General features: G+C 69.7%; 56 protein-coding genes and 2 riboswitches (2 of these 58 cut by a window edge). Of the genes, 27 read left to right on the forward strand and 29 right to left on the reverse strand.

The window, feature by feature from the left end:
- The 3 genes in view from ACIBO2_RS08075 to ACIBO2_RS08085 are tightly spaced (at most 14 nt apart) and all read right to left on the reverse strand, a layout consistent with a single transcriptional unit that may run on beyond the window.
- Positions 1 to 719: the 5' portion of a Rieske 2Fe-2S domain-containing protein gene (locus ACIBO2_RS08075; RefSeq protein WP_397295959.1), read on the reverse strand. 394 nt of this gene lie to the left of the window's left edge; the window shows 719 of its 1,113 coding nt (coding positions 1–719); its start codon is at positions 717 to 719; its stop codon lies off the left edge, out of view.
- Positions 716 to 1,528 carry a c-type cytochrome gene (locus tag ACIBO2_RS08080; RefSeq protein ID WP_358538612.1) on the reverse strand — a complete coding sequence of 271 codons (813 nt, stop codon included), beginning with the start codon at positions 1,526 to 1,528 and terminating at the stop codon, positions 716 to 718. The genes ACIBO2_RS08075 and ACIBO2_RS08080 overlap by 4 nt, the downstream gene beginning before the upstream one ends.
- Positions 1,529 to 1,542: 14 nt before the next feature.
- On the reverse strand, positions 1,543 to 2,193 hold the full coding sequence (locus tag ACIBO2_RS08085; RefSeq protein ID WP_225298440.1) for a heme-copper oxidase subunit III: 651 nt from the start codon (positions 2,191 to 2,193) through the stop codon (positions 1,543 to 1,545).
- 197 nt (positions 2,194 to 2,390) lie between these two features.
- Here ACIBO2_RS08085 and ACIBO2_RS08090 point away from each other — a divergent pair, with 197 nt between their 5' ends.
- Together ACIBO2_RS08090 and trpD are read left to right on the forward strand one after the other, a co-directional pair.
- Positions 2,391 to 2,789: a hypothetical protein gene (locus tag ACIBO2_RS08090; RefSeq protein WP_357641975.1), complete on the forward strand. Its 399-nt coding sequence runs from the start codon at positions 2,391 to 2,393 to the stop codon at positions 2,787 to 2,789.
- A gap of 9 nt (positions 2,790 to 2,798) precedes the next feature.
- Positions 2,799 to 3,845 carry an anthranilate phosphoribosyltransferase gene (gene trpD, locus ACIBO2_RS08095; protein WP_358538615.1) on the forward strand — a complete coding sequence of 349 codons (1,047 nt, stop codon included), beginning with the start codon at positions 2,799 to 2,801 and terminating at the stop codon, positions 3,843 to 3,845.
- A 210-nt stretch (positions 3,846 to 4,055) separates the two neighbouring features.
- Here the strand turns inward: trpD and ACIBO2_RS08100 are convergent, their stop codons facing one another.
- The 4 genes from ACIBO2_RS08100 to ACIBO2_RS08115 form a co-directional block, all read right to left on the reverse strand.
- Entirely contained in the window at positions 4,056 to 5,339 is a 1,284-nt protein-coding gene (locus tag ACIBO2_RS08100; protein ID WP_358538619.1) for an Ig-like domain-containing protein, read from the reverse strand.
- 141 nt (positions 5,340 to 5,480) lie between these two features.
- The gene (locus tag ACIBO2_RS08105) at positions 5,481 to 5,894 is read right to left on the reverse strand and encodes a cytochrome c oxidase subunit 4 (RefSeq protein WP_225298434.1); all 414 of its coding nucleotides are present in this window, start codon (positions 5,892 to 5,894) and stop codon (positions 5,481 to 5,483) included.
- Positions 5,894 to 7,555: a cytochrome c oxidase subunit I gene (gene ctaD / locus ACIBO2_RS08110; RefSeq protein ID WP_357944954.1), complete on the reverse strand. Its 1,662-nt coding sequence runs from the start codon at positions 7,553 to 7,555 to the stop codon at positions 5,894 to 5,896. Before ctaD ends, ACIBO2_RS08105 begins: the two co-directional genes overlap by 1 nt.
- Positions 7,552 to 8,346: a cytochrome c oxidase subunit II gene (locus ACIBO2_RS08115; protein WP_358538623.1), complete on the reverse strand. Its 795-nt coding sequence runs from the start codon at positions 8,344 to 8,346 to the stop codon at positions 7,552 to 7,554. The genes ctaD and ACIBO2_RS08115 overlap by 4 nt, the downstream gene beginning before the upstream one ends.
- Before the next feature lie 175 nt (positions 8,347 to 8,521).
- Here ACIBO2_RS08115 and ACIBO2_RS08120 point away from each other — a divergent pair, with 175 nt between their 5' ends.
- The 3 genes from ACIBO2_RS08120 to ACIBO2_RS08130 all read left to right on the forward strand — a co-directional run bounded on the left by ACIBO2_RS08120 (position 8,522) and on the right by ACIBO2_RS08130 (position 10,419).
- Positions 8,522 to 9,664 carry a cysteine desulfurase family protein gene (locus ACIBO2_RS08120; RefSeq protein WP_397295962.1) on the forward strand — a complete coding sequence of 381 codons (1,143 nt, stop codon included), beginning with the start codon at positions 8,522 to 8,524 and terminating at the stop codon, positions 9,662 to 9,664.
- The gene (locus ACIBO2_RS08125) at positions 9,661 to 9,906 is read left to right on the forward strand and encodes a sulfurtransferase TusA family protein (RefSeq protein ID WP_225298426.1); all 246 of its coding nucleotides are present in this window, start codon (positions 9,661 to 9,663) and stop codon (positions 9,904 to 9,906) included. The genes ACIBO2_RS08120 and ACIBO2_RS08125 overlap by 4 nt, the downstream gene beginning before the upstream one ends.
- Positions 9,907 to 9,987: 81 nt before the next feature.
- On the forward strand, positions 9,988 to 10,419 hold the full coding sequence (locus ACIBO2_RS08130) for a CBS domain-containing protein (RefSeq protein ID WP_358538628.1): 432 nt from the start codon (positions 9,988 to 9,990) through the stop codon (positions 10,417 to 10,419).
- A 125-nt stretch (positions 10,420 to 10,544) separates the two neighbouring features.
- On the opposite strand, the gene ACIBO2_RS08135 is transcribed toward ACIBO2_RS08130, so the two are convergent.
- Together ACIBO2_RS08135 and erpA are read right to left on the reverse strand one after the other, a co-directional pair.
- Positions 10,545 to 11,531, reverse strand: a complete 987-nt coding sequence (locus tag ACIBO2_RS08135; RefSeq protein ID WP_358538631.1) for a carbohydrate kinase family protein — start codon at positions 11,529 to 11,531, stop codon at positions 10,545 to 10,547.
- A gap of 113 nt (positions 11,532 to 11,644) precedes the next feature.
- Positions 11,645 to 11,998 carry an iron-sulfur cluster insertion protein ErpA gene (erpA, locus tag ACIBO2_RS08140; RefSeq protein ID WP_214637841.1) on the reverse strand — a complete coding sequence of 118 codons (354 nt, stop codon included), beginning with the start codon at positions 11,996 to 11,998 and terminating at the stop codon, positions 11,645 to 11,647.
- 157 nt (positions 11,999 to 12,155) lie between these two features.
- On the opposite strand from erpA, the gene nadA reads away from it, so the two are divergent.
- Positions 12,156 to 13,313, forward strand: a complete 1,158-nt coding sequence (gene nadA / locus ACIBO2_RS08145) for a quinolinate synthase NadA (RefSeq protein WP_397295965.1) — start codon at positions 12,156 to 12,158, stop codon at positions 13,311 to 13,313.
- 240 nt (positions 13,314 to 13,553) lie between these two features.
- Here the strand turns inward: nadA and ACIBO2_RS08150 are convergent, their stop codons facing one another.
- The 7 genes from ACIBO2_RS08150 to ACIBO2_RS08180 all read right to left on the reverse strand — a co-directional run bounded on the left by ACIBO2_RS08150 (position 13,554) and on the right by ACIBO2_RS08180 (position 20,626).
- The gene (locus ACIBO2_RS08150; protein ID WP_358538637.1) at positions 13,554 to 14,171 is read right to left on the reverse strand and encodes an SIMPL domain-containing protein; all 618 of its coding nucleotides are present in this window, start codon (positions 14,169 to 14,171) and stop codon (positions 13,554 to 13,556) included.
- A gap of 36 nt (positions 14,172 to 14,207) precedes the next feature.
- Positions 14,208 to 16,397, reverse strand: a complete 2,190-nt coding sequence (locus tag ACIBO2_RS08155; protein WP_397295967.1) for a protein kinase — start codon at positions 16,395 to 16,397, stop codon at positions 14,208 to 14,210.
- Positions 16,398 to 16,669: 272 nt separating this feature from the next.
- Positions 16,670 to 18,052: an alpha/beta fold hydrolase gene (locus ACIBO2_RS08160; protein ID WP_397295969.1), complete on the reverse strand. Its 1,383-nt coding sequence runs from the start codon at positions 18,050 to 18,052 to the stop codon at positions 16,670 to 16,672.
- Positions 18,053 to 18,077: 25 nt separating this feature from the next.
- Positions 18,078 to 18,635 (reverse strand): hypothetical protein, encoded by a 558-nt coding sequence (locus ACIBO2_RS08165; protein WP_357640042.1) that lies wholly within the window; start codon positions 18,633 to 18,635, stop codon positions 18,078 to 18,080.
- Positions 18,636 to 18,639: 4 nt separating this feature from the next.
- Positions 18,640 to 19,536 carry a zinc metalloprotease HtpX gene (htpX, locus tag ACIBO2_RS08170; protein WP_358188227.1) on the reverse strand — a complete coding sequence of 299 codons (897 nt, stop codon included), beginning with the start codon at positions 19,534 to 19,536 and terminating at the stop codon, positions 18,640 to 18,642.
- Positions 19,537 to 19,538: 2 nt separating this feature from the next.
- The gene (locus ACIBO2_RS08175; protein ID WP_225298409.1) at positions 19,539 to 19,817 is read right to left on the reverse strand and encodes a hypothetical protein; all 279 of its coding nucleotides are present in this window, start codon (positions 19,815 to 19,817) and stop codon (positions 19,539 to 19,541) included.
- Positions 19,814 to 20,626 (reverse strand): PspA/IM30 family protein, encoded by an 813-nt coding sequence (locus ACIBO2_RS08180; protein ID WP_357640049.1) that lies wholly within the window; start codon positions 20,624 to 20,626, stop codon positions 19,814 to 19,816. Before ACIBO2_RS08180 ends, ACIBO2_RS08175 begins: the two co-directional genes overlap by 4 nt.
- 153 nt (positions 20,627 to 20,779) lie before the next feature.
- On the opposite strand from ACIBO2_RS08180, the gene ACIBO2_RS08185 reads away from it, so the two are divergent.
- Together ACIBO2_RS08185 and ACIBO2_RS08190 are read left to right on the forward strand one after the other, a co-directional pair.
- A complete protein-coding gene (locus ACIBO2_RS08185) occupies positions 20,780 to 21,364 on the forward strand; it encodes a DUF3043 domain-containing protein (RefSeq protein WP_225298405.1) in 585 nt (194 codons plus the stop codon).
- Positions 21,365 to 21,557: 193 nt separating this feature from the next.
- The gene (locus tag ACIBO2_RS08190) at positions 21,558 to 22,172 is read left to right on the forward strand and encodes a hypothetical protein (protein WP_358538647.1); all 615 of its coding nucleotides are present in this window, start codon (positions 21,558 to 21,560) and stop codon (positions 22,170 to 22,172) included.
- Positions 22,173 to 22,288: 116 nt separating this feature from the next.
- Here ACIBO2_RS08190 and ACIBO2_RS08195 read toward each other — a convergent pair whose 3' ends face one another.
- Positions 22,289 to 22,966: a TenA family protein gene (locus ACIBO2_RS08195; RefSeq protein WP_358538650.1), complete on the reverse strand. Its 678-nt coding sequence runs from the start codon at positions 22,964 to 22,966 to the stop codon at positions 22,289 to 22,291.
- A gap of 144 nt (positions 22,967 to 23,110) precedes the next feature.
- Positions 23,111 to 23,206: riboswitch (TPP riboswitch) on the reverse strand.
- A gap of 641 nt (positions 23,207 to 23,847) precedes the next feature.
- Between ACIBO2_RS08195 and ACIBO2_RS08200 the strand changes: the two genes are divergently transcribed.
- The 3 genes from ACIBO2_RS08200 to ACIBO2_RS08210 all read left to right on the forward strand — a co-directional run bounded on the left by ACIBO2_RS08200 (position 23,848) and on the right by ACIBO2_RS08210 (position 27,107).
- Entirely contained in the window at positions 23,848 to 24,294 is a 447-nt protein-coding gene (locus tag ACIBO2_RS08200) for a hypothetical protein (protein ID WP_397295974.1), read from the forward strand.
- A gap of 425 nt (positions 24,295 to 24,719) precedes the next feature.
- On the forward strand, positions 24,720 to 25,721 hold the full coding sequence (locus tag ACIBO2_RS08205; protein WP_358538654.1) for an aldo/keto reductase family protein: 1,002 nt from the start codon (positions 24,720 to 24,722) through the stop codon (positions 25,719 to 25,721).
- A gap of 156 nt (positions 25,722 to 25,877) precedes the next feature.
- Positions 25,878 to 27,107 (forward strand): RNA-guided endonuclease InsQ/TnpB family protein, encoded by a 1,230-nt coding sequence (locus ACIBO2_RS08210; RefSeq protein ID WP_397295976.1) that lies wholly within the window; start codon positions 25,878 to 25,880, stop codon positions 27,105 to 27,107.
- Between the two features lie 12 nt (positions 27,108 to 27,119).
- Here the strand turns inward: ACIBO2_RS08210 and ACIBO2_RS08215 are convergent, their stop codons facing one another.
- Positions 27,120 to 27,326, reverse strand: a complete 207-nt coding sequence (locus tag ACIBO2_RS08215; RefSeq protein WP_214637851.1) for a hypothetical protein — start codon at positions 27,324 to 27,326, stop codon at positions 27,120 to 27,122.
- Positions 27,327 to 27,394: 68 nt separating this feature from the next.
- Here ACIBO2_RS08215 and ACIBO2_RS08220 point away from each other — a divergent pair, with 68 nt between their 5' ends.
- Positions 27,395 to 28,144 carry a hypothetical protein gene (locus tag ACIBO2_RS08220; RefSeq protein WP_397295978.1) on the forward strand — a complete coding sequence of 250 codons (750 nt, stop codon included), beginning with the start codon at positions 27,395 to 27,397 and terminating at the stop codon, positions 28,142 to 28,144.
- Positions 28,145 to 28,477: 333 nt separating this feature from the next.
- Positions 28,478 to 29,500: a bifunctional adenosylcobinamide kinase/adenosylcobinamide-phosphate guanylyltransferase gene (locus ACIBO2_RS08225; protein ID WP_397295979.1), complete on the forward strand. Its 1,023-nt coding sequence runs from the start codon at positions 28,478 to 28,480 to the stop codon at positions 29,498 to 29,500.
- A 122-nt stretch (positions 29,501 to 29,622) separates the two neighbouring features.
- Here the strand turns inward: ACIBO2_RS08225 and ACIBO2_RS08230 are convergent, their stop codons facing one another.
- Positions 29,623 to 30,423, reverse strand: a complete 801-nt coding sequence (locus ACIBO2_RS08230) for an ATP-binding cassette domain-containing protein (protein ID WP_358538665.1) — start codon at positions 30,421 to 30,423, stop codon at positions 29,623 to 29,625.
- A gap of 261 nt (positions 30,424 to 30,684) precedes the next feature.
- On the opposite strand from ACIBO2_RS08230, the gene ACIBO2_RS08235 reads away from it, so the two are divergent.
- Positions 30,685 to 31,479, forward strand: a complete 795-nt coding sequence (locus ACIBO2_RS08235; RefSeq protein ID WP_358538667.1) for an adenosylcobinamide-GDP ribazoletransferase — start codon at positions 30,685 to 30,687, stop codon at positions 31,477 to 31,479.
- A gap of 68 nt (positions 31,480 to 31,547) precedes the next feature.
- On the opposite strand, the gene ACIBO2_RS08240 is transcribed toward ACIBO2_RS08235, so the two are convergent.
- Both ACIBO2_RS08240 and ACIBO2_RS08245 read right to left on the reverse strand, forming a co-directional pair.
- Positions 31,548 to 32,525 (reverse strand): hypothetical protein, encoded by a 978-nt coding sequence (locus ACIBO2_RS08240; protein ID WP_358538670.1) that lies wholly within the window; start codon positions 32,523 to 32,525, stop codon positions 31,548 to 31,550.
- A complete protein-coding gene (locus ACIBO2_RS08245; RefSeq protein WP_357944901.1) occupies positions 32,522 to 32,869 on the reverse strand; it encodes a GntR family transcriptional regulator in 348 nt (115 codons plus the stop codon). The genes ACIBO2_RS08240 and ACIBO2_RS08245 overlap by 4 nt, the downstream gene beginning before the upstream one ends.
- 105 nt (positions 32,870 to 32,974) lie before the next feature.
- On the opposite strand from ACIBO2_RS08245, the gene ACIBO2_RS08250 reads away from it, so the two are divergent.
- From ACIBO2_RS08250 to sucB, 3 genes are read left to right on the forward strand one after another with little or no spacing between them, the layout of a single operon-like run.
- Positions 32,975 to 34,456, forward strand: a complete 1,482-nt coding sequence (locus ACIBO2_RS08250; protein ID WP_358538673.1) for a leucyl aminopeptidase — start codon at positions 32,975 to 32,977, stop codon at positions 34,454 to 34,456.
- A gap of 51 nt (positions 34,457 to 34,507) precedes the next feature.
- The gene (lpdA, locus tag ACIBO2_RS08255; protein WP_397295980.1) at positions 34,508 to 35,872 is read left to right on the forward strand and encodes a dihydrolipoyl dehydrogenase; all 1,365 of its coding nucleotides are present in this window, start codon (positions 34,508 to 34,510) and stop codon (positions 35,870 to 35,872) included.
- 38 nt (positions 35,873 to 35,910) lie between these two features.
- On the forward strand, positions 35,911 to 37,383 hold the full coding sequence (gene sucB / locus ACIBO2_RS08260) for a 2-oxoglutarate dehydrogenase, E2 component, dihydrolipoamide succinyltransferase (protein WP_358538679.1): 1,473 nt from the start codon (positions 35,911 to 35,913) through the stop codon (positions 37,381 to 37,383).
- 110 nt (positions 37,384 to 37,493) lie between these two features.
- Here the strand turns inward: sucB and ACIBO2_RS08265 are convergent, their stop codons facing one another.
- From ACIBO2_RS08265 to ACIBO2_RS08290, 6 genes are all read right to left on the reverse strand, one after another.
- A complete protein-coding gene (locus ACIBO2_RS08265; RefSeq protein WP_397295982.1) occupies positions 37,494 to 39,110 on the reverse strand; it encodes a hypothetical protein in 1,617 nt (538 codons plus the stop codon).
- A gap of 1 nt (position 39,111) precedes the next feature.
- Entirely contained in the window at positions 39,112 to 39,609 is a 498-nt protein-coding gene (locus tag ACIBO2_RS08270) for a hypothetical protein (RefSeq protein WP_358538685.1), read from the reverse strand.
- A gap of 21 nt (positions 39,610 to 39,630) precedes the next feature.
- A complete protein-coding gene (locus tag ACIBO2_RS08275; RefSeq protein WP_397295984.1) occupies positions 39,631 to 42,447 on the reverse strand; it encodes a CHAT domain-containing protein in 2,817 nt (938 codons plus the stop codon).
- Between the two features lie 149 nt (positions 42,448 to 42,596).
- Positions 42,597 to 42,800 (reverse strand): hypothetical protein, encoded by a 204-nt coding sequence (locus ACIBO2_RS08280; protein WP_358538690.1) that lies wholly within the window; start codon positions 42,798 to 42,800, stop codon positions 42,597 to 42,599.
- Positions 42,801 to 42,884: 84 nt separating this feature from the next.
- Entirely contained in the window at positions 42,885 to 44,150 is a 1,266-nt protein-coding gene (locus tag ACIBO2_RS08285) for an RNA polymerase sigma factor (RefSeq protein WP_397295986.1), read from the reverse strand.
- 73 nt (positions 44,151 to 44,223) lie between these two features.
- Positions 44,224 to 44,571, reverse strand: a complete 348-nt coding sequence (locus ACIBO2_RS08290) for a YciI family protein (protein ID WP_358538695.1) — start codon at positions 44,569 to 44,571, stop codon at positions 44,224 to 44,226.
- Between the two features lie 305 nt (positions 44,572 to 44,876).
- Positions 44,877 to 45,018, forward strand: a riboswitch (cyclic di-AMP (ydaO/yuaA leader).
- A 186-nt stretch (positions 45,019 to 45,204) separates the two neighbouring features.
- Here ACIBO2_RS08290 and ACIBO2_RS08295 point away from each other — a divergent pair.
- The 9 genes from ACIBO2_RS08295 to ACIBO2_RS08335 all read left to right on the forward strand — a co-directional run bounded on the left by ACIBO2_RS08295 (position 45,205) and on the right by ACIBO2_RS08335 (position 54,073).
- Positions 45,205 to 45,702, forward strand: a complete 498-nt coding sequence (locus ACIBO2_RS08295) for a CHAP domain-containing protein (RefSeq protein WP_358538697.1) — start codon at positions 45,205 to 45,207, stop codon at positions 45,700 to 45,702.
- An 81-nt stretch (positions 45,703 to 45,783) separates the two neighbouring features.
- Positions 45,784 to 46,413, forward strand: coding sequence for a LysE family translocator (locus ACIBO2_RS08300; RefSeq protein ID WP_358538699.1), 630 nt, complete (start codon positions 45,784 to 45,786; stop codon positions 46,411 to 46,413).
- A 290-nt stretch (positions 46,414 to 46,703) separates the two neighbouring features.
- Positions 46,704 to 47,861, forward strand: coding sequence for an ROK family protein (locus ACIBO2_RS08305; RefSeq protein WP_358538702.1), 1,158 nt, complete (start codon positions 46,704 to 46,706; stop codon positions 47,859 to 47,861).
- A 67-nt stretch (positions 47,862 to 47,928) separates the two neighbouring features.
- Positions 47,929 to 49,248, forward strand: coding sequence for an ABC transporter substrate-binding protein (locus ACIBO2_RS08310; RefSeq protein ID WP_358538704.1), 1,320 nt, complete (start codon positions 47,929 to 47,931; stop codon positions 49,246 to 49,248).
- Between the two features lie 6 nt (positions 49,249 to 49,254).
- Positions 49,255 to 50,238: a sugar ABC transporter permease gene (locus ACIBO2_RS08315; RefSeq protein ID WP_358538707.1), complete on the forward strand. Its 984-nt coding sequence runs from the start codon at positions 49,255 to 49,257 to the stop codon at positions 50,236 to 50,238.
- Positions 50,238 to 51,137 carry a carbohydrate ABC transporter permease gene (locus ACIBO2_RS08320; protein ID WP_358538709.1) on the forward strand — a complete coding sequence of 300 codons (900 nt, stop codon included), beginning with the start codon at positions 50,238 to 50,240 and terminating at the stop codon, positions 51,135 to 51,137. Before ACIBO2_RS08315 ends, ACIBO2_RS08320 begins: the two co-directional genes overlap by 1 nt.
- Positions 51,134 to 52,393 (forward strand): 6-phospho-beta-glucosidase, encoded by a 1,260-nt coding sequence (locus tag ACIBO2_RS08325; protein ID WP_397295990.1) that lies wholly within the window; start codon positions 51,134 to 51,136, stop codon positions 52,391 to 52,393. The genes ACIBO2_RS08320 and ACIBO2_RS08325 overlap by 4 nt, the downstream gene beginning before the upstream one ends.
- Entirely contained in the window at positions 52,390 to 53,379 is a 990-nt protein-coding gene (locus tag ACIBO2_RS08330) for a BadF/BadG/BcrA/BcrD ATPase family protein (RefSeq protein WP_358538713.1), read from the forward strand. Before ACIBO2_RS08325 ends, ACIBO2_RS08330 begins: the two co-directional genes overlap by 4 nt.
- 67 nt (positions 53,380 to 53,446) lie before the next feature.
- Positions 53,447 to 54,073 (forward strand): zeta toxin family protein, encoded by a 627-nt coding sequence (locus ACIBO2_RS08335; RefSeq protein ID WP_397295993.1) that lies wholly within the window; start codon positions 53,447 to 53,449, stop codon positions 54,071 to 54,073.
- Between the two features lie 198 nt (positions 54,074 to 54,271).
- On the opposite strand, the gene ACIBO2_RS08340 is transcribed toward ACIBO2_RS08335, so the two are convergent.
- Together ACIBO2_RS08340 and ACIBO2_RS08345 are read right to left on the reverse strand one after the other, a co-directional pair.
- A complete protein-coding gene (locus ACIBO2_RS08340) occupies positions 54,272 to 54,544 on the reverse strand; it encodes a type II toxin-antitoxin system RelE/ParE family toxin (RefSeq protein ID WP_358538719.1) in 273 nt (90 codons plus the stop codon).
- The gene (locus tag ACIBO2_RS08345; RefSeq protein WP_358538721.1) at positions 54,541 to 54,828 is read right to left on the reverse strand and encodes a type II toxin-antitoxin system Phd/YefM family antitoxin; all 288 of its coding nucleotides are present in this window, start codon (positions 54,826 to 54,828) and stop codon (positions 54,541 to 54,543) included. The genes ACIBO2_RS08340 and ACIBO2_RS08345 overlap by 4 nt, the downstream gene beginning before the upstream one ends.
- A gap of 510 nt (positions 54,829 to 55,338) precedes the next feature.
- Between ACIBO2_RS08345 and ACIBO2_RS08350 the strand changes: the two genes are divergently transcribed.
- Positions 55,339 to 55,544, forward strand: partial view of a TIGR01777 family oxidoreductase gene (locus tag ACIBO2_RS08350; RefSeq protein ID WP_358538723.1) — the 5' end (the start) only. The gene runs 688 nt beyond the window's last position; only the first 206 of its 894 coding nucleotides appear in the window; its start codon is at positions 55,339 to 55,341; its stop codon lies off the right edge, out of view.

Consider the following 55,544-nt stretch of genomic DNA (forward strand, 5'->3'; position numbering starts at 1 on the left):
CCATCGGGCACCACCGACAGGATGCCGCCCGGCGAGTTGAAGTCGGCCGCGCGGATCGGCTGGCCGGTGCCCTCGACGACGAGCCTGCGCGGCTTGCCGTCCTTGGTCTTCTCACCCCAGACCGTGTGCCGCAGCAGCTTGTTGAAGGAGGCGCCGGGCATCTTGGAGTTGTCGAGGTCGCGCAGCAGCACCACCGGGAGCAGGCCCAGCGGCGCGGCCGCGAGCAGCAGCGTGCGGCGCAGCAGCTTCCGCTTGACGAACCCGCTCTCGTTGGCGCCCTGTACGAAGGTCTCGGCGACGACATCCCGGGTCTCCTCGGCGGAGACCATGGGGTGGCGCTCCTGGACCAGGGAGTATTTCGGCATGATCATGCGGACCCAGATCACGATGCCGACGGCCAACCCCAGCAGCGCGATCGTCAGCGTGCTGCCGAGCGCCAGGTTGGACACGCCGGTGCTCTCCGGGCTACCGACCTGGAAGTAGACGTACGAGATGATGAACGCGATGGCCGCGACGAACGTGATCGTGAAGCAGAGCGCCACGATCTTCTCGGCCTTGCGCGCCTTCTGCTCGTCCTGCAGCGTGACGCCCGGGATCTCTACCTCGACGTCCTCGCGTTCGGGGGCGCCGAGCATCGAGGTGCCCGGTGCGGGGGTGCCGATGACGCGCCGTGGGACGCGTTCGTCCGGCTGCTCGATCTCGTGCTCGTTGTCTGTCATGACTTCTGTCGCTTCTTCGCGGTGATCCAGATGGCGGCGAGGGCGAGGGCGCTGAGGCCCGCTATCCAAGCTACGAGACCTTCGGTGACCGGGCCAATACGCCCGAGGCCAAAACCTCCCGGGTCCTGCTGCTCGCGAACACTGGTGATGTAGGCGATCATGCTGCGCTTCTCTTCAGGCGTGATCGTCGAGTCGTTGAAGACCGGCATCGCCTGCGGCCCGGTGATCATGGCCTCGTAGATCTGCGTGGGAGACGCCTGGTTCAGGTTGGGGGCGTATTTACCCTGCGTCAGCGCGCCGCCCGCGCCGGCCCAGTTGTGGCACTGGATGCAGTTTGCGCGGAACAGCTCACCGCCCTTGCCCGCGTCGCCGAGCTTGGCGTCGACCTGCTCCTTGCCGGGCACCTGCGGACCGCCGCCGAGCGACTGCACGTAGGCGCCGAGCTTGCGGATCGAGTCCGGGTTGACCCAGCTGTGCTCCGGCTTGCGCGGCGCCTGGGCGCCGGAGTCGGCCGCGGGCATGCGGCCGGTGCTCACCTGGAAGTCGACGGCCGCGGCCCCGACGCCGATGAGCGTGGGAGCCTTCCCGCTGATGCCCTGCGCGTTGAGCCCGTGGCAGCTGGAGCAGTGCAGCTCGAACAGGGCCTTGCCCTCGGCCACGTCGTCGACCCTGCCTGACGCGAGGGCCGCGTCAGCAGGCTTACCCACCTGTACAAAGGCGGTGTATGCCATCCCGACCAGCGCCAACGCGAAAATCAGGACGGCGTATCTCGCGAGGGGATGCCGCCGCCAAGCGGTGATCCTAGTCACAGAGATCCCGTTCCTTAACGAATAATGTAGATGGTCGCGAAAAGACCGATCCAGACGACGTCGACGAAGTGCCAGTAGTAGGACACGACGATGGCGCTGGTGGCCTGCTCATGCGTGAAGCGCTTCGCGGCGTACGTCCGTCCCAGCATGAAGAGGAACGCGATCAGGCCACCCGTGACGTGCAAGCCGTGGAAGCCAGTCGTCAGGTAGAACACCGAGGTGAAGGCGTTCGCGGAAAGGGTCGCGCCCTCCTTCGCCAGCTCGCCGTACTCGTACAGCTGACCGGCGACGAAGACCGCGCCCATCAGGAAGCTCACGAGATACCAGAAGCGGAGCTTGCCGACCTGCCCCTTCTCCGCGGCCCATACGCCCAGCTGGCACGTCACACTCGACAGGACCAGGATGATCGTGTTGACCGTCGCGAACGGGATGTTCAGGTGAGCGCCTTCGGCTTCCACGCCCTTCTGCAGGAGCGCGGGGCCCCACTCGAGGCCGTTGCCCTCGCTCACCGACCGGATGGTGAAGTACATCGCGAACAGCGCCGCGAAGAACATGAGCTCAGAGGACAGCCAGACGATCGTACCGACGCTGACCAGATTGGGTCTGCGGTACGGCTGTGCTGTCGTCGTCGAAGTTATTGCGGATGCTGTCGCCACGGGCAGCATTATTGCGGCTTCTGTGGGCGGTCCCGCGCACGACCCCCCCGTAAGCAGGAACAAACATGCCCGTAACCTCAAAAAATGAGGACAAAACGCCCGCCAGAGACGGCGGCCTGGGATTGCGGGCCGGGGCACCGGTACGATCCCAGGTGACCATACAGCTACGACCGATAGTGAGCGCGACCGTGAGCACCGACGACACGATGAGGGTCCTCGTCTACAGCGACGACGCCGCCACCCGTGAAGAGGTTCGGCTGGCGATCGGCCGGCGACCCGCCGCCGATGTCCCCCTCGTGGAGATCGTGGAGTGCGCCACCGAGCCCAAGGTTCACCAGTGGCTGGGCTCCGGCGAGATCGACGTGGCCATCCTCGACGGCGAGACCCAGCCCGCCGGCGGCATGGGCGTCTCGCGCCAGGCCAAGGACGAGGTCTACGACTGCCCGCCCGTCTGCCTGATCATCGCCCGGCGCGACGACCGCTGGCTGGCCGACTGGTCCAAGGCCGACGCCGTGGTCCCGCAGCCGCTGGAGCCCATGGTCCTGGCCGACACCGTCGCCGACCTGATGCGCCGCCGCGCCTCGACCCGACTCAACGCAAAGTAGGTGCCTGCCGTGGATGCCCGGACGACCTGGCCCGCCCTGCTCTCGGCTCTCCTGTCGGGTGAGCATCTGACCGCCGATGAGACCTCCTGGGCGATGCGGGAGATCATGTCCGGCTCCGCGACGTCGGCCCAGATCGCCGGGTTCGCGGTCGCGCTGCGGGCCAAGGGCGAGACGGTGGCCGAGGTGGTGGGCCTGGCCCGCACCATGCTGGAGCTGGCCACCCCGCTCGACGTCGAGGGCCCGGTCGTCGACGTCGTCGGCACCGGCGGCGACCGCGCTCACACGGTCAACGTCTCGACAATGGCCGCCATCGTGGCCGCTGGCGCGGGCGCCCGCGTGGTCAAGCACGGCAACCGCGCCGCCTCCTCCTCGTGCGGCGCCGCCGACGTGCTGGAGCACCTGGGCATCCGCCTTGACCTGACGCCCGAGCAGACGGCCCTCGTCGCCCGCGAGGCGGGCATCGCCTTCTGCTTCGCCCCGGTCTACCACCCCGCGCTGCGCTTCGCCGGGCCGCCGCGCAAGGAGATCGGCGTCCCGACCGTCTTCAACTTCCTCGGCCCGCTCACCAACCCGGCCCGCCCCGCGGCCCAGGCCATCGGCGTCTTCGACAAGAACATGCTGCCGGTCCTCGCGGGCGTCTTCGCCGAGCGCGGCGTCTCCGCCCTGGTCTTCCGCGGCGACGACGGCCTCGACGAGCTCACGATCGCCACGACCTCCACGGTCTGGATCGTCAAGGAGGGCGTCGCCACCCAGACCGTCTTCGACCCCTCCGTCCTCGGCATCCCCCGGGCCGACGCGGGCGCCCTCAAGGGCGGCGACGTCGACTTCAACGCCCAGGCGGTCCACGACCTCCTGCGGGGCAAGACGGGCCCGGTGCGTGACGCCGTGCTGCTCAACGCGGCGGCGGCCCTGGTGGCGCTGGACGGCCCCGGCGACGACCTCGACGCGGCGATGATCGACGGCTACGCGCGCGCCGTCCAGGCCGTCGACTCCGGCCGCGCCGCCGCCACGCTGGACCGCTGGATAGAGACCAGCCGCTCCCTCCGCCCGGCCTGACCCCTTCCAGACCGGTACCGACCGCCGAACCCTCAAGAGGGCCGCAACGAGGGCTACAGGGACGTACAGAGGGTCTCAGCGGGAGAGCCCTCCACGAGTGGAGCTCTCAGCGAAAGAGCCTTCAGAGCGATAAAGCTCTCAGCGGTGGAGGAGCGTTCAGCGGTAAAGGAGCGTTCGGCGGTTATGGAGCGTTCAGCGGTAAAGGAGCGTTCAGCGGTTAAGGAGCATGGTGGGGGCGGCCTTCAGCGAGCTCCACTTGAGCCACTCCCGCCAGCTCTCCTGCCAGTGCCCCCACCCGTTGGTCGGCTCCAGCACCCGGGGCGAGCCCGTGATGATGATCGGGTCCCCGATCAGCGTGTTCTTGATGAACCAGGCCGCGTTCTCCGGGCTGACGTTCACGCACCCGTGGCTCACGTTCGCGTAGCCCTGCGAGCCGACCGACCACGGCGCGCTGTGGACGTACTCGCCGCTGTTGGAGATGCGCACGGTGTTGTAGACGGTCATCTGGTAGTAGCCCGCCGAGCCGGGCCCGATGCCGGGCGAGGTCATGACGGTCACCGGCTCCCTGGACATGGCCAGATGGATGCCGGAGGTCGTGTAGTACTTCCAGTCCCCGCCCTGGCCGGCGCTCATCGGCATGGTACGGATCGTCTTGCCGTCGCGGCGAACCGTCAGCACGTGGACGTCGGTGCTGCCCTTGGTGATCTGCGAACGGCCGATCTTGAAGTCGAAGGCGAAGTCGCGCTTGCCGTACACGCCTTCGGCCCCGCGCACCCCGGCCAGGTGGGCCTCCATGCGGACGTTGGTGTGGGCCGGCCAGTAGTGCAGCGGCCGGAAGTCCACGTGCCGGTCGTCGAACCAGTGCCAGGCGCCCTCGACCGGCTTCGAGCTGTGGATGACGAGATTGCGCTCGACCGCCACCCGGTCGGTGATCGGCTGGTCGAAGGTGATCATGACCGGCATGCCGACGCCGACCGTCAGGCCGGTGTCGTAGCGGTTCGGCGTCACCGTCTCGATGTCGAAGGTCTTGGTCGCCTTGACCGTCGAGAACGTGCTGGTGCTCTCGATCGGCTTGCCGTCGGCGCCGGCGGCGAGCGTGGTGATCGTGTACGTGGTGCCCGGCCTGGCGGTACGGGTGCTGCGCCAGGCGGTACCGTCGGCGCTGAGCACGCCCGGCAGTTCGCCCGCCTTGCCGCCGCCCTGGATCCGGACGCTCTTGAGGGTGCCGGACTGCGCGGTGACCACCACGGTCTGGTCCGTCGGGACATTTCCGGCTTTGTTGAGTGGATTCACGACCACGGTGGCCGCCACAGGCGGCTTCGCGACTCCGTCACCGACCGCGGCGGTCTGACCGGCCGCGGCCCCGGCGGCCGGACCCCCGGTGGCGGCACCGGTCGCCCCGGCGCTTCCGGAAGGGTCGGTCTGGGTCCCAGAACACGATGTCAGCAGGGCCAGGGCCAGCAGCCCGGCGGATCCATGAGCCAAGCGCCCCACGTGCACTCCCCCGTCCGAGATCGATCCATTCCCCTCACTTGTTACCCTGAGTGATTGATTCGTCACATCCGCGCACCGGTAAAGAACAACAAAAAGCGGGCGTCCTCTCCCAGAAGAGGACACCCGCCGAAAGTCTCGCGGTCAGTGCGAGAAGTTACCCCGGTAGTACTGGAACACGAATCCGATCATGGCCATGATGATCAGGAACACGCCGATCAGGAACATCCAGAACCCGATCACGAACCCGGCGAACGCGAACGCCGCCGCCAGGCAGAGGAACAGCGGCCACCAGCTGCTCGGGCTGAAGAACCCGATCTCACCGGCGCCGTCGCTGATCTCGGCCTGCTTGTTGTCCTCGGGCTGGTCGCCGATGCGCCGCGCCGTGAACATCAGGTAGTAGCCGATCATGAACGCGAAGCCGACCGAGATGGCCATGGCCGTGGTGCCGACCGGCTCCCCGTGGCCGGTGTCCGCCTTGGTCCAGAACCAGTAAGCGACGTCCACGCCGGCGAAGAACAGGCCGCACAGCAGGAACAGCCAACCCTGTACCTTCATCAGGCCTCGACCTCCTGGGGCGTCTTGGCGGACACGTGCGGGTAGTGCAGGTCGAACGCGGGACGCTCGGACCGGATCCGCGGCAGCATGGTGAAGTTGTGCCGCGGCGGCGGGCAGGAGGTCGCCCATTCGAGCGAGTTGCCGTAGCCCCACGGGTCGTCGACCGTGACCTTCGGCGCGCTGCGCGCGGTCTTCCAGACGTTGTAGAAGAACGGCAGCACCGACAGGCCGAGCACGAAGGCGCCGACCGACGAGATGAGGTTCAGGTCGGTGAAGCCGTCGGCGGGGCTGTAGTCGGCGTAGCGGCGCGGGAAGCCGACGACGCCGAGCCAGTGCTGGATCAGGAACGTCGCGTGGAAGCCGATGAACAGCAGCCAGAACTGCAGCTTGCCGAGCTTGTCGTCGAGCATCTTGCCGGTGAACTTGGGCCACCAGAAGTAGAAGCCGGCGAACATCGCGAACACCACCGTGCCGAACACCACGTAGTGGAAGTGGGCCACGACGAAGTAGGTGTCACTGATCTGGAAGTCGAGCGGCGGCGAGGCCAGGATGACGCCGGTCAGGCCGCCCAGCAGGAAGGTGATCAGGAAGCCGATCGAGAACAGCATCGGCGACTCGAACGTGAGATGCCCACGCCACATCGTGCCGATCCAGTTGAAGAACTTCACGCCAGTCGGCACCGCGATGAGGAACGTCATGAACGAGAAGAACGGCAGCAACACCTGCCCGGTCGGGAACATGTGGTGCGCCCAGACCGTGATCGACAGACCGGCGATCGAGATCGTCGCGGCCACGAGGCTGATGTAACCGAAGATCGGCTTGCGGCTGAACACCGGGAAGATCTCACTCACGATGCCGAAGAACGGCAGCGCGATGATGTAGACCTCCGGATGGCCGAAGAACCAGAACAGGTGCTGCCACAGCAGCGCCCCTCCGTTCTCCGGGGTGAAGATGTGGGTGCCGAGCTTGCGGTCGGCCTCCAGGGCCAGCAGCGCGGCGGCCAGCACCGGGAAGGCCATCAGCACGAGCATGCTGGTCAGCAGGATGTTCCAGGTGAAGATCGGCATGCGGAACATCGTCATGCCCGGCGCGCGCATGCAGATGATCGTGGTGATGAAGTTGACCGAGCCGAGGATCGTACCCAGGCCCGACAGCGCCAGACCCATGATCCACAGGTCACCGCCCATGCCCGGCGAGCTGATCGCGGTCGACAGCGGCGTGTAGGCGAACCACCCGAAGGAGGCGGCGCCGTTGGGCGTGAAGAAGCCCGACACCGCGATGATGCTGCCGAACAGGTAGAGCCAGTAGCTCACCATGTTCAGCCGGGGGAAGGCCACGTCCGGCGCGCCGATCTGCAGCGGCATCAGCTCGTTGGCGAACCCGGCGAACAGCGGCGTCGCGAACATCAGCAGCATGATCGTGCCGTGCATGGTGAACAGCTGGTTGAACTGCTCATTGCTGGTGAACTGCAGCCCCGGCTGCGCCAGCTCGGCCCGCATGATCAGCGCCATGACGCCGCCGATCAGGAAGAAGGCGAACGACGTGATCAGATAGAGGTGACCGATGATCTTGTGGTCGGTGCTGGACAGCCACTTCACGACCACCGCGCCCTTGCTGGCACGCCTCGGGGTCGTCGAGATTGGCTCTTGGATGGCGGTCACTGAGCGCTCCCAGCCTGAGTCGCGATGTACTGGTCGTACTCAGCCTGCTTGACGAGCTTCACCGAGAAGAGCATGCGGCTGTGGTCGACGCCGCACAGCTCGGCGCAGCGACCCGCGTAGACGCCGGGCTTGTCCAGCGTCTTGATCTCGAAGAAGCGGCCCTTGTTGTCCTTGGGCAGCCCCGGGATGACGTCACGCTTGAACAGGAACGCCGGCACCCAGAAGGAGTGGATGACGTCGGGCGACTCCAGCTCGAACTCCACCGTCTTGCCCACGGGCAGCACGAGCTGCGGGCCCGACTTGTAGTCGCTCACGGGCTGGCCCACGACCGGCTTCAACGTCTTGCCGTTGAGCGTCGTGGTGAACCGCCAGCTCCACTGGAACGCCTCCACCTTGACCTTGACGTCAGGGTGGCCGGACAGGACCTGCAGATCCCGGCTGTCGCGCGCGGTGAAGAAGAAGAACACCGACACCATCACCAGCGGGATCAAGGTGTAGAGCATCTCGATCGGCAGGTTGTAACGGACCTGCGGCGGAAGCTCGGCCTTGGCCTTGCGCTTCACATGGAACACACACGCCCAGATGATCAGGACGATGACCACGGCGCCCGTGGCGAGTGCGGCGACCCAGGCCCCGTTCCAAAGATTCTGGACGATGTCGCCCTGGCTGGTGATGTGCGTAGGAAGCAGACCCTCACGCCAATTGGCCTCGGGAATGTCATTAGCACATGCCGTAGCGGAGGCCAGCAGCAACGCCAAAGCGGCGGCTCGCGGCACTCTGCGCCGGGCCAACGAACGCCGTGTCGAACGGCGAGTCGGACTCACGGATCGCCTACCCCACAGATGAAGCCCAGGAGTCCTCCTGGGCGCTCGTAATGTCTAAAAGCACAGCTGATTGCAGACACATTAGCGTGCAAGAGCCCCGCCCTCCCGCGCGCCCCCTCGAAGGCGTACGGCAAGTGGGACGATGGGTCTCGTGGCGTACTTTGACGCGGCCTCGACCGAGCCGCTCCACCCCCAGGCCCGCGAGGCGCTCCTGGCGGCGATCGATGTCGGCTGGGCCGACCCCGCGAGGTTGTACGGCCAGGCCCGCCGTGCGCACCTACTGCTGGAGCAGGCCCGTACGGAAGTGGCCGAGGCGCTCGGCGCGCGCCCGGACGAGGTGTCGTTCACCTCTTCGGGCACACAGGCCGTGCATCTCGGCGTGCTCGGCACCCTACACGGCAGGCGGAGGGCGGGGCGGCATCTGGTGACGGGCGCGGTCGAGCACTCCAGCGTGCTGCACGCCGCCAGCCTGCACGAACGCGGCGGCGGTACGGTGGAGATCGTGGGGGTGGATCTGCGCGGACGCGTCGACCCGGCCGCCTTCAAGGCCGCCGTCGCCAGGCCCGACACGGGCCTGGCCTGCCTGCAGACGGCCAACCACGAGGTCGGCACGCTCCAGCCGGTGGCGGAGGTGGCCGCGGCCTGCCGGGAGCACGGCGTCCCGCTGCTGGTCGACGCCGCGCAGACGGCCGGTCGGCTGCCGATTCCGGAGGGCTGGTCGGTGCTGACGGCCAGCGCCCACAAGTGGGGCGGTCCCGCCGGAGTGGGCGTGCTGGTGGTGCGCAAGGGCACGCGGTTCAGGTCGTTCCTGCCGGAGGACGAGCGCGAGCGGCGCCGGGTCCCTGGGTTCGAGAACGTACCGGGCATCGTCGCCGCCGCGGCCGCGCTGCGCGCGATGACCGCCGAGGCGGCGCGCGAACGTTCCCGGCTCTCCGCGCTCGTCGACAAGATCAGGCGGACCGTGCCGGAGATCGTGCCCGACGTGGAGGTGATCGGCGATCCGATCGAGCGGGCGCCGCACATCGTGACCTTCTCCTGCCTCTACGTCGACGGGGAGGTCCTGCTCACCGAGCTGGACAAGGCCGGATTCGCAGTATCGTCCGGGAGTTCGTGCACCGCTAGTACGCTTCGTCCATCGCACGTTCTGGAAGCCATGGGCGTGCTCACGCATGGGAATGTCCGGGTGTCACTGCCCAGGGGCGCTTCCGCGGCCGAGGTCGACAGGTTCCTCGCCGTGCTGCCCGATGTGGTGCACCGAATCCGGCAGGACGCAGGAGTCGCATGACCGAGGTTATTCAGCCGGCGTTGACGATCGACGCGCTCGGGAAGAAGTGCCCGATCCCGATCATCATGCTCGCCGAGCAGATCAACTACGTCCCGCTCAACGCCGTGATAGCCGTCCTGGCCGACGATCCGGCCGCGTTCACGGACGTCCCCGCGTGGTGCCGCCTGAAGTCCCACCGCCACGTGGGCTCCTACGAACTGCCGCAGGGCGGCTGGTCCATCCACGTACGCCGCAATTACTGATATTTCGTACGTACGGCGCAGAACATCCCAAAGTGGGTAGGAAGTCCCTCGGGTCAGACCATCGACTTCCGGGGGGAAGACATGACGGATGGACATTCACATCGGACCGCGCGCGACCTGATGAGCCAGGGCGCGGAGTGCATCCCCGCCCACGAGACGCTCGACCGGGCCGCGCAGATGATGCGTGACAGCCACGTCGGGGCACTGCCGGTCTGCGTGGACGATCGCGTGACCGGGATCATCACCGACCGCGACATCGTTATCAAGTGCGTGGCCGAGGGCCGTGCCCCGTCGGCCATGCGGGCGGGCGACCTGGTGGTCGGGCTGGTCTCGGTGCCGGTCGACGCCACGGTCGAAGAGGCCCTCCAGCTCATGGAGGAGAATCAGATCAAGCGACTGCCGGTGATGGCGGACACGCGGATCGTCGGCATGATCACCGAGGCCGACCTGGCCAGGCACCTGCCCGACGACCAGTTGGTCGAGTTCGTGCACCGGGTGTACATGGGCGCCTGACCGCCTGCCGCGTCGCGGGGCGCACAGGCCCCGCCGTGGTCGCGTACATATGTGGCGCGTCTTCGCGGGAAAACACACCACCCCGCCGCATTGACCGTGCGGCGGGGCGCTCCACGAGCGGTGGGTCAGGCGTGGTGGCAGCGGACGAGGTCCGCGATCTCCTCGGCGGCCCCGGCTCCGTAGGCGGCGCCGAAGCGCTCCAGGAAGGCCTTCTGCCCGAGCTCGTACTCCTGGCCGCCGACCCGCTCCAGCACGTGCGTGGCGGTCAGGTTGCCGAGCTGGCCGCAGCGCTCCAGCGGCAGGCCCCAGGCCAGACCCGACAGGAAGCCCGCGCGGAAGGCGTCGCCGACGCCGGTCGGATCGGCCTTGCCCTGCTCCGGCGCGGGAGCGACCTGGATGGACGGCTCACCCGCGCGGTCGATGACGGCGCCCTTGGGGCCGAGCGTGGTGACGCGGACGCCCACCCGGTCAAGGATCTCGGCGTCGGACCAGCCGGTCTTCTGCTCGATGAGCCCCTTCTCGTAGTCGTTGGAGAACAGGTAGGCGGCGCCGTCGACGAGGTCACGGATCTGCTGGTCGCCCATGCGCGCGAGCTGCTGCGAGGGGTCGGCGGCGAACGGGATGCCACGCTGGCGGCACTCGTCGGTGTGGCGCAGCATGGCGTCGGGGTCGTTGGGGCTGATGAGCACCAGGTCGAGCCCGCCCACGCGGTCGGAGACGGGCCGCAGCTCGATGAGCCGCGCCTCGGCCATCGCCCCGGTGTAGAACGAGGCGATCTGGTTGTGATGCTCGTCCGTGGTGCACAGGAAGCGGGCCGTGTGATGGTTCTCGGAGACGTGCACGGAATCGCAGTCCACGCCGTGGCGCTCCAGCCAGGAGCGGTAGTCGGCGAAGTCCGAGCCGACCGCGCCCACGAGAATCGGGGTGAGCCCCAGGCAGCCCATGCCGAAGGCGATGTTCGCCGCGCACCCGCCGCGACGTATCTGCAGGTCGTCCACCAAGAAGGAGAGCGACACCCGATCTAGCTGCTCGGCGATGAGCTGCTCACCGAAGCTTCCTGGGAAGGTCATCAGGTGGTCGGTCGCGATGGAGCCGGTGACGGCGATGCGCACGGGATTCTTCTTCCTCGTTGTCGGCAAGCCAATGAACCAAACGAGGATACGCGAGTAAGGATACGCGAAGGTCCCGCGTCGCACGGATGCGAGCGGGACCTTGAGCGCATCGACTAGTTGAACGAGTCGCCACAGGCACAGGAGCCGGTGGCGTTGGGGTTGTCGATGGTGAAGCCCTGCTTCTCGATCGTGTCGACGAAGTCGATGGAGGCGCCCAGCAGGTAAGGGGCGCTCATCCTGTCGGTGACCACGCTCACGCCGCCGAAGTCGGTAACGACATCGCCGTCCATCGAGCGGTCGTCGAAGAAGAGCTGGTAGCGCAGACCGGAGCAGCCACCCGGCTGCACGGCCACGCGCAGCTGCAGGCCCTCTTCGCCCTGCTGCTCAAGCAGGGCCTTGACCTTGGCGGCGGCCGCGTCAGTCAGGATCAGGCCCTGCGTCGTGGTCTCGCTGCTCTCAACCGTCATCTGCTGACTCCCTAACCCGGCTGTCTGTTTACGACGTCCTACTTAGACGCTACCAACACATCCCCTGTGCTACACATTCCCAGCCCTCCGGACCCCCGGAATAAACGCTACGGGCTATATGTCATGATGAGTATCGTCAGTTCGACGATAAGGGGGTATGGCCATGGCCACCCAGACTGGGCTGCCGCTCTTCGTACTCGGCCGGGACGCCGATCCGCACAGCGAGAAGGGGGTCGACTGTCCTGGTGAGCTGCCACCGGCCTCCGATCCGGACCTGGTGGAGCGTGCGCGTAAGGCCAAGGAGGCGCTCGGTGACCGGCTGTTCGTGCTGGGCCACCACTATCAGCGTGACGAGGTCATCCAGTTCGCCGACGTCACCGGCGACTCCTTCAAACTCGCGCAGCAGGCCGCGGCCAGGCCGGAGGCGGAGTTCATCGTCTTCTGCGGCGTGCACTTCATGGCCGAGTCCGCCGACATCCTGACCGGCCAGGAGCAGAAGGTCATCCTGCCCGACCTGGCGGCGGGCTGCTCGATGGCGGACATGGCCACCTTCGACCAGGTCGAGGAGTGCTGGGAGTCGCTGGAGGACGCCGGTCTCGCCGATCAGGTGATTCCCGTCACGTACATGAACTCCAGCGCCGACATCAAGGCCTTCTGCGGCCGCAACGGCGGCGCGGTCTGCACCTCCTCCAACGCCAAGCGGGCCCTCGACTGGGCCTTCGAGCAGGGGCAGAAGGTGCTTTTCCTGCCGGACCAGCATCTGGGGCGCAACACCGCGGTGCTGGAGATGGGCATGTCGCTGGAGGACTGCGTCGTCTGGAACCCCCACCGCCCGAACGGCGGCCTCACCCGCGAGCAGCTCGACCGCGCCAAGATGATCCTGTGGAAGGGCCACTGCTCGGTGCACGGCCGTTTCACGGCCGAGTCGGTCGATGACGTACGGCGGCGCATCCCGGGCGTCAACGTGCTCGTGCACCCGGAGTGCAAGCACGAGGTGGTGCTCAAGGCCGACCACGTCGGCTCGACCGAGCACATCATCAAGACGCTGGAGGCGGCTCCGGCGGGTTCGAGCTGGGCGATCGGCACCGAGCTGAACCTGGTCAAGCGGCTCGCCACGCAGTTCCCCGACAAGAACGTCTCGTTCCTGGACAAGACGGTCTGCTACTGCTCGACGATGAACCGGATCGACCTGCCGCACCTGGTGTGGGCGCTGGAGTCACTGGCGCTCGGGGAGGTCGTCAACCAGATCACGGTCGACCCCGACACCACCCACTGGGCCAAGGTCGCCCTGGACCGCATGCTGGCCCTCCCCTAACGCCGGGGCTCCCCTGCCACGACGGACCGCCCTTATCCGCTCCCCCGCAGGGGGTATCCCGCCCAAGAGCCCCAGCCACAACGGACCGTTCCTCAGGCACTCCCCCGCAGGGGTTCCCCCAGGGGCCCCTGCCGCAACGGACCACCCTCATCCACTCCCCCGCAGGGGGTAATCCCCCCGGAGGGACCCCAGCCACAACGGACCGTCACAGGGATCGAGACAGTCGCGTGACGAACCCCACTAGTCGCCGAAGGCGTACACGACCCGGACGCCGATCGACAAGGTCTGGCGTCCGGGGCTGATCGACGCCTTCTCCTCCGCCGCCAGCGCGGCGAACGCCATCGGCTGCGGCCCGCCCACCGACTCCTCGGTCACCGACACGACCCCGCCCAGCGAACGCCCGGCCAGTTCGGCGTACTGGGCGGCCTTGGCGGCGGCGTCGCGGAACGCCCGTGTCCTCGCCTCCGCCAGGGCCCCGCTGGGGTCGGACAGCTCGAACGAGACGCCGTTCAGCCGCGCCTCCTCCCCCACCGCCGCCACGGTGTCGATCACCCGGTCGGCCCGCGACAGGTCGCGGACCAGCGCCTCGACGCCTTGCGCGGCTCTGTAGGCGGCCACCTTGGGATAGACCTCGTACTCGGGGCCGAGGGACAACTCGCTGGTACGCAGGTCCTCCGGGGCGATGCCGGCCCCCGTCAGCGCCTCCGTGAGCCGGACGGCGGCGGCCCTGACGGCGGCGAAAGCTTCGGCGGCCGAGGTCCTGCGCACCTCCACGCCCGCGTTCAGGCGCATGACATCCGGCGCGGCCGAGACCGCACCTTCACCGGCGACGGCGATCTGCTCGTGCTCCGTTTCCACGCGCACCCCCTTGGGTCCGTAGGATCGGCGGGTTCGTCAGGGCGTACCGCGACTGAAGCGCATGCCCATCTTGTCGAACTCGGCCCGCTTGGCCGCGGTGGCCAGCACTCTGATGACCTGCCCCTTCAGATCGATCACAACCGCCTCATATCCGGCGCCCTTAGCCCGCCACACGGCCAGGTGCTGGTCATCCCACCAGCCGATGAGCCGGTTGGTGACGAACGGGATGGTCACGGGCGTGCCGCCGCCGCCCGTCGTGGGCCTGGCGCAGACCGCGCCGCCCGCCGCGGTGCAGTGGGACAGGAACAGCCCGCCCGACGGGGAGACGTCGTCGCCCTCCACCCAGACGGGTGAGCCCGCGCTGGACAGCGTACGCAGCGCGTTGCCGTCCAGGTCGTAGAACTTCATCCGGCCGCCCACCCACGTACCGACGGCCTGTCCGCCGGCGTCCCAGAAGAAGCGCCACTCGCCCGCGCCCTTCTCCTTGACCTGGTAGACCTTGCCCGTGCCCCGCGCGACGTCGATGACGCCGTAGCCGTACTCGACGCTTTTCCCGCCTGTGTCCTTGAAGAGCGTGACCAGGCCGAGCTTGCCGTCCGGCGACCAGCGCGGCGTCGTCGGGAACACCGGCCTGGTGCTGAGTTTCACCGTGCGCTTGGCGCCGGTCCGGTGGTCGATGATCGACACGAGGGAGTAGCCGTCGCCGCTGTAGTCGACGTCGGTGGCGAGCGCGCGGGCGCCGTCGGCGTCCAGGGCGTACTCGAAGTAGTGGTTGTCGAGGGTGAAGTCGTCAGAGGCGGCCCGCCGGATGTAGACGCCCTTGCCGCCGTTCAGGCTGTAGGAGGCCAGTTTGATCGGGTCGGAGCCGTTCTCCCGGATCTCGACGGAGGTGCCGGGGAGCGCGATGGTCCGGGTGCTCTGGTCCGGGCTCGGCGTCGGGGTTGGGGTCGGAGTGGAGGTCGGGGTCGGGGTCGGGGTCGGGATGTACGAGGCGTCCGTGCTGTTCGTGTCGTCCGGTGTCGGCGAGGATGTGCCGATCGGGCCCGGCAGGGACGCGAGCCGTACCGCGACGATGCCGCCGACCGTGGCCAGCGCCAGCGTGCACGCGACCGCCGTGGCGACGATCCACCCGATGCCCCGCCGACCGCCCGTCCGTGCGGGCGGCTGGGTCAGCGGGAGCTGCTGTTGGTATAACGGCCGCGCGTACGGGGGCGGCGGAGGCTGCTGGTACGGCATGTGCGCCGACGGCACCGGCCCCGAGCCGCCCGGCGCCCGAGGCGTGGAGCCCATCACCGGGATGGGACCCGAGGTCACCGGCGGGACCGGGCCCGAGGCGGCCACGGCGGTCCCTTGGTGCAGGAGAATCGGCGAGGCGCCGCCGGGCTGGTGTTGGAGGCCGGGCGACGCGCCGCCGGGCCCGTGACCGAGCAGCCGCATCAGCGCCTCACCCGCCGTCGGCCGCCGCCCGGGATCCTTGGCCAGGCAGTCCGTCACCAGCGAGCGCAGCGCCGGATCCTGAATCGGCGTGACGTCGGCGTCGGTATGGATGATCCGGTTCACCACCGCCGGCAGGCTGTCCTGCCCGAACGGCGGCTGCCCGGAAGCGGCGAACAACAGCGTGCACGCCCACGCGAACATGTCCGCCTGAGGCCCGGGAGCCGCCTCCGTGAGCTGCTCGGGCGCCATGAACGACGGTGTGCCGATGGCGCTGGCCGTCAGCGACGAGGTCAGGTCGAGCGCCCTGGCGATGCCGAAGTCGATCACCCGGGGGCCGTCGGAGGCCAGCACGACGTTCGACGGCTTGAAGTCGCGGTGCACGATGCCCGCCTGGTGGATGGCGACGAGCGCGGTCACCGTACCGATCGCCAGGCGGTGCAGGGACGTCCCCGAGCGCGGACCGTCCGTACGCACCACGTCATCGAGCGTCGGCCCGTCGATGTACTCGCTGACGATGTACGGCAGACCGCCGAACAACCCCGTCTCGATGACCTGAGCGGTGCAGAAGGGGGCGACCCGCCGGGCCATCGCCACCTCGCGGACGAACCGTTCCGACGCCTCATGGTCCCCGGCCAGGTCCGCGCGGAGCAGCTTCACCGCGACCCGCGCGCCGTTGGCGGCGGTCGCGAGATAGACGGTCCCCTGCCCGCCCTCGCCCAGCCGCCCCGACAGGGTGTACGCCCCGACCGACGCGGGATCCCCTGGCCTGAGGGCCACGAGGTCCGGCATTACAACCCCCATATATGGCGTCTTTTCCGCCATTCTGGTGGGTTCTGCGGCTCCGCGTCAGCCCATCGACCCACACACCAGCCAGAACACGCCGGTCGCGTCGGTCCGCGGTCCGCCACCGAGACCGGGCGCGCCGTCGCGTCACGGCCCCGGACGGCGTCACGGCCCCGGACGGCGTCACGGCCCCGGACGGCGTCGCGTCACAGGCCGCGGACGGCGTCGCGTCACAGGCCGCGGACGGCGTCGCGTCACAGGCCGCGGACGGCGTCGCGTCACAGGCCGCGGACGGCGTCGATGATCGCGCCAGAGGCGGCGAGGTGGATGCGGCGGGTCGAGGCGGTCAGGCGGACGTGGTCGGCGTTCAGGTCGCCCGCCAGCCGCTCCTGACGTCGTGCCCTCCAACCCGCGCTGATCACGGTCACCGGGCTGATCACCGTTACCGGTACGTCCGGGAAGGCGTGCCGCGCCCGGACGAGGCGCAGGTCGGCCGCCATGTCCCGCCGGGCGAGGAACTCCCCCACCGCCGCGGCGAGCACCCGGCCGGTACGGTACCCGCGCCCCCGGTCCGGCAGCCCGCTGACCAGCCGATGGACGACCGGCCCCGCCAGGAGGGCGAGCGCGGCGGCCCCCCAGGCACCGCCCAGCGCGGGCAGCCATCGGCCGACGGACCGGCCGAGCGACGAGGCGCGCCGGTCACGGTCGGCGCGGCTCGGGTCGACGAGCACCAGCCGGGACACGCACATCGGATGCAGCCTGACGAAGGCCTCCGCGTGCCAGGCGGCCACCGAGTGGGCCACCACGGTGACCTGTTCGGGATGGGCGGGGGCCAGGGCGGCCAGGCGGGCCGCTTCCCCGTACAGAGTGGGTGGAGCCGGCGAGGCGGGACTGCGGCCGAGACCGGGCCGGTCGAAGCGGATCACCCGGTGGCTCCGCGCGAGTTCGGCGGCCACCCCGTCCCAGTGGTACGACACACCGCCCAGCCCCGCGCTGATGAGCACGACCGGCCCCGCGCCCTGAACGACCACATGCGGCCCCTGACCAAGCGACAGCGGAGGGTCGTCGGCCTCCAGCAGCCGCAGCGCGACGTACACCAGCCAGATCGCCACAAGCGTCGCCTGCCCGCGCTGCGCCAGCCCGGCCGGATACCCGCCCGCGATGGCCGCCAGCGTCAGTGCGGTGACGCCCAGGGCCGCGCCGGTGATCAGCCAGGCGAGGCAGGTGTCCCAGTAGCGGCTCAGCAGGGCCATCGCGGCCAGCACGGCGGCCGTGGCCAGCACGCCGGTCACGGCGTGGACGTGGTGTGAGAGCGACAGCGGGCCGAGCTCGCAGACGGGATCGCCCAGCGCGGCGCAGTCGAGCGGGAACAGCCCACCGGCGAGTACGAGAACGCCGAAGGCCGCCAGCCCGAGCCAGGCGAACCGCTCCCGCCGCACCCGAGGCGTCAGCGCCACCCCGAGCACGATCGCCAGGCCCGCCAGCACGTCGGCGGTCCTGAACAGGCGCATCGCGGGCTGGTCGCGCGCCGCCAGCTCGCCGACCAGGCCGTCGCTCCGATCGACCAGCGGACTGGTGAACTGGCCGGGCATCCAGGCGCTGTACAGCACGGCCGCCACCACGAAGGCGGTGGCCGCGAGCACCAGCAGTCGTCGCTCCACGTGATCATTAGATCACCCGGTGCGATCAGAGGCCGGGGGCGCCCCAGACCGGGAACCAGCGACCGAGGTCCTGTTCCAGCGGTAGCTCGCCCTCCAGCGCGCCTCTGGCCTGGAGTTCGAGCGCGTTGTCGCGGTGCTGGCCGGACAGCGGCGCGAAGGGGTAGAACGTGCCGCGCTTGTACAGGTAGACGACCGCCAGCCGGCGGCCGTTGGGATCGGTGAACGACACTAGCGAGCAGAGCAGCGAGGGACCGAATCCGGCGCCCTCCAGCGAGGCGTTGACCGCGTGCAGCTCGGTGACCAGGTCGCTGACGTCGTCGGGCGATCGGCGCACCAGGAGCCAGGTGTAGCCGTAACCGTCGGAGGATTTGTCGACGCGGTCGCCGAGCAGCGCCTGCACATCGCTTTCGAGAGTGGCGAACGCGCCGCCCTCCGCCGCGCGGAAGGACACCGAGCCGAGACCGGTGGGAACGAGACCGGTGGCGGCCTGCAGCGTCACCGCCGCGGACGGCAGCGCGAACAGTGCGTCGAGGTTGGGTGGTGCGGGCTTCGACCGGCCTAGCAGGGTGTCGAGCCAGCCCATACGGTCAGCCCCTTCCGAGTTGGGCGGAGATCCTGGCCAGCTGCTCCAGGCGGCGCTCCAGCGGTGGGTGAGTGGAGAACAGGGTGGCGATGGAGGCGCCCTTGGCCAGCGCCGGGGCGAAGTAGAAGGCGTTGAACGGCGCCGCCTCACGCAGGTCCTGGCTCGGGATCCTGGCCATGTCGCCGGTGACCTTGGTCAGCGCGCTGGCCAGGGCCGACGGCCGCTGGGTGAGCAGCGCGCCCGCCCGGTCCGCGGCCAGTTCGCGGTAGCGCGACAGGGCTCGGGTGAGCAGGAAGCTGATCGCGTACACGACGATCGAGACCAGCATGATGATCAGCCCGATCGGCACGCCGCCGTTGTTGTCACGGCTGCGCCCCAGCCCGGTGTACAGGGCGAACCTGGTCATCAGACCGGCCACGATGCCGAGGAACGAGGCGATCGTCATGACCGCGACGTCACGGTGGGCGACGTGCGACAGCTCGTGCGCCAGCACGCCCTCCAACTCCTGGGGCTCCAGGCGGCGCAGGATGCCGGTCGTCACGCAGAGGACGGAGTTGTTCTGGTTGCGGCCGGTGGCGAAGGCGTTGGGGACGTCGGAATCCGCTATCGCCACCCGCGGCTTGGGCATGTCGGCCATCGCGCAGAGGCGATCGACCATGCCATGGAGCTCGGGAGCCTCTTGCGGCGAGACCTCCCGGCCGTGCATTGCGAACAGCGCGATGCGATCGGACAGGAAGTACTGCGCGAGCAGCAGGCCCCCGGCGAGCACCAGCACGACCAGTCCTTGAACGCCCACAGCGATGAGGACACCCATGAAGGCCACGTAGAGCAGCCCCAACAGGAACATCGTCACGACCATGCGGGTGGTCAGACCGCGGTCGGGCGCGAACCGCGTGTTCATGGCTAACCCGGGATGAGACCCTGGTCGCCCAGCATCTCCCGGACCTCCTCGATCGAGGCGTCCGCGGGGGGAAGGATCAGCTCTGACGGCTCAAGGCTGTCGTCGGGAAGCGACTTGCCGACGTGGCGAACCTTGTCGAGCAGGGCGTGCAACTTGACCCGGAAGCTCGCCTCGTCGTCGGACTCGATGGCCGACTCGAGCTCGCTGTCGAGCTGGTTGAGCACGGAGATGTCGTCGGCCGAGATCTCGACCTGCCCCTCGCCCATGATTCTGACGATCATGCGCCCTCCCCAGGCTGGCGCAGCTGCTGCGTGTTCTGAGGCTGAGCCTGCTGGGGCGCGCCCTGCTGGCCGCCCTGGCCCGGCTCGATGGCGCTCTTGGGCGCCGGACCCTGGCCGAGCTCGGCCTTCATCCTGGCCAGCTCCAGCTCCACGTCCATGCCGCCGCCCATACGGTCGAGCTCGGCCTGGATGTCGTCGCCGCGGGTGCCGCTGTAGTCATCGAGCGCGCCGCTGGCGAGCAGCTCGTCGATGGCGCCGGCGCGGGCCTGCATCTGCGCGGTCTTGTCCTCGGCGCGCTGGATCGCGAGACCGACGTCGCCCATCTCCTCGGAGATGCCGGAGAAAGCCTCGTTGATGCGCGTCTGCGCCTCGGCCGCGGTGTAGGTGGCCTTGATCGTCTCCTTCTTCGTACGGAAGGAGTCGACCTTCGCCTGCAACCGCTGGGAAGCCGTGGTCAGCTTCTCCTCCTCGGCCTGCAGGTTCTCATGCTGGATCTTCAGGTCGGCCATCTGCCCCTGCAGATTGGACCGGCGCTGGAGGGCCTCACGAGCCAGGTCCTCACGCCCGACGGACAGCGCCTTACGGCCCTGCTCCTCATAGCGCCTGGCCTGCTGTTCGAGGCCGTTGACCTGCAATTCCACCCGCTTGCGCGAGGTGGCGACGTCCGCCACGCCCCGGCGTACCTTCTGCAGCAACTCCAGTTGCCGCTGGTAGGAATAGTCGAGGGTCTCGCGCGGATCCTCCATTTTGTCCAGGGCCTTGTTGGCCTTGGACTTGAAGATCATCGAAAGTCTCTTCATCACGCTCATGCGCGTCGGCCGTCCCCTTCTTAGGTCGTGCTGGTGTTCACCCAGTGCAGCGCAGCCGCCTTGGGATTACCCTACGCATAACGCACGGGGGCGTCACTAAGTTGCCATCCAGGTAGGGTTGACGTCGTGTTGCGACGCCGTTCCCAAACCTCCGTGGACGACACCCCCGTCCCCATTGACGATCCTAAGCCCCAGGGCAAGGGTCGTCCCACACCCAAGCGCCGGGACGCGGAAGGCAGACGGCGCCAGCCGGTCACCGCGCCCAAGGACCGCAAAGAGGCCTATCGACAGGCCCGCGCCAAGCAGACTGTCGAGCGCGAGCGGGCCCGCAAGGGCATGCTCGCGGGCGACGAACGCTATTTCCCGGCCCGCGACAAGGGCCCGGCGCGCAAGTTCGCGCGCGACTGGGTCGACTCGCGGCGGCTGCCGAGCCAATACTTCCTGCCGTTCTCGCTGGTGATCCTGCTGGCGACGTGGATCCCATGGCCCGCAGACATCCGTCCGCTGGTGCTCGGCTACGTGATCACGATCGGCTGGCCGATCATGATGATCGGTGTGCTCTTCACCTCGATCTTCGTGGCCTGGCGGATCAAGAAGCTGGTGGCGGAGAAGTATCCCAAGGAGAACCTGCGCGGCGTCGGCTTCTATGCCGCGATGCGGGCTCTGCAGATCCGCAAGCTGCGTTTCCCGCCGCCCGCGGTCCTGCCGGGCGGCAAGCCGGTGCCACCCAAGAAGTAACGCGGTTCGCTCCGGCTTTCGCGCCGTTTCGCTCCGGCTTTCGCGCCGTTTCGCTCCGGCTTCTCCCAGCGCGGCACTCCTCGCGTGACCGTGGGCCGCCGGCCGCCCAAGGCCGGCTGCGGACACGCTCGCGGGGTGTTCAGCCCCTCATGGCGGAGTAAGGCTGTCGTGCAGGATGAAGGGGGGATATCCCATGACAGATCGTCCGCCCGAGAGCACCGGCTCCACATCGTCGTCGGACAGCCGCGGGACGACCGGGGCGAAGTGCGCGCTCGCGGTCAAGGGCCTGATGGGGATAGAGGCCATCACCTGGGGCAGCGGAAGCTCCTGGCGTACCGGCACGGGAGTTCCGGATCACATCGCGGCGCCCATCGAGTTGATGTGCTTCGAACTCCTGCCCTATGCCCTGCTCAGGGCCGCGCACATCAGCGAGAAGACGTTCCTGCTGGGCATGCGGAACCGGTCTTCGACCAAGTACGACGGCGGGTCGGAGGCGTGGGCGGGCTTTCTGTGCGACCCGGTGTCGAAGGACCGCGTGCCGGTGGACGAGCTCGCCGGCCTGCGTACCGTGGCGGGCGACGTCATCGTCATGATCGGCGCCTCCGCCGACGCGTTCCACACCGTAATCGTCTCGGGCACCGCCTCGACCGGCCCCGCCAAGGAAGGGCCGATGATCTACTCCCTCGCCGACCGCAGCCCGACAAGCGATCCCACCGAAATGACCCTCGGTAAGATCATCGCGCAGTTCCTACCTTATGAGACGGTCGCCGTACAGGTGTTCACCGTGAAGCCGGGCCTCCTGGAGTGAGTTCACGGCCACCAGCGGAAAGAGCTGTCGCGGCGCCAGGTGGGGGCGCCGATCTGTCACGGGCGGGCGCCGTACCACGTCTCTTTCGATTCTTTCGACGACCGACAGGGGCTCGTTCACAGCCATTGGCGGGTGGGCCAGGCTTCGAGGCGCCACGCGCTGTCCCAGAACATCCACTCGTATTCGGCCGCCCGGAGGAACGCCTCCGCCATGGCTTCGCGGATGGCGGGGCCGGACTGGGCGGCCTGCCGGTCGGTGATGGCCTTCGCCTGTTCGGCGGAGACGGCGAAGGCGGGGTCGGAATAGGTGGCGATCCACGCGTGGTACGGATGGTCGCGCCGCCCCTCCGTACGCGCCAGCAGTGCCGTGCCGACGTCCTGGTACACCCAGAAACACGGCAGCACGGCGGCGGCGAGCACGGGTAGTGGCGCGGTGAGCGCGGTGGCCTGAAGGTAGGACGCGTACGCCAGGCAGGTGGGCGAGGTGGGAATGGCCGCCATCTCCCCGGCGTCCAGGCCGAATTCGCCGAGATAACGGCCGTGCAGGGCCCGTTCGACCGTCAGCGCCGTATGGGCGGACTGGGCGAAGAACGCGGCGTCGGAGGAATCGTCCGCCCGGGCCGCCGCCGTCGCCAGCGTTTTCGCGTACGCCGCCAGATAACGGCCGTCCTGAACGAGATAGAAGGCGAAACGCTCCCGGTCGAGACCGCCGTCCCCCAGCGCGTTGTTGAACGGATGGTTACGGATCGCGTCGAGCAGCTTGGCCGCGCGCGTCCAGATTTCATCGCAGAACATACCCTCACTCACCAGAGTGCGTGGAAATGGTGGACGGGGCCGTCTCCCCCGACCTGGAAACGCCCGCGGCCCGCGGCGCGCCGTTCAGATATCCCTGACCGTCCGCGCTCGAGTCGGTGCCGACGACGGAAAGCATCTTGGAAACGGGAGCCACCCGGACGTCCCTTCGCTAGTGCGAACTAGATCAGGTTCTACGGGTGTGATCTCAGCCCGACCTGCCGGGCACCCCGCGTCGCAGATCAGGGTAACAGAGGTCATGGTCGCGGACGGCGGTCCGCCATGGGCCCGCGAGGGGGCGGACGTCGCGATCGTGACGTACGCGTTCGGGATGGGCATCGACCGGCCGGACGTACGGTACGTGCCGCACCAGGAGCAGGCCGCCTCCATATGGTCGGTCCACAGCGACGCCGAAGAGAAGGCGGTCTTCATCCGGCCACGTTCCCCAGCGAGGCGAAGGCACGCGTCCAGACGAACCTGTTGGGGATTCTCGCGGTCGATCAACGGCCCGAGCACCTTCGTTCCGGCCGCGTGCCGAGCGGGAATCGCCAGCGCCTCGAAGAATTCGATGAATTCCGAGCGGACGATTGAGCTCGTCGCCGAACCCGAACCAGGTCTGAGTTTCTCTCTTGGTGCCTTAGACCGGCTCGACCGTAATGCGCGCCGCGCCTGGTACAGAGTTTCATTTGAGAAGCCTGGAAGAGTTTCATTTGAGAAGTCTGGACGTGTCGCCTCGAGTATCGGCCGTCGGGCAATCCGGAAGCGCGTCGGCCTGTATCATTCGACCGGGCTCTAAACGTCCCCGCATCGCCTCTTCTCGGCATGCGCCGAATCACTAGGATCGACTCCCTGTGGCCGCACGGCTCACAGCAAGGAGGATTTTCATGCGCATTTTACGCACCGGCTATACTCTCGCCCCGGCAATGGCGGCGGCGTTCTTGGTTCTGACGCTGACCTCATGCGGCAGCGGCAGCGGCAGCGGCGAAACCATCGCCACGGGAACCACCGCTCCTGAAGCCGCGGACACGAACCAGAAGGCGACGGGAAAAACAGCCGCCCCCGCCGGTGAAAGCGGCGTCAAAACCGGCGTCATGGATCAGCTGCGCAAATCGCGGGAGATAAAGGAGCTGCCGTACAAGCCGGCGGCCGTGACGAAGTTCGTGTCGTGCATGGCCGACGTCCTGGTGAAGTACAGCAACAAGAAGGACCTGCGAGCCTACGCCGACGGCTCGCTCGACCTGGAGAGCATCCGGCAGACCGACAAGGCCGCGGCCGACAAAGCGGGCTTCAAGTGCTCGGACGTCGTCACCAAGGACGATCTCAAGCAATAGACGGCGAGCCGCCGGATGACACCCGGCGTCCGATCCAGCAGGTCGATCGGCCGGGCACGTGCCTGGTCCATCGGCGGCGCGGCCAACCCGGACGATCCCTTGGCCAGGGGCTCGCGAACCACCAGACTTTGCGGCTCCGGCAGCACGGCCATGGATCGTCCGCCCGCCGCGCCGCTCGCGCTCGCCCAACGGCATCCGTTCGGCCTGGTCCAGGTCGGTGCCGCCGAACGTGTCCGTCCGACCATCCTTGGAGAGGTCAAGCTTGGTGGTATCAGGCCGCCCCCGCCCACGAGCGGTGCCGAGCCGCGCAGTCGTCGAGGACCGCCAAGCCCCGTCAGCGCGCCCGGTCGATGAGCGCCCCGGCGGGCAGACCGCACCCCATCCCGGTTTAGATCACCGCATGAGACGGGCCTAAGGTCGGATCTATGGAATTCCGTACCCTCGGTCGCAGCGGTCTCAAGGTCAGCGAGATCAGCTACGGCAACTGGCTCACCCATGGCTCCCAGGTCGAGGAGGACGCCGCCAAGCAGTGCGTGCAGGCGGCGCTCGACGAGGGCATCACGACGTTCGACACCGCCGATGTCTACGCCGGCACCAAGGCCGAGTCGGTGCTCGGCCGGGCCCTGAAGGGCGTACGCAGGGAATCGCTGGAGATCTTCACCAAGGTCTACTGGCCGACGGGCCCCGGGCCGAACGACCGCGGCCTGTCCCGCAAGCACATCACCGAATCCATCCACGGGTCGCTGCGGCGTCTGCAGACCGACTACGTCGATCTGTACCAGGCGCACCGCTTCGACTTCGAGACGCCGCTGGAGGAGACGCTCAAGACCTTCGACGATCTCGTACGGCAGGGCAAGGTCCTCTACATCGGCGTCAGCGAGTGGACGGCCGACCAGATCGCCCAGGCGCTGAAGATCGCCGACGACATGGGCTTCGACCGGATCGTGTCCAGCCAGCCCCAGTACTCGATGCTCTGGCGCGTCATCGAGCCGGAGGTCGTACCGCTCAGCGAGCGTGAGGGCATCGGCCAGATCGTCTGGTCGCCCATCGCGCAGGGCGTACTGACCGGCAAGTACCTGCCCGGCCAGGCCCCGCCGGCAGGCTCCAGGGCGACCGACACGGCCGGCGGCGCCGACATGATCGCCCGCTTCATGAACGACGACGTCCTCACCCGCGTACAGGAACTCCAGCCGATCGCCGCCGACCTGGGCCTCACCATGGCGCAGCTCGCGGTCGCCTGGGTCCTGCAGAACCCGAACGTCTCCAGCGCCATCGTCGGCGCCTCCCGCCCCGAGCAGGTGCGCGACAACGTCAAGGCGGTCGGGGTCAAGCTCGACGCCGACGTACTGGAGCGGATCGACGCCGTGCTCGGCCCGGTGGTCGAGCGCGATCCCGCCAAGACGGCCAGCCCACCGAAGCGCCCGTAACATCCCCGGCAGCAAAAGCCCCTTGAGCGACAATGACGCTCAAGGGGTTTTTCATCTGAATGTGGCACTACCCGCCTTTCGAAAACAGTGTGGAAAGACTCGGTCACGTTCGGTAATGTGTTCGGTGAGTGAGGAAGCTGTGACAGGAGGTGCGCGATGGCGATCCGCCGCCCCACCACCAAACGCCACGGCCTGCCCACCGTCGTGCAACTACGGCTCACGCCCACCCCGGCCGAGGCCGACGCCCTGGCCGCGGCGGTGCTGTTGTGCAATCAGGCGGCCACCGTCATCTCCCGGCTGGCCTGGCAGCACCGCGTCTTCACCGTGCTGGAGTTGCATCGGCTGGCCTACTACGAGGTGCGCGGGCAGATGGCCGGGCTGGGCGCGCAAGCGACTGTGCGGGCGATCGCCCGCGTCGCCGGCGCCTACGCCAACCGGCGCGCCAGCAAGAAACGCGCCCACATCTTCCGCCCACACGGCGCCGTCCCCTACGACGCCCGGCTGATGAGCTTCAACCGGGACGCCCGCACCGTATCTTTGTGGACCCCCACCGGCCGCGTCACTCTCCCCTACACCGGCCGGCCAGAAGACCTCAAAGCCGTGGACGCGCTGCCGCTCGGCGAGGCCGACCTGATCTGCAGACGCGGCGTGTGGCTGCTGCAGGTCACCCTCACCCTGCCCCAACCGGCGGTGCGTGAGCCGGTCGGCGGCTTCGTCGGGGTGGATCAAGGGGTGGCGAACCTGGCGGTCACCTGCGACGGCGTGGTGCTGCCCGGCCCCGCCCTGGCCGGACCGGTCAGCGGCAACGGCCACGTCCGCACCCTGCGACAGCGGCGGCACCGGCAACGCCGACGGCTGCAGAAGAAGGGAACTTCTGCGGCGCGGCGGGTGCTGCGCCGCCTTGCCGGGCGTGAGCACCGGATGATGACCGACCTCAACCACCAAATCTCGAAGTACGTGGTGCGTGAAGCCGAACACACCGGCCGCGGCATCGCCCTGGAGGACCTTCAGGGCATCCGCGCTCGGGTAAGGGCTCATCGGCTCCAGCGGCACACCCTGCACAGCTGGGCCTTCGCCCAGCAGATCACCTTCACCCGCTACAAGGCCGCCCGCGCCGGGATCGCCTTCGCCCTGGTCGACCCCGCCTACACCTCGCAGGCGTGTCCGGAATGCGGGTACGTGTCCAGGGCGAACCGGCCGGCGCGGGGCCGGTTCGTCTGCACCAGGTGTGGCCTCGCTGGGCACGCCGACCACATCGCAGCCCGCAACATCGCCACACGCGGCGCTGCGGGCTGGGCTGCCATCAACCAGCCACACGCTACCGGCCTTCCCTCAGCCAGACGGGACCGAGAGAGCAAACCACCAGCTTCAACCGGCGGTAGTTGATTTCTCCTTGCTTCACTCCGGACGCAATGACAATCCCGTGTATTCGACCCGGTCCTCGTCGAGCAGCGCCACCTGCTCGACCCCGGATTCCAGCAGTTCACCCCAGTTCTCGCCAAGCCAGGACTCCGCGTCCGCCTGGCTCGGAAAAACTTCTCGCGGCAAAGGGCGATCCGTTACCTCACCACCATTTGCATTTTCATAACGCCACCGCCATGTCATGCCATACGCTCCTTTTCCGCGGGTTCGCCGACGCACCCTCCGACGGCACTGGAACCTTACTCCCGAGCTTGGCGGTCAATCGATGCCGCGCGCGTATCGTGTGGCGGCGGGAGTCGCCGTCGCGGCGGCCGCCTTCCTCGCTGCCCCCTCCCGCCCTCGCCGCATTCTGGGTCTTCCCCACCCTCGCCACACTCTCCGTCGGACCCAACGACCCCGTCCCCGGAGCGCCCGACCCCAACGCCGTACGCCTATGGAGCGTCTGGCAGAGCGACGACACCGCTTGGCTCGCAAGCTCCGCCAAGGACGCTCCGCCGGACGGCTCGATGATCGGCCGGCGCTTCTCCGCCTCGCCCGACGGCACCGCGACGGGGCCGCCTGGGGGCGACCTGCCGTCGTTCCAGACGGTGTGCGGCAAGGACGCCGCGGCCTCCGGCGGCAAGCGGGTCGTGGTCAGGGTGGACTTCGGCGACCCCGAGTCTGACGCCTTCCCCGGCGAGCAACCGCCCGCGGAGGGGCTGACGAAGTGCGTGACGGGCGCGGAGACCGCCTCCACGGCCCGACTACTGGCCACGGCCGCCAAGGCCCGTGTGAACGCTCAGGGGGACGTGGTGGCGATCAACGCCTACCCGGCCAGGGCCGCCGCCGGCACCGACCTGGGCACCCCCGTCTCACCCACTGACGCCTCATCAGACGGCGCCTCGTCGCACGGGCCGCCACTCACACTGATCCTGGGCGGCGCGGTCGCCCTCGTCCTCCTCGGCGGCGGCGGCGGCGCCATCGTGGCCACCCGCCGCCACCCCCGAACCCCCTCCCGCTGACCTACACCCGACACCCCATGCCCGCGCCCACGCCCGCCCCCGACGCCAGGCTCCAGGCCCTAACGCGCTGAGAGCGGCAATTCCGCTTCGGGTCGCTCCCCAACCCCAAGGCCCCCAGCCCGCCGAAACCGACAACTCCGGTACGGACCACCCTCCAACCCAAGAGCCCCAAGCCCGCCGAAACCGGCAGTCCGGTTGGAGACCATCCCCCCAAGAACCTCAGCCCGCCGAAATCGGCAGTCCCGCCGCAGGCCACCCACAAGAACCTCAGCCAGCCGAAAGCAGCAGCTCCGTTGCGGGCCGCGATGCCGGAGCCTATGTACGCTCGGCCCGGTGAAACTCCATCTCGCCGGTACCGCGGGCCCCACGGGCTGGCCGGAGCCGGGTTGCCCGTGCGCCTCATGTGCCGGGCTCCCCTACGGCCACAGACGACCGTTCGAGCTCGTCGTCGACGGTGTGGCGCGCTTCCCGTTCGACGACGTGCCGCCCGGTTACCGGGTCCTGGCCGACGGTCACGGCCTGGAGGGTCCCGATGGCACGCGCCTGCTATACGCGCCCTCAGAGGCGACGGCAGCCCCGGAGCCGACAACGGCCCCGGCCGGCCCGTACGACATCGTGCTGGTCGATCCGCTCGTCCGGCCCGAGCGGATCGGGCTCCTGCGCCGGGCGGGACTGGTGGCCGACAGCACCCAGGTGGTGGCCGTCGGGATGGACCACCGGGTCAGGTCCGAAGAGGAATTGTCGCGGCGGCTCGCCTTGTGGGGGGTGCGAGCCGTGCCGGACGGGACGACGCTCGACACCGCGCTCGCCGTCCCACCGGCTTCACGGGCTCCAGCACAGCCGAGGAGAACCCTGCTGCTGGGCGGTTCCCGTTCGGGCAAGTCGGCGGAGGCTGAGCTACGACTGGCCGCCGACCCGTACGTCACCTATGTCGCCACCGGCTCGCGCGGCGAAGGCGACGGTGAGTGGGCGGCGCGGGTACGGGCCCACCGCGAGCGCAGGCCCACGCACTGGGTGACGGTGGAGACCACCGACCTGGCGGGGACTATCCGCGCGGCGACGACGCCGCTGCTGGTCGACGGGCTGGGCACGTGGCTGGCGGCGGTGTTCGACGAGTGCGGTGCCTGGGACGGCGATCGGGCGCCGGTGACCGCGCGCTGCGATGAGCTGGTGGCGGCGTGGCGGGGGACGACCCAGCGGATCGTGGCCGTGTCGGACGAGGTGGGCATGGGCGTGGTGCCCGCCACGGCCAGCGGGCGCGCGTTCAGGGACGAGCTGGGGCGACTCAACGAGCGCCTCGCCGACGAGTCCGAATATGTCGCTCTGGTGATCGCCGGCCGCCCAGTGCGTCTGTGACACCGGGATACGCGACGTCGGAGTGCGGTCGGGCCGGGCGGCGAAGCGCTCTGGCGTACGACCGGGCCCAGCGGCCGACCGCTTCGGCGTACGGCCGCAGACCGCCCTGGCACACCACCGGTCTAGTGGCGGATCGCTCGGGCGTACCAGCGACCCTCCATGCGGTCGACGTGCAGGGAGCGGCCGAAACAGTCGGACAGGTTCGCGGGCGTGAGGACGTCCGCGACCGGCCCCGACGCCAGGACGCGCGCGTCGCGCATGAGCATGGCGTGCGTCGTCGTGGCGGGTACCTCCTCCAGGCGGTGGGTCACCGTCACCGTGGTGAGCACCGGCCTGGTCGTCGCCAGGTCCTCCACCGCCTCGATGAGGTCCTCGCGGGCCGGCAGGTCGAGGCCGGCGAACGGCTCGTCGAGCAGCAGCACCGCCGGGTCGGCCATGAGCGACCTGGCCACCCTGATCCTGGCCCGCTCACCCTGGGAGCACACCCGGAACAGGCGCTCGGACAGGTCCTTGCAGCCCACGTCCCCCAGCAGGCGCAGTGCGCGGTCCCGCTCGGCGTCGCCGTACCTGTCCCAGAGCGGGGCGCTCGTGCCCGTGTGGCCGGTGAGCACCACGGTGAGGGCGGTGGCGCCTTCCTCCTCCAGGAGTTCCTCGTCGATCAGCCGCTGGCTGGAGGCCACCAGGCCGATGTGGCGCCGCAGCGAGCGTACGTCGGCCCGGCCGAGCCGGTGGCCGAGGACGCTGACCGTGCCCTCCGTCGGGTGCCGTACGGCCGCGGCCAGCGAGAGCAGCGTCGTCTTGCCGGCACCGTTGGGCCCGAGCACGGCCCAGTGCTCGCCGTACTCCACTCGCCAGTCGACCGCACTCAGCAGCGACTTGCCGGCGACCCGGACGCTTACGCCTTCGAGTTCAACAACGTGCATCCGGCCACCCTAGTGGCCGCCCCCGGACTCCCTCAGCGTCCGATGGGTGGGGGTTATTGCTATTTTTACGGCCGGCCCGGTGAGCCCCACCCGCCATCTGCGGCTGAGGTCTGTCCAGGGGCACGCTCCTCCGGTTCACCGGGCTGGGCGCCGTGACGTGCGTCTACTTGACCCCGGTCCGTGGACGCGCCGACACCATAGGGAGGGTGTGCGGCTTCTTGGCCGGTCCGTGGGCGTGTCGGCGACCGTAGGGAGAGCGTGATGGACGGGGTGCGGTTCTCGGTCGGGACGCTGAGTGTGTTCCCGGTCCGGGTGACACTGGTCGATCGCCAGGTGGCGGGGCGGGCGATGGTGCTGGCTCCGGCCGTCGGGCTGGTGCTGGGCGCCGTGGCCTGTCTGCCGTTGCTGCTCCCGGGGCCGCCGTTGCTGGGTGCGGCGCTCGCGGTCGGGGTGCTGGCCGTACTGACGCGGGGGCTGCATCTGGACGGCCTGGCCGATCTCGCGGACGGGCTGGGCAGCGGGAAGCCCGCCCCTCAGGCGCTCGACATCATGAAAAAGTCGGATATTGGGCCGTTCGGCGTGATCACCCTGGTGCTGACGCTGCTCATCCAGGTGACCGCCCTTTCCGGGCTCGAACCGCCCGCCCTGACCGGGCTCGGGTCCACATCCCTGGCGACCGCTCTTTCCGGGCTCGGGCCGCCCGCCCTGGTGGCCGCCTGCGTCACCGGCCGGTTGGCGCTCACCTGGGCCTGCCGGTCGAGCGTTCCCGCCGCCCGCCCCGACGGGCTCGGCGCGCTGGTCGCGGGCACGGTCCGGCCGGGCGCCGCCTGGGCGGCCACCGCCCTCGCGCTGGCGGCGGCAGCGGGCCTCGGCCTGGTGGCGGGACAAGGGATGGTGTACATCCTTCCCCTTGGCGTGGCCGCCGGGCTCGCGGCGGCCTTGCTCCTGCTCCGCCATGCCAGGCGGCGCCTGGGCGGGGTCACGGGCGACGTGCTGGGGGCCCTCGTCGAGACGGCCACGGCCACCACGCTCACGGTCTGCGCCGTGCTCGGCTGACCGACGCCGCCCTTCACGGCCACCGCGCTCACGATCTGCGCCATGCTCGGTCGTACCCCTTGAGAGCGTCACGCCTGTACGGCGGGCCGCTCCGCGATGAAGGCGTTGATCAGGGCCGCGCCGCGCTCGGCGTCGTCGATGCTCACGGCCAGCTGCCCGCCGGAGCGGTAGCGGATGATCAGGCATTCGCCGCCCCGCAGCATGATGGTGGCGCTGCCCGGCAGCCCGCGCAGGCCCCAGCCCCCGACCTGGCTCGGATACCGCGACTCGGACCACGCCTTGTCGATCTTCGACAGCCGGATCCGCCGCACCGGCCAGCCCAGCGGCCCGAACCCGATCGCCAGCCCGTCCCGGGTGACCCGGGCGGTGAGCGACGAGGTGAGCAGTCCGGCGAACAGGACGATGCCCAGCCCGGGCACCGTACCCCCGGCAGGCAGGCCCGCCAGGACTCCGGTGATCGCCAGCACGCCGGCCACGGCCAGGGCGACGGCCGCGGCCATGCTCATGGCGGTCAGCCAGGAGTTGGTGATGCGGCTGACCCATACCGAGCGCTGTCCCGGCTGGAGCCGCAACCGGGGCGGCTCCTCACCCACGGGCGGGCGCTGGTCGAGGCCGCCCCTGCCGAGGTAACCGGCCAGGAGCGCGGCGGCGAGCGCGGCGCCGATGACGACCAGCACGGTGCGGCCTTCCAGGTCCGCCTCCCGCCAGGTGGGCACGTCGAGGTTGGCGAGCAGCGTCGCGCCGCTCATGCCGAGCGCGAACACCCCCATGCCGGCCAGGGACCCCCACCAGTACATCCGGCTGAGCCTGCGCTCCATCGCCTTCCCGTTCACCGCGACCCCGAACAGCACCGCCCAGGCCACGCCCCAGGTCACGACGCTCACGACCAGGAAGGCAGTGAACGAGTGCTCGCCATCGGGCACGAGACCCGATCTCCAGTGCACGGCCAGCGGGTCGGGCAGCCGGCCGCGCAGGGCGAGCGGGGCCGCGACCAGCGCGGCGGCGACGATCAGCCCCCAAGCGGCGGCGGCGAATCGCGAGTTCATGGCAGCTCCTCCAGCATCGTGATGAGGTCTTCGCGGCGGTAGCCGAGCCTCGTGGCCTCTTCCAGCAGTTCGCGGGCCCGCTGCAGGAGCAGTGCCCGCCCGTCGGCGCGGCCCGCGACGCTGACGCCGCGCCCCCGCCGGAACTCCAGCAGCCCCTCGTCACGCAGGTCACGCAGGGCGCGCAGCACCGTGTTGGGGTTGATGCCGAGCGCCTCGGCCAGGTCGCGGGCGGGTGGCAGCCGGTCACCCGGCGCGTACGAGCCCTCGCCGATGGCACGGCGGATCGCGCCGGCCACCTGCTCGTGCAGGGGACGCGCGTCGTTGAGGTCCAGAGTCAGCAACATGGTGCTAATGACACTAGCACCAAGTCGTCATGTGCGCGCGACGGCGAATGGTAGGATGAACCCCTGTTTGTGAGTACCTCTAAACCCTGGATAGCATCGGTTTACGTGACCACTGTGCGGCTGAACTCAGCAGATCCAGTCTCTTTCGACACCGACGCGCTGATCGTCGGGTTCCGGTCCGGCCCGGAAGGCCCTCGCCCCGCCACGGACGCCGAGTCCCTCGACGCGGCCTTCGGCGGCAGACTCGCCGCCACGCTCACCGCCGTCGGCTTCTCCGGCAAGCCCGGAGAGCTCGCCAAGGTGCCCGTGTTCGGCGCCATCACCGCTCCGCTGCTGGTCGCGGTCGGTCTCGGCGACTCCGCCGACGCCGAGACGCTACGCCGCGCCGCGGGAGCCGCCGTACGGTCCCTCGCCGGCACCGCCCGCGCCGCGCTCCTCCTGCCCGCCGAATCGGCCGACCAGGCCGAGGCCGTGGCGCTGGGCGCGCTGCTGGGCGCCTACGGGTTCTCCCGCTACCGCACCAACGGCGAGGTGAAGGCGCCCGTGGGCGACCTCACCGTACTGTCGGCGAACGAAGCGGATGGATCCGACGGGATCGCCGGTCGCGCCTCCGTGCTCGCCGAGTCGGTCACGCTCGTCCGCGACCTGGTCAACACACCGCCCTCCGACCTGTGGCCGGCCAAGTTCGCCGAGATCGCCGAGCAGCGCGGCGGCGAGGCCGGGCTGAGCGTCGAGGTGCTCGACGAGAAGCAGCTCAAGGACGGCGGCTACGGCGGCCTCATCGGCGTCGGCCAGGGCTCGGCCAACCCGCCGCGCCTGGTCCGCCTCTCCTACACCCACCCCGAGGCCACCAAGACGCTGGCGTACGTGGGCAAGGGCATCACGTTCGACTCCGGCGGCCTGTCGCTCAAGCCGTCCGCCTCCATGGACTGGATGAAATCCGACATGGGCGGCGCGGGCGCGGTTCTGGGCGCCCTGATCGGCGTCGCCCGCCTGGCCCCGAAGGTCAACGTCGTCGGCTACCTCTGCCTGGCCGAGAACCTGCCCAGCGGCACCGCGCAGCGCCCCTCCGACGTCATCCACAGCTACAGCGGCAAGACCGTCGAGGTGCTCGACACCGACGCCGAAGGCCGCCTGGTCCTCATGGACGGCATCGCTCGCGCCGCCGAGGACTCCCCCGACCTGATCGTCGACGTGGCCACCCTCACCGGCGCGCAGATCGTCGCACTCGGCTGGCGCACGGCCGGCGTCATGGCCAACGACGACGCCGTGCGTGAGCTGGTCGTCGAGGTCGCGGGCGCCGCGGGCGAGGGCGCCTGGGGCATGCCGCTGCCGGAGGAGCTGCGCAAGGGCCTCGACTCCCCGATCGCCGACATCGCCAACCTCCAGCCCGAACGCTGGGGCAGCATGCTGGCCGCGGGCATCTTCCTGAAGGAGTTCGTGCCCGACGGGGTGCGCTGGGCGCACATCGACATGGCCGGACCCGCGTTCAACAAGGGCGAGCCGCACGGCTACACGCCGAAGGGCGGCACCGGGGCCATCACCCGCACGCTCATCGGACTGGCCGAGCGGCACGCGAGCATCTGAAACAAATGAAAAGATGACGGCATCACGAACACCCCGACAAGGAGCCTGACTGTGGCCTACGACATCGTCGTCCTGGGAGGCGGCAGCGGCGGATACGCCTGCGCGCTACGGGCGGCTGAGCTGGGCAAGACGGTCGCCCTGATCGAGAAGGACAAGATCGGCGGCACCTGCCTGCACAGGGGATGCATCCCCACCAAGGCCCTGCTGCACTCGGCCGAGGTCGCCGACGAGACCCGCGAGAGCGAGACGTTCGGCGTCAAGGCCCGGTTCGACGGCATCGACGTGCCGGCCGTCCACGCGTTCAAGGACAAGATCGTCACCCGCGCCTGGAAGGGCGTGCAGGGCCTGCTCAAGGGCGCCGGCGTGACGATCGTCGAAGGCGAGGGCCGGCTGGTCGGATCGCACCGGATCCAGGTGGGCTCCGAGGTCTATGAGGGCCGCGACATCGTCCTGGCCACCGGCTCCGCGCCCAAGTCGCTGCCCGGCCTGGACATCGACGGCGAGCGCGTCATCACCAGCGAGCACACGCTGAAGATGGACCGCGTGCCCTCCTCGGTGATCGTGCTGGGCGGCGGCGTCATCGGCGTCGAGCTGGCCAGCGTCTACCGCTCCTTCGGCGCCGAGGTCACGATCGTCGAGGCGCTGCCCCACCTGCTGCCGACCGAGGAGGAGTCGAGCTCCAAGCTGCTGGAGCGCGCCTTCCGCCGCCGCGGCATCAAGTACGAGCTGGGCGTCTTCTTCGAGGGCGTCAAGACCACCGACACCGGTGTGGTCGTCACCCTCGCCAACGGCAAGACCCTCGACGCCGAGCTGCTGCTGGTCGCGGTCGGCCGCGGCGCTGTCTCGGCCGGGATGGGCTTCGAGGAGCAGGGCATCAGGGTCGAGCGCGGCGCGGTCGTGGTCGACGAGCACTGCCAGACCTCGATCCCCGGCGTCTACGCCATCGGCGACCTGATCCCGACCCTCCAGCTGGCCCACGCCGGGTTCGCCGAGGGCATCATGGTGGCCGAGCACATCGCCGGGCTCAACCCGCCCGCCATCGACTACGCGGGTGTGCCGCGCATCACCTACTCCGACCCCGAGGTCGCCTCGGTGGGCATCACGTCCGCGCAGGCCACCGAGCGCGGCATCGAGATCGTCGAACAGGTCTACGACCTCGCGGGCAACCCCAAGAGCCAGATCCTCGGCACCGCGGGTGCCGTCAAGGTCATCGCCCAGAAGGACGGCCCCGTCGTGGGCGTTCACATGGTGGGCCGCCGCATCGGCGAGCTCGTGACCGAGGGTCAGCTGATCTACAACTGGGAGGCGCTGCCCGCGGAGGTCGCCCAGCTCATCCACGCCCACCCGACCCAGTCCGAGGCCGTCGGTGAGGCGATGCTGGCCCTGGCCGGCAAGCCGTTGCACGTACACAACTAATTCAAGCCCTCGAAATAAGAACGCGAGAGAAGATAACGATGCCGGTCTCTGTACAGATGCCCCAGCTCGGCGAGAGCGTCACCGAGGGCACGGTGACCCGTTGGCTGAAGAAGGAGGGCGAGCGCGTCGAGGCCGACGAGCCGCTCCTCGAAGTGTCGACCGACAAGGTCGACACCGAGATCCCGTCGCCGTCCGCCGGCGTCCTCACCAAGATCGTCGTCGCTGAGGACGAGACCGTCGAGGTCGGCGCCGAGCTCGCCGTCATCGACGAGAACGGCCAGGCCGGCGGCGCCGCCACGCAGGAGGCCGCGCCGGCGCCCGCCGCGCAGCCCGAGCCGCAGCCGGAGCCCGAGCCGGCCCCGGCTCCCGCGCCGGTCTCCTCGATCCCGCAGCCCGCTCCTGCCCAGGCTCAGGCCCCGGCGCCCGCGCCCGCCCCGGCGCCCGCTCCGGTGCAGCAGGCCCCGGCCGCTCAGGCGCCCGCCCCGCAGGCTCCGGCCGCCACCGAGCCGACCCAGCTGCCGTCCTCGGGTGACAGCCCGTACGTGACGCCGCTGGTGCGTAAGCTCGCCAACGAGCACGGTGTCGACCTCGAGTCGATCACCGGCACCGGCGTAGGCGGTCGCATCCGCAAGCAGGACGTTCTGGAGGCCGCCAAGTCGCAGCGCGAGCAGGCCGCCGCGCCGGCTCCCGCCGCCGCCCAGGCCGCTCCGGCTCCCGCCGCCGCGCCCGCTCAGGCCGCGCCGGCTCATGTCGCCGCCGCTCCCGAGCCCGTCGAGGTCGACACCACGCTGCGCGGCCGTACGGAGAAGATGTCGCGCCTGCGGCAGACCATGTCCAAGCGCCTGGTCGAGTCGCTGCAGACCGCGGCCCAGCTCACCACGGTCGTCGAGGTCGACGTCACCAAGATCGCCCGGCTGCGCGAGCAGGCGAAGGCCGACTTCCTGCGCCGCGAGGGCGTCAAGCTGTCGTTCATGCCGTTCTTCGAGATGGCGGCCATCGAGGCGCTCAAGCAGCACCCGAAGCTCAACGCCACGATCAACAACGAGACCATGGAGGTCACCTACTTCGACGTCGAGCACCTGGGCCTCGCGGTCGACACCGAGCGCGGCCTGATCGCGGCGGTCATCAAGAACGCCGGCGACCTCAACCTGGCCGGCCTCGCCCGCAAGACCGCCGACCTGGCCGAGCGCACCCGCGCCAACAAGGTGACGCCCGACGAGATCACCGGCGGCACGTTCACGCTGACCAACACGGGCAGCCGCGGCGCCCTGTTCGACACGCCGATCCTGAACCAGCCGCAGGTCGGCATGCTCGGCACCGGCGCCGTCGTGAAGCGTCCCGTCGTGATCGACACCGCTGAGGGCGAGGTCATCGCCGTTCGGTCGATGGTGTACTTGGCGCTGACGTACGACCACCGCCTCGTGGACGGCGCCGACGCGGCCCGCTTCCTGACCACCGTGAAGCGGCGCCTCGAAGAGGGTCGTTTCGAGGCCCAGCTGGGACTCGCGTAGTTCAGGCGCGTCAGGGCCGGGGATTGATCGCCTTCCTCGGCCCTGGCCCACCCACCTCGGACGTCGGGGACGGCGATTCTGAGGGATCGCACCCACCGCCCTCGACTCGGTCAGCTGGTGGTGGTGACGAGGTAGACATCGCTGCCGACGACGTGGCCGAGCAGTTCCTCGACGCGATCGGCGGGGAGCGCGATCACCAGGCCCGTTCGTGGCTCGCCGCCGGACAGGTCGAGGACGGTGACGCCGGAGAAGGTGAGGGATTGCGCCTTTTCGGCCGATGTGGCGGGCGGGAGCACGAGGCGCAGCATGGCCGTCGTGCCCCGGGCGGCCGCGTCGGCGTACAGATGGCCGGGGCCCGGGCGCAGGGTGATGACGGTCTTGCCGTCGACGGCGCCGCGTGGCAGACGAGGGCCCAGGGCTTCCGGGGGTACCTGCTTGCCCTCCTCGATCTGGCGCAGCACGTACCGGCCTACCGCGCCGACCGCGGACGGGCCCTTCACGTCGGTGCCAGCGAGGACCTGGTACGGGTGCAGCGTGCGGGCGGCCACCCAGCCGCCCGGCGATCGGACGGCCACATTGCCCACGACGACGAGGATCCCCATGGCGGTCGCCACGGCCACCAGCCACGGGCCCAACCGCAGCGGTCGTGCCTTCCGCCCGCCCCCCGAGGCACTCACCGAAGCTCCGGCCACGGGTGCGAGGTCGTCGAGCGGGCTGTCCCGTGGCTCCGCAGGGTCAGGAACGGCCCCGGGGATGTCCCGAGCAGGCTCGGCGGGGTCCGGAACGGGCTCGGTGGACTTCGGGGCGGGCTCAACGGACTTCGGGGCGAGTCCGGAGGGGGCCAAAACGGGCTGCATGGGCTCGGCGGCCGGGTAGCCGAGGCTGGTGACGTGTTCGCTGTCGGCCGCCCCGATCACCCAGAGCTTGTCCAGCTGCCGCCACTGCTCCGGCTCGCCACGATACTCGGACGGCCGCCGCAGCCCCATCGTGTCCAGCAACGTCCACCGATACACGTCGAACGCCGAACGGAACAACTCCCCGTACGGCTCAGCGGCACACACTGCCCCCCGATACCCCCACCACGCGACCACCAGCCCGCCCCAGCAGCACCCCAGCGCCCAGTGCCACGGCAGCAGCACCGCCCCGAGCGCCCCGCCCGCCAGCGAGAACGCCAGCCCCAGCCCGCTCACCGTGACCATGAGGTCGAGATCCCCCGCGGCCGCCGCGAACGTCTGCCGGAAGGTGTCCGGCAGCGTCGCGTACAGGCGCGGCCACGCCGTCACCCCGTCGATGCCGTACCTGTCGCGGCTATGGTCCTCGGCCCCCCGCAGGATGTTGCCCAGCGCGGTCGGCATCAGCCGGGACTCCTCCACCGGATACAGCGAGCCCCGCTGGTCGTCGGATGCCATGAAACGCAGCCGGCACCGCTCGGCCAGCCGTTCTCCGTACGGCAGGCCGTCCCAGTAACCCTCATAGACCCGGATCAGCCCGGCCCGCCGCACGGCGACGAGCTGGCTGATCAGCAGCGCGCCCGCGAGGACCAGCCCCGACATGACGACCTGCGCCTCCGCGCCGAGCCCCGACCACCAGCGGGCCGCTGTGGCCCAGCCCACGCCCGCGACGGCGACCGCCGCCAGGGCGCTCAGGAAGGCCAGCACCGGCAGGAACGTCGTGGTGAGCAACCGGCGGTCGACCACCCCCGACGCCGCTTCGACGAGTCCGCCCATGTCAGGCGCTCCAGTAGGGGACGAAGTCGTGATCCCCGTGCTGGCAGGTGTAGGCGGCCGCATGACTGAAGCGGCGGAAGGTGTTCGTCGCGCCGCAGGTCTTGCACTGGATGCGGCTGGGGCCCGGCGCGGCCCGCCTGCCGTAGGGCTGCGCGTCGCCGAGCTGCCGTCCAGAGACGAGGCGGGAGGCGGTGTCGCGAACGATCTCCGCTTTGATCGCCTCAGCGCTGAGCACGCCCACGACGTCCTTCCCCCGTACGATCACCAGGCCTGGGCTGCCGGACACCAACGCGTGCAGCAGGTCGGCCGAGTCGAGCACGTCGCCGAACGGAGTGTCCGCCTCGACGACGCAGGCCGGTCCCCGCTTGCCCGCGCCGGTGAGCCCGGCAGGCTCACCGTCCGGTCCGAGCAGGACCGTGAACCCCGGCCCGCCGTCCGCCACCTCCGCGACGGTGAAGTCATCGGTCATCAACTCCTCGACCGGCCGTTGCCGCTCCACACCTTCCCCCTCCTGCCGTGATCAGAGCCAGTCGCCGATCAGCGTGAACGGCGCCCAGTGGTACGGATCGGCGAACGCGGGCACGCCAAGGTCCGGTGCCGCGCCCGTGCCTGTGCCCGTGTCCATGACGAGCGTGGCCTGCAGCATGCCCACCTCCGCGCCCTGCCGCTGCTCCTCGTTCAGGTCGGGGCCGGCGACGAGGTCGCGGAACAGGCTGGCCGCCGCGGAGTAGTCACCCGCCGCCAGGCGCAGCCGCGCCTCCTCCAGCCGGACGGCGGCCAGCGCCCGGGGGTCGCCCGCCAGGCGCAGGCAGGCGCCACGCGCGTAGTCAAGGACGTCGGCGATCGTCCTGTCGCGCAGCCACAGCTGCGCCCTGCGCAGGGCCCCGGCCTTGGGCGAGCCGGCCCGCAACGCCGCGTAGAACTCGCCGAACAGCATGCTGGTCGACAGCTCGTCCACGCGCCACAGGGCGACCAGTGCCGAGGGCGCGCCCGCGTACAGCAGCGCCCTGGTCAGGCCGATCAGCTCGTCTCCTGGGCGGCTCTGGCTCATGCCGGTCTCGCAGGCCGCCAGCGTCACCAGGTCCACGTCGAGCCGGAGCCCGAGGATGTCCGCCGCGGTCAGTCTGCCGCCCGCGAGCTCGATCCCGGACCGCATCGGGTCCTCACGGTCGAATACGCCGTGTGTCGCGAAGTGGACGATGTCCGGCGCCTGCCCGGGTTCGGCGAACCGGGCCAGCAGGCTCTCGCGGGAGGCATCGCCCGCCGCCAGCACTTCCTGGCCGCCGAGCGTCTGCGACACGGCCAGCGCCTGCTCACTGGCGAAGGCCAGCGGATGCTCTTCGGGCGGCGCGGCGACGATGAGCGCGCTCGCGCGGCGGGCCTTCCGCTTGGCCTGGCAGTAGCGCAGTACGGAGGCCGACGGCACGAACACGACCGGGTTGCGCTCGATCAGCGGGACGCCCTCGACGAGCACGGCCTGCAGGGGCAGCAGGTGAAGGGAGTCGTGCGGCACCAGGTAGACCACGTCCCCCGGCTCGGCCCACTCGGCCACCGGCGCGAGCAGCCGCACCAGTCGCTCGTCCGCGAGGTGCGCGCCGAGGCCGGTCCTGTCGCGGGCCAGGGTGTCCCCGGCGGCCCCGGCCAGTTCGCGAAGCTCGGCTCGGGTCACGTCCACGGTGACGACCTGCGGCTCCGGCGCGTCGGCCGTCACGCCGAAGACGTACGTCTCGTGGTCGGTCACGTGGTACTCGGCCAGCACCAGACGAGCCATGGCCTCGGTCCCCTCTGGCCCGTCCTGTGAAGGGCCCGGAGTCAGCAGCGCGGTGATGCCGTTCCAGCCGAGGCGTTCTGCCCGGCGCATCGACACGTACTCGGGAGTCAGCTCGGCGAGCTGGTTTTCCAGCCGGTGCAGGCGCGACAGGTTCTGCCTGTAGGCCGTCAGCAGCGCCGCGTCCGCCGATCCACCGGCCCGCAGGCCCGCCTCCTGCGCACGCAGGAGGCGGCGGGTCTCGGCCTCCTCGGCGAGGATCGTCGCCGGTGCGCCGGGTGGTGTGGCCAGGGCGGTCCAGGCCAGCCTGCGTACGAGCTCCTGACCGCGCGCGGCGTCCGCCCATTCGAGTGCGCCCGCCCTGTCGCCCAGGTGGAGCGAGAGCCGTACCAGCATGCCGGGGGCGTCGAGACGGGACTCGCTGAAGTAGGTGACGGCGTCCGTCTCGTCGAGCAGCGCCCGCCTGGCGTCCCCCATCGCCTCCGCCGCGGCCAGGTAGGCCACGCGCGCCTGCGCGTAGTCCTCCTCCAGCATGCTGATCTCCGCCAGCAGGACGCGCGTCTGGTAGACGGTGTGCGGGTCGGCGAGCGTCTCAGCTTCCCGCAGCGCCTCCTGCAGGTGGTGGCGCGCGAGAGGGAGGTCGTCCTGGTCGCGCGCCAGCACCCCCAGGTCGCAGAGGGTGGCCACGACCGCGCGCCGGTAGCCCGCCCCGCGCTGGATGTCCAGCGCCCGTTCATGCACGCGGCGGGCCTCGTCGTACTGCCGGGCGAGCTGGAACAGCGACGCTATGGCACCGAGGTCGTCGGAGACGCCCAGCTCGGCGCCGATCTCCAGATTGATCGTCAGGGAGGTGGTGAAGCATTCCATGGCCTCGCGGTGCCGCCCGCCCGTGTCCAGCAAACGGCCCACGTTGTGCGTGGCGGCCGCCTCGCCCTCCCTGTCTCCCGCCGCGCGGTAGGCCTCGGCCGCCTGCCTGGCCAGCCGTTCCGCCGGTGCCGGTTCATTGAGCAGCTCGTGGACGAGGCCCAGAGTGAGCAGCGTGTGCCCGAGCAGCGCCGGGTCGGCGCAGTCGCGGGCCGCGGGCTCGATGCCGGCGAGCAGCCCGCGCGCCTCGGTGAGACGCCCCTGGTCCTTGACCGCGACGGCGAGGTTGACGGCGGCGCGTACGGTGCCCTCGCGTGAACCGGCCCGCCTGAACAGCTCCACGGCCCTGCGGTGGGACTCCTCGGCCGCGTCGAGTTGCCCGAGGTCACGCTGCACCAGGCCGAGGGTGTCCAGGGTGCTCGCGTACTGCTCCGCTGCCCCAGGGCTATCCCCCAGCAGCTCACAGGCCTGGACCAGCGCCCGCAACGCCTCCTGACCGCGCCCCGCCTTCAGCAACGCCAGCCCGAGCCACTGCCGCAGCGCGGACCTGATGAGCGGATCGGCGCGCCTGCCGTCGGCGAGCCTGCACGCCTGCCGGTATTCGCGAGCCGCGTCCTGCGGCCGCCCGCGCGCCAGGCGCCGCCGCGCACGGGCCAGGTTGGGCGTCCAGGGGTCGCCGGTCCGGACACGCAAACGCCTTGGCATGGCCCTCCGCGCTGGTTCTTCCGCCGCCACGCAGAAGCTATCCCCACCGGATCGCTCTGAGAAGGGCGAGATACGCATTCGTGATCGGGCGTGAACAGCGGCGTTCGCGGGGAAATCCCTCCGGTGGGTGACAAGCGGGCGTTACCTGATCACGACCTGCCGATCCGGCCGCCGAGGCGAGCCGACCGGGTATCAGCGTGGGCACGGCTGTTCGTCTCGGCCACGCCGTAGGCACTCGGGGACGGCGGCACCGCGGTCACCGCCTGGCAGTTCTCCGAGCTGGGCCGCTCCAGGGTCTTCCTCGAACTGCTCGGCGAGCGGCTGCCACCGCCCGCCGAGGGATCCGCCGCCAAGCGTGAGGCGTATGACACCTATGTCCGGCTCCGTGACCTGTCGGACCTCGAGAGCCCCGGCGCGGCCCAGGCCGTGCGGAAGGCTCACGACGAGTGGCACGCGGCGTGCGCCGAACTCGCCGCGCAGGGCGGTGCCGCAGGCGAGTACGCCGCCCTCCGGCTCGGGCGCCCGATCGAGTACGACGAGCTGCGCCGGCTGCTGGGCACGGCCGGCGAGGTCGTGCCCGGATCATGATCAGTTAGACGCCCGGCGAGGAAGGCCCGCTCAACCTCGTTGTCGGTCAGCTCCAGCGCCTGCCGGTACGCGGTCGCCGCCTCGTCCGTACGGCCGAGGCGCCGAAGCAGGTCCGCCTTGATCGCCGGCAGGTACTGGTACCGGGAGAGCCGGCCATCCTGCTCCAGCGCCTCCACCAGCGTCAGTGCGAGCGCCGGTCCATGGAGCATCGACACCGGCACGGTCCGGTTCAGCGCCACCACCGGTGACGGCCAGAGCGCCAGCAGCCTGTCGTACAGTGCCACGATCTGTGGCCAGTCCGTCTGCTCGTACGACGGCGCCTGGGCGTACAGCAGGGCGATCGCCGCCTGCAGCAGGTAGCGCCCCGCGCGGCCGCCGCGCGGCCCGGCCACGATCAGCTCATGCGCCTCGGCCAGCGCGCCGCGGTCCCACAGAGAGCGGTCCTGCTCCTCAAGCCGCAGCAGCCGGCCGTCGGCGCCCGTCCGGGTCGCGCGCCGGGCGTCGGTGACCAGCAGGTGGAGCACGCCGAGTACGGCTGCCAGCCGGTCCGGCAGCTCCGCCGGGCGCGGCACCCGATAGGGGATGCGGGCGACGGAGATCTTCTTCTTCGCCCGGGTGATGCGGGCGGCCATCGTCTGCTCCGACACCAGCAGCGCCCGGGCGACGTCCGGGGTCGGCAGCCCGCACACCAGCCGCAGCGTGAGCGCGAGCCGCGCTTCCTGCGCGAGTGCGGGGTGGCAGCAGGTGAAGATGAGCCGCAGCCGTTCGTCGGGTACGGCATCCTCCAGTTCCACCGCGTCCGCCTCGTCGCGGTCCGCCAGTCTGTGCGGCGCGAGCTCTTCGGACTCCACCAGCAATGGCAGTTTCGACCGGAAGGTCCGCTCGCGGCGGATCGCGTCCATCGCCCGGCGCTTGGCCGTGGTGGTGAGCCACGCCGCGGGGTTGGCGGGGATACCATCGCGTTCCCAGGCCGACAGCGCCGCGGCGTACGCCTCCTGTACGCACTCCTCGGCCAGGTCCAGGTCCTGCGCGACGCGCACGGTCGCGGCGAGCACGAAAGCCCACTCGCGCCGATGCGCGGCGGCCACCGCCTGTCCCGCGCCCGCCCGTCCCACCTCCGTTTGGCCCGCGCCCGCCTGGCCGCGTCCGCCTGGCCCGCGTCCGTTTGGCCCGCGCCCGCCGCGGCCGTCATCGGGCGGTGGGTGCGATGCCGCCTGCGACGGGACGTACCTCGACGCCGCCACGACCCCACTGGACGGCGGGGTTACGACGCGCCAGGTCCAGGGCGGCGTCCAGGTCGGGGGCCTCGATGACGCAGACGCCGGCGATGACTTCCTTGGCGTCGATGAAGGGCCCGTCGGTGACCACGTCGCCGCGCAACGAGGTGGCGGTGTCGGCGGACCGCAGCGCGTACGCCGCGATCATGGCGCCGGAGTCGAGGAGGTCGTCGGCGTGCCGCTGGCTCGCCGCCTGCTGCTCGGGGGTGTAGTCGCCGGCTCCGGCGTCGTCGAAGATGAGGATCGCGTACTGGGCCACGAGGGTCTCCTTGGCTGTCTGTCCGGTCGGTACGCCTCTACGTCGGACGGGCGAGGCGAATTCGACAGACCGTACGCCAACCTTTCCAGACGCGCCCTGGCGCGACTTCAACAAGGCACCCCCGCTACTTGACGGATCGACGAGCGGGCCGGGCTGGGCATGGCGATGTCATTGCGATGGAATTACCCAGGTCAGGGGTGCGTTGTACCCATCTGTGCGCCTGGCCTAGACAGTGAGCATCCCTCTGGCCGCGCCGCCAAAGTCCGAGTACGGACGTCATACCCATCACATGCATCACAGGAAATCACCTGTGACCGCTGAACCCGCCTGTGCGCGGGACCGGGGACCCATGTCTCGATCGGGGCTAATCGGCACGTCAACGTGCCGTAGGGCAGCTTCCACGCCCGAGCCCGTCAGCTAACCCGGTAAGCGGAATGGAAGCAAGGAGCAATCACCATCATCCGCATCCCCAAGATCAACTATGCCAAGATCGCGCTCGGCGCGACCCTCACCGCCGCCGCCCTCGGCGCCCACACCGCGGCGAACGCCGCCACGGCTCCCACCGGGCACACTCCCATCGCGGCTCAGGCCGCCCCCGCCTCCGCGCAGGGCGGCAGGAACGGCGAGGCCCAGGTGAACGTCACCGCCCAGCAGGTCCTGAACCTGGCCAAGGCCCAGGTCGGCACGTCCGAGGACGCCAACGGCGGCGGCACGAAGTTCCAGAAGTGGTACATGAACTCAGCCCGCGCCGCCGAGACCGTCCAGCGTGACGGCGGCAGCAGGCAGGACTACCTGAACGCCGCCTGGTGCTCGATGTTCGTCTCCTGGGTCGGCGAGGAGACCGGCGCCCGCTCCCAGGTCGGCTGGGACGCCTACACCGTCGCCCACGCCAAGTGGTTCGCCGCCAACCACCGCTGGGGCACCATGGCCAAGCCCGGCGCCGTGGTCTTCTACTCCTGGAGCGGCAGCAAGGACCTGAGCTCCATCAGCCACGTCGGCTTCGTGGTCAAGGACAACGGTGACGGCACGATCTCCACGATCGAGGGCAACACCGGCAACGGCAAGGTCGAGCAGCGTGTTCGTCCCACCTCCCAGGTCGTCGGCTACGGCTACCCGCGCTACGCCGCCTGACAGCTGTTCTGACGCGTCTGGCACCCCCCGAACGGCGTCCCCGGAGCGGTGCGCCGACACCGGAGGTGGAAAGATCGTCGCATGCCGATCGATCCCCACCTGCTCGCCGTTTTCACCGCGACCACCATCGTCGCTCTGATCACCCCCGGACCGGACATGCTGTTCGTGCTGGGATGCGGTCTGCGGGGTGGGCCCCGCGCCGGGCTGCTGGCCACGGTCGGCGTCATCACTGGTGACGCGTTGTACATAGCCGCGGCCGCCGCCGGGCTCGCCGTGCTGCTGACGACGTTCCCGGTCGTGTTCACGGTGCTACGGCTCGCCGGCGCCGCCTACCTGATCTACCTCGGCGTCCAGATGATCCGCAACCGCAAGAACAGCCAGGCCGACGATCCGGCCAGCCGCGGAATGTCCGGCCGGCGTGCCTTCCTCAACGGCGTGGTCTCCTCCATGGCCAATCCGCAGACGTTCACGTTCATGGTCGCCTTCCTGCCCCAGTTCATCGATCCCGGGGCGGGGCCGATCTGGCTGCAGTTCGCCGTCCTCGGCGCCATCCTGATCGTCCTGGAGTTCCTGGCCGACGCGACGGTCGGCGTGCTGGCCGGGCGGATCGGCGGCTGGCTGCGCGGCCGTCAGGCGGTGCGCCGCCGGATCGACGCCGCGACCGGGAGCGTGTTCATCGGTCTGGGCGTCACCCTCGCGGCCGAACGCTGACCGACTGCGGCACGGTCAGCGGTTGAGCAACGCTGTCACGGTAACCGCGGTCGAATAGCGCCAAAGGTCGGCCGAACCCCCGATGTGCATCCAAGCCCCGGCTCGGCGAGCCGGGGCTTTGTCACGTCGCGTCGCATGCCGAACCCCTTCTGGCCGACGGCCCGGCCGTGCCTGGCAAGTCCCCCCGGTCTTCGATTCCCTTGCGATGGCCTCTTGACGTGGGCCGATGTGCATGAGGTACATTCCTCGGCAATAGTCTGGGAAGTTCCCAGATGGTAAGGGAGTCCCACGTGGAACAGCGAGGGGGAAGCCCTCAGCTGCTGCGCCGGATCAACGACCGCGCGGCGCTGCTGGCTCTGCTCGATCGAGGGCCGCTGACCCGGTTGGAGCTGGAATCACACATCGGCCTGTCGAAACCGGCGACAGCCGACCTCCTGCTTCGGCTGGCGGAAAGTGGTCACGTACGGCGCGCGGGGCTCCGGGAGGGCGGTAAAGGGCCGCGCGCGCAACGCTGGGCGGTCAACGGCGCGCTGGCCTACGTGGCGGCGGTCGACCTCACCCCGCGCGCGCTGGACATAGCGGTGTCCGACATCTGTGGGGAGATCGTCGCCGAGCACCGATACCGTCCCGGCGAGGAGGCGGACCTCGACGTCGAGGATCTGTGCCGCGCGGTCTCGGCCGCCACGGCCGAGGTCGGCCTGACCACTGGGCAACTACGCAGGGTCGTCGTGGGAGTGCCCGGTTCTGTGGACGCGCGCACCGGGCACCTGGGCTTCGCCCCGCATCTGCCGCCCTGGCAGGGCTTCGACGTCCTGGATCGGCTGTCAGGATCGCTCGCCACGTCGGTGGCCGTCGAGAACGACGTCAACCTGGTCGCCCTCGACGAGATGGCGGTCGGCCAAGCCGTCGGGGTCGACGACTTCGTGCTGATCTGGATGGGGCGCGGGATCGGTGCCGCGGTGGTCTCGGGCGGGCGTTTGTTACGGGGCGCGTCCGGTGGTGCCGGCGAGATCGACTGGATGCCCTGCCCGCCCTCCGGCGTGGGCGGTGGCCGGCGCATCGGTGACGTGCTCGGCATCAGGGCGGTGATGGAACTGGCCCACGCGCACGGGCTCGCCGGAGACGATCTGGAGAAGCTTCTCGCGCAGGATCTCGACACGGACCCTGTCGCCCGGTCGGCCTTCCTCCGTGACCTGGCGCGCCGGGTGGCGCTGGCCGTGGCGGGTGTGGTGTCCGTGGTCGATCCCGAACTGGTGGTTCTCACAGGCGACGTCGGCAGGGCCGGCGGCAGCGTCCTGTGCGGCCTGGTCACCGAGGAACTGGGCGAACTCGTCCTTCCCCGGCCAACGATTCAACCAAGCCTGCTGACCGGTAACCCGGTTCGCTCAGGCGCGCTGCGGCTGGCATTGGCCGGAGCGCGCGAAGAGGTATTCGCCATCCATCCCTGACGACAGCCTCACCCCTTGACCTGACCATGGCGGCGGGTCAGCAGTTCACCCCCTTTGGAGGGTTTCGATGCGACGAATCGGTGTCGCGGCGGCGTGTGCGGCATTCACGCTCCTCGCGAGTGCGTGTGGCCCGGAGACGAGCTCATCAGGTACGGCCAATGCGCCGAGCGCCGATGAGAAGGTCTCCCTCAGCGTCTGGAGCAAGTTCAGCGGTCGCGAGCTGGGAATACTCCAGAAGGTGCTGGACGGTTTCCAGGCCAAGCACCCGAACATCACTGTCAAGAACCAGGGCAGCCAGGACGACGACAAGGTCGCCCAGGCGATCAGAGGAGGAAACCCTCCAGACGTCGCCATCTCCTTCTCCACCGACAACATCGGCCAGTTCTGTTCCAGCGGTGCCTGGCAGGACCTCAAGGCCTACATCGCCCGCGACAAGGTGGACCTGAACCAGCTTCCCGCCGCCACCCGCGCGTACACCGAGTTCAAGGGCACGCGCTGCGCGATGCCGCTGCTCGCCGACGTGTACGGCCTCTACTACAACAAGGCGATGTTCGCCAAGGCCGGCATCAGCGCGCCCCCGAAGACGATGTCGGAGCTGTTCGAATACGCCAAGAAGCTGACAGTGCGCAACCCCGACGGGTCCATCAAGGTCGCCGGCTTCGTGCCCACGATCGGCTTCTACGCCAACCACGTGCAGATGTGGGCGGCCAACTGGGGCGCCCAGTGGGCGGGCCAGGACGGAAAGTCCGCCCTGGGCACCGACCCCCAGTGGCAGGCGATGCTCGAGTGGGGGAAGAAGTTCACCGACTTCTACGGGCGCGACAAGCTGGCGAAGTTCACGGCCGGTCTCGGCCAGGAGTACTCACCGGACCATGCCTTCGAAAAGGGGCAGATCGCCATGGTGATGGACGGCGAGTTCCGCACCGCCTTCATCGAGGCCGAGGCGCCCAAGCTGGACTACGCCACGGCTCCGTTCCCGGTCGCGGACAACAAGCCTGAGCTCTATGGGGGCGGCTACACCACCGGCACGATCATCGGGATTCCCAAGGGCGCCGAGAACGCCGGTGCCGGCTGGGAACTGGTCAAGTATCTGTCGACGGATTCCGGCGCTCTGCAGGAACTGGCCCATGGCCTCAAGAACGTCCCGTCCACGGTCCCCGCGCTGCAGGATCCGACGCTGCGGAAGGATGCCCACTTCAAGACCTTCCTCGACATCTTCGCCAACCCGAACCTGGCCACGAACCCGGCCAGCGCGAACGGCGGCGCCTACCTCAAGTCCGCCGAGGACTTCTCCATCGCCTATCAGGGCGGTGGCGTCCCCGACCTGAAGGCGGGACTGGCCAAGACGGGCGCGCAGATCGACGCCGACGCGCAACTCGGCAGCTGAGCGCTGATGACCGCCGCACCGCACACCACGCATGTGGCCGGATCCACCTTCACCAGGTGGATCCGGCCGCGGCCGGGACACTGGATACGGCCGCTGGCTTTCATGGCACCGGCGCTGGCCGGATTGGCGCTGTTCGTCGCCTACCCGCTCCTCGCGCTGGTCTACTACTCCTTCACCCGCTACGACCTGCTCAACACTCCGATGTGGGTCGGGCTGCGCAACTACGTCTTCCTCCTCTGGGGCGATCCGCTGGCCCGCAAGGCGGCCTACAACACCGTGTGGCTGGTCGTCGTCATCACCGTGCTCCGCCTGGTCTTCGCCACCGGAGTCGCGGCCGTGCTGGTGCGGGTCAGGAACGGCGCCGGGCTGTTCCGGACGCTGATCTACCTGCCCGCGCTGGCTCCGCCGGTGGCGGCCACCCTGGCCTTCACCTTCTTGTTCAATCCCGGAACCGGGCCGGTGAACACGGTGCTGAGCTGGTTCGGCGTCTCCGGGCCGCTGTGGTTCAGCGACCCCTCGTGGGCCAAACCCGCGCTGACCTTGCTCACCTTGTGGGCCTCGGGCGAGCTGATCATCATCATCATGGCGGGGATGCTCGACGTGCCGGGTGAGCTCTACGAAGCGGCGTCCCTGGACGGCGCGGGCTCGGTACGGCGGTTCTGGCACGTCACGCTTCCGGCGATCGCGCCCGTGCTCGTCTTCGGAGTGATCAACTCCATCATCCTCGGGCTGCAGTACTTCACCCAGGCGGTGGTCGCGGCCTCGGTGGCCTCCGGGTCGGCCGACATCGCCGGCAGCAGGCGGGCCATCGGCTACCCGGACAACTCGACGCTGACCTTCCCCGTCTGGCTCTACCAACAGGGGTTCCACTACTACAACATGGGCTACGCCTCAGCCATGTCCATCGCTCTTTTCGTGGTCTCGACGGTGTTCACCGTGTTCTTCGTGCACCGTCTACGCCGTGCTTCCCATGCTGAGGAGGTGGCGTGATGGCCACTGTCACCACCACTGCCGACGTCTCCTCCAGCTCGACGTCCCGGCTCGGCCCGGCGCACCGCCGGTCGAACCGGCGCGGCATCATGCGCTGGATCGCGGTGCACAGCATCGCGCTGGCCCTCGGACTGATGTTCGTCCTGCCACTGATCTTCGTCGCGCTCACCGCGTTCATGTCGGACCGGCAGGCGCTGACGGCCGATCTGTGGCCCCGCTCCTGGCATCCGGCGAACTTCGCGGAGGTGTTCCACGCCGCGCCGCTGCTGAGGTATCTGGGCAACAGCATGATGTACTCGCTGCTCGCCGTAGCCGGGATGCTGCTGTCCAGCGTGCCGGCCGCCTATGCCCTGGCCCGGATGCGCTGGCGGGGCCGCCAGGCGGTGTTCCTGGTGATCATCGCCGCCATGATGATCCCGCCGCAGGTCCTGTCGGTCCCGCTCTACATCCTGTGGGCCCGTCTCCACCTCACAGGCACCCTTTGGCCGCTGATCCTGCCGTACTTCCTGATCGACGCGTTCAGCATCTTCCTGCTGCGGCAGTTCTTCCTCACGGTCCCGCAGTCCTACCTCGACGCCGCCCGCGTCGACGGCTGTGGCGACCTGCGGACGCTGCTGCGTGTCCTGCTCCCGATGACCCGGCCCGGCATCGCGGCGATATCCCTGTTCTGCTTCATGTACACCTGGAACGACTATTTCGGGCCGCTGCTGTACGCCGGGGAGAACCCGGACGAGTGGACCCTGTCGCTGGCCCTGGCATCTTTCCGGGGCGCGCACCAGGTGCAGTGGAACCTCACGATGGCCGCCACGGTAGTGGTCATGCTGCCGGTCATCCTGCTCTTCGTACTCGCTCAAAAGTCCTTCGTCCGAGGCATCACTTTCACAGGAGTCAAGGGTTGAAACTCACCATCGTCGGAGGCGGCTCCACCTACACCCCGGAACTGGTCAGCGGAATCGCCGATCAGCACGCCGCTCTCGATGTCGAGGAGATCGCGCTGGTCGACCCTGACACCGAGCGACTCGAGGTCGTGGGCGGGTTCGCCCGCCGCCTCCTCGATCACGCGGGCCATCCGGCCAAGGTACGCCTCACCGCCGATCTCGAGGCCGGCGCCGATGGGGCCGCCGCCGTACTGCTCCAGCTACGCGTCGGCGGCCAGGCGGCCCGCGTGACGGACGAGACCGTGCCGCTGGAATGCGGGTGCGTCGGTCAGGAGACCACGGGCGCGGGGGGCCTGGCCAAGGCGCTGCGCACGGTGCCGGTGATCCTCGACCTCGCCGAACGGGTACGGGAGATCGCCGGCGAGAAGACCTGGATCGTCGACTTCACCAACCCGGTCGGCATCGTCACTCGCGCGCTGCTCAACGCCGGTCACCGCGCGGTGGGACTCTGCAACGTCGCCATCACCTTCGAGCGCTGGGTGGCCGGGCAACTGGGTGTCGCTCCGGAAACGGTCACGCTGGAACACGCCGGGCTCAATCATCTGACCTGGGTGCGTGCCGTACGCGTCGACGGGGTGGACGTACTTCCCCAGCTGCTGTCCGAACATGCCGACCAGCTCGCCGACCACGTCGGGCTCCCTGTCGCCGCGATGCGCCGGCTCGGCGCCATACCGTCCTACTACCTGAAGTACTACTACCGTCACGACGCGATCGTGGCCGACCGGCAAGGCCCGTCACGAGCCGAGACCGTGAGCGAGATCGAGCACCGTCTCCTTGAGATGTACCGCGATCCGAGCCTGGTCGCCAAACCGGCGTTGCTGGAGCAACGGGGCGGCGCCTACTACTCGGAGGCGGCGGTGCGACTGGTGGCGTCCCTCCTGGGCGACAAGGGAGACGTGCAGGTGGTGAACACCCGCAACGGCTCCACCCTGCCGTTCTTGCCCGCCGACGCCGTGGTCGAGGTCCCCGCCCGGATCACCGGCACCGGCCCGGCGCCACTGCCGGTGGCCCCGCTGCCGCCGGCCATCAGGGGCCTGGTCGCCCACGTCAGCGCGTACGAGAGCCTCGCCCTGGAGGCGGCGCTGCACGGCGGCCGTGACCGGGTGTTCGACGCGCTGATGGCGCACCCGCTCATCGGCCAGATCGACCAGGCGGCGACCCTGGCCGATCGGCTGGTCGCCGTCAACCGTGACTTCCTGCCCTGGGCGGCGGCGTGATCGACGGAGTGCTGGCGATCGACGGCGGCAACTCGAAGACGGACGTACTCCTCGTCGCGGCCGACGGCACGGTGCTGTCGCGGGTGCGCGGTCCCGGAGCGTCCGCGCAGAAAGTAGGGGTCACCGCCAGTGCCGCCGCTCTCGACGCGCTGGTCCGGCAGGCAGCGCGGCAGCTCGATCCAGCGGCTCGCGCCCCGTACGCCCGGCACACCGCGGCCTACCTCGCCGGAGTCGACTTCGGCCGGGAACAGCAGGCGCTGACGCGGGAGCTGGCCGAGCTGGGCTGGTCCGAGGAGATCACCGTCGACAACGACATCTTCGCGCTGCTGCGCGCCGGTACCCCCGGGCACGGGGTCGCCGTGGTCTGCGGGGCAGGCATCAACTGCGTCGGCGTGGCACCGGACGGCAGGACGTTGCGGTTCCCCGCGATCGGCCGGTTGTCCGGCGACTGGGGTGGCGGTTCGTTCCTGGGCGACGAGACGCTGTGGCGGGCGGTGCGGGCCGAAGACGGTCGCGGCCCTGACACCGCGTTGCGACGGGTGGTGGCCGATCACTTCTCCGTGTCCTGTGTGGCCGACCTCGTCGAGCGGCTCCACTTCGGGGAGGTCGGCCGCGCCCGGCTCCAGGAGCTCAATCCCCTGCTGCTGGCGACCGCGGGGGCCGGCGACGCCGTGGCCAGAAAAGTGGTCGACCGGCTGGCCGAGGAGGTGGTCCTGCTCGCTTCGGCGGCGCTGCGCCGGTTGGATCTGCTCCACGTTCCGGTGGACATCGTGCTTGGGGGTGGCGTCCTCGCAGGTGGCGATGAGTACCTGCTCGACCGCATACACGCCGGTTGCCACCGGGTGGCGCCGAAGGCGACGGCCCGTGTGGTGGATGTGCCCCCGGCCGTGGGCGCCGCGTTGCTGGGCCTGGACAAGATCGGGGTGAGCGCCGACGCGGAACACCGCCTACGCGACTGCTACCGTGCCGGCACCGCCTGCGGGTAGAGCGCGACCCTGGCATCCAGGGTGGCCTTCAGGCATCCCGCGAGCGCCACGTTCTATGATCAAGCCGGTGGAAGATCAGCCGGCCGGTGGGCTCGCGCCTCTGTACCTGCTCGCGGGCGCTCCTGGCGCGGGAAAGACGACCTTGCTGCCGTACCTGCTGCGGAACGCGGGCGGGTTGGTCGTGATGGACATGGACGAGCTGCTCGAGGACGGCGCGCTGCTCGGGGTACCCATCGCGGAGCCGCAGGCCGCTCCTGTGTGGCCCGCGTACGACCGGCTGTGGACGCACATCGTGACCATGGTGCGGCGGGCGGGGACTCCGGTGCTGTTACTGTGCCCGGTCCCCGATGCCCATGAGCTCGTACCGGAGGGGCGGTGGGGCGGGCCGGTCCATTGGGCTTTGCTGGACTGTCCCGATGAGGTACGGGTGGATCGGCTGCGGGCGCGCGATTTGGGGCTCGAGTGGATCGAGGAGGGCATTGAGGACGCGATTGAGGACGCCGCGCAGGGCCGGGCGCTGATCCCGCTGGTGTTCCGCTCCGGGAGCTCCCAGACCTCTGGAAGCTCCCGGAACTCTGGGAGCTCCGGAAGCGAGACGGGGAGCGAGGAATTGGGCGGAGATGTCGCCGGTCTGGCGTCGCGGATCCTCTCATGGGCGGGCTCCGGGACGACGACGAGCGGCGCGGCTTCGTGAGGCGCTGACGGCGTGCGGATCGCGCTTCTGGGTGAGCTGGAGGTACGCGACGACGACGCAGGCGGCCCTGTTCTCGCGCGGCCTTCGCCCGGCGGTTCCACGACCCTGGCCTGCCCGCACCGCTGACCTATCTCATGTGGCGGCGCTTGATCTCCGCCAGCCCCTGGCACCGACAGGTAGGGCGGGCAGCAGTGGGCTCTATGGGCGGTAGGCGTCGCGGCGGTGTTTGATGGACTGGATCGTCACGGTGTGTTTGTCTTCGTCTATGCGGTAGACCACACGGTAGGTCCCGCGCCGGGCAACATGCAGTCCCCCGTATGGCTCTTGCAGAGGCTTGCCGACGCGCCATGGTTCGCGAGCGACAGTGCCGGTGATCAACTCCCAGGCCGCGGCCGCTACAGTCTCGGGAAGGCCCGAGGCGAGCGCACGACGAGCCGGTGGGCTCAGGAGGATGGTGTAGCGGTCGCTCACGCGCCGGCCTTGCCGAGGCGGGCTGCCAGGATAGCCGTCATCTCCTCCTCGGTGGTCACGTCACCGCGCGCCTCGGCGGCAGCGGCCTCAACCAAGTCGGCGCGCATTTCCGGGTCAGCGAGAATCTCGAGTGTCTCCTGCAGGGACTCCCACTCGGCCACGGACACGATAACGGCATGCGGCCGCCCGTTCCGGGTGAGCGTGAAGTGATCGTGCTCGCGCGCGGCCCGGTCGGCAAGCTCAGTCAGCCGGTCCTTGGCTTCGCTGATCGGAATTACCTCCATGGGTCCATGATAACGCCATGGCTGGGATATCGGCCAAGATTTCGGCTAGCTACCGATGCGCTGCACTGCTCGGTTGGCCCGCTCACGACCGTGCACCAAGTGGCGATGCCGGGACTGCGCCGAGGAGCGGCGCCGCGTCGATCAGCTTCTCTCCCCAATAGGCACGGCGGACGGCACCGCGGTAGCGGTCGTGTCTTCGTCGTCGTCCCCGATGGCGTCCCTCCCCCGTCCGTCCGGTCCGTCTCGTGTGGTCGCCCGTTGCCTTGAGCTCGGCCATGGGCATCACCTGTCCCATCTGGACAACAACCGAAGCCGTGGGCGAAGCGCGCGGCGGAGCCGCGTCTCGGGAAGACGCCCGAGCGGAGCGAGGACCGACGCGGGGGCGGGCGCCAGCCCGCCTGACAGGGCGAGCGAGCGAAGCGAGCACCTTTTGATCGGGGTGGGCATCAGACGGCCAACACTCCAGACGGGTAACGGGGGGTGGCGGGGGCCCCGGCGTAGTGTGGGGGTATGGCGATCATCGTTACGGGGGCGTCCGGGCTGCTCGGGGGGCCCTTGGTGGAGGCGCTCAAGGGGCAGGGGCGGCGGGTTGTCAGGATGGTGCGGCGGCCTCCGGAGAGCGATGAGGAGGCCTACTGGGAGCCTCGGGACGATGTGATCGATCTTTCGGTGCTCGAAGGAGCCGAAGGAGTCGTACATCTGGCCGGAGCGCCCAT

Source organism: Nonomuraea sp. NPDC050022 (assembly GCF_044460705.1).
GTDB lineage: Bacteria > Actinomycetota > Actinomycetes > Streptosporangiales > Streptosporangiaceae > Nonomuraea.

Coding starts and splice junctions, on each gene's coding strand:
- ACIBO2_RS08125 (WP_225298426.1), top strand. CDS start 9,661: ATGACCGAGGTTATTCAGCCGGCGTTGACGATCGACGCGCTCGGGAAG.
- nadA (WP_397295965.1), top strand. CDS start 12,156: ATGGCCATGGCCACCCAGACTGGGCTGCCGCTCTTCGTACTCGGCCGG.
- ACIBO2_RS08310 (WP_358538704.1), top strand. CDS start 47,929: ATGCGACGAATCGGTGTCGCGGCGGCGTGTGCGGCATTCACGCTCCTC.
- ACIBO2_RS08155 (WP_397295967.1), bottom strand. CDS start 16,397: ATGCCGGACCTCGTGGCCCTCAGGCCAGGGGATCCCGCGTCGGTCGGG.
- ACIBO2_RS08120 (WP_397295962.1), top strand. CDS start 8,522: ATGGGTCTCGTGGCGTACTTTGACGCGGCCTCGACCGAGCCGCTCCAC.
- ACIBO2_RS08235 (WP_358538667.1), top strand. CDS start 30,685: ATGGACGGGGTGCGGTTCTCGGTCGGGACGCTGAGTGTGTTCCCGGTC.
- ACIBO2_RS08275 (WP_397295984.1), bottom strand. CDS start 42,447: ATGCCAAGGCGTTTGCGTGTCCGGACCGGCGACCCCTGGACGCCCAAC.
- erpA (WP_214637841.1), bottom strand. CDS start 11,998: ATGACGGTTGAGAGCAGCGAGACCACGACGCAGGGCCTGATCCTGACT.
- ACIBO2_RS08300 (WP_358538699.1), top strand. CDS start 45,784: ATGCCGATCGATCCCCACCTGCTCGCCGTTTTCACCGCGACCACCATC.
- sucB (WP_358538679.1), top strand. CDS start 35,911: ATGCCGGTCTCTGTACAGATGCCCCAGCTCGGCGAGAGCGTCACCGAG.
- ACIBO2_RS08245 (WP_357944901.1), bottom strand. CDS start 32,869: ATGTTGCTGACTCTGGACCTCAACGACGCGCGTCCCCTGCACGAGCAG.
- ACIBO2_RS08085 (WP_225298440.1), bottom strand. CDS start 2,193: ATGCTGCCCGTGGCGACAGCATCCGCAATAACTTCGACGACGACAGCA.
- ACIBO2_RS08195 (WP_358538650.1), bottom strand. CDS start 22,966: ATGTTCTGCGATGAAATCTGGACGCGCGCGGCCAAGCTGCTCGACGCG.
- ACIBO2_RS08190 (WP_358538647.1), top strand. CDS start 21,558: ATGACAGATCGTCCGCCCGAGAGCACCGGCTCCACATCGTCGTCGGAC.
- ACIBO2_RS08315 (WP_358538707.1), top strand. CDS start 49,255: ATGACCGCCGCACCGCACACCACGCATGTGGCCGGATCCACCTTCACC.
- ACIBO2_RS08180 (WP_357640049.1), bottom strand. CDS start 20,626: ATGAGCGTGATGAAGAGACTTTCGATGATCTTCAAGTCCAAGGCCAAC.
- ACIBO2_RS08210 (WP_397295976.1), top strand. CDS start 25,878: ATGGCGATCCGCCGCCCCACCACCAAACGCCACGGCCTGCCCACCGTC.
- ACIBO2_RS08230 (WP_358538665.1), bottom strand. CDS start 30,423: ATGCACGTTGTTGAACTCGAAGGCGTAAGCGTCCGGGTCGCCGGCAAG.
- ACIBO2_RS08200 (WP_397295974.1), top strand. CDS start 23,848: ATGCGCATTTTACGCACCGGCTATACTCTCGCCCCGGCAATGGCGGCG.
- ACIBO2_RS08205 (WP_358538654.1), top strand. CDS start 24,720: ATGGAATTCCGTACCCTCGGTCGCAGCGGTCTCAAGGTCAGCGAGATC.
- ACIBO2_RS08215 (WP_214637851.1), bottom strand. CDS start 27,326: ATGACATGGCGGTGGCGTTATGAAAATGCAAATGGTGGTGAGGTAACG.
- ACIBO2_RS08090 (WP_357641975.1), top strand. CDS start 2,391: ATGAGGGTCCTCGTCTACAGCGACGACGCCGCCACCCGTGAAGAGGTT.
- ACIBO2_RS08175 (WP_225298409.1), bottom strand. CDS start 19,817: ATGATCGTCAGAATCATGGGCGAGGGGCAGGTCGAGATCTCGGCCGAC.
- ACIBO2_RS08130 (WP_358538628.1), top strand. CDS start 9,988: ATGACGGATGGACATTCACATCGGACCGCGCGCGACCTGATGAGCCAG.
- ACIBO2_RS08265 (WP_397295982.1), bottom strand. CDS start 39,110: ATGGGCGGACTCGTCGAAGCGGCGTCGGGGGTGGTCGACCGCCGGTTG.
- ACIBO2_RS08105 (WP_225298434.1), bottom strand. CDS start 5,894: ATGAAGGTACAGGGTTGGCTGTTCCTGCTGTGCGGCCTGTTCTTCGCC.
- ACIBO2_RS08240 (WP_358538670.1), bottom strand. CDS start 32,525: ATGAACTCGCGATTCGCCGCCGCCGCTTGGGGGCTGATCGTCGCCGCC.
- ACIBO2_RS08345 (WP_358538721.1), bottom strand. CDS start 54,828: ATGGAGGTAATTCCGATCAGCGAAGCCAAGGACCGGCTGACTGAGCTT.
- ACIBO2_RS08320 (WP_358538709.1), top strand. CDS start 50,238: ATGGCCACTGTCACCACCACTGCCGACGTCTCCTCCAGCTCGACGTCC.
- ACIBO2_RS08165 (WP_357640042.1), bottom strand. CDS start 18,635: ATGGGCTGGCTCGACACCCTGCTAGGCCGGTCGAAGCCCGCACCACCC.
- htpX (WP_358188227.1), bottom strand. CDS start 19,536: ATGAACACGCGGTTCGCGCCCGACCGCGGTCTGACCACCCGCATGGTC.